The organism is Pseudomonas sp. GW821-FHT09C10, assembly GCF_059418085.1.
The window spans coordinates 230,281-286,871 of the sequence record NZ_JBWKPE010000010.1; the positions used below are offsets into that span (position 1 = coordinate 230,281).

At 61.8% G+C, this 56,591-nt stretch carries 55 protein-coding genes (2 of these 55 only partly in view); 21 read left to right on the forward strand and 34 right to left on the reverse strand.

What is annotated here, in order from left to right:
* The 8 genes from AC07OT_RS20000 to AC07OT_RS20035 form a co-directional block, all read left to right on the forward strand.
* On the forward strand, positions 1–248 hold the 3' portion of the coding sequence (locus AC07OT_RS20000) for a transglycosylase SLT domain-containing protein (RefSeq protein ID WP_495108866.1). Its footprint begins 1,168 nt before the window's first position; only the last 248 of its 1,416 coding nucleotides appear in the window; its start codon lies off the left edge, out of view; its stop codon occupies positions 246–248.
* A 211-nt stretch (positions 249–459) separates the two neighbouring features.
* The gene (locus tag AC07OT_RS20005) at positions 460–2,289 is read left to right on the forward strand and encodes an extracellular solute-binding protein (protein WP_495108867.1); all 1,830 of its coding nucleotides are present in this window, start codon (positions 460–462) and stop codon (positions 2,287–2,289) included.
* On the forward strand, positions 2,286–4,130 hold the full coding sequence (locus tag AC07OT_RS20010) for an extracellular solute-binding protein (RefSeq protein WP_495108868.1): 1,845 nt from the start codon (positions 2,286–2,288) through the stop codon (positions 4,128–4,130). Before AC07OT_RS20005 ends, AC07OT_RS20010 begins: the two co-directional genes overlap by 4 nt.
* Positions 4,131–5,207 carry a microcin C ABC transporter permease YejB gene (locus AC07OT_RS20015; RefSeq protein WP_027606500.1) on the forward strand — a complete coding sequence of 359 codons (1,077 nt, stop codon included), beginning with the start codon at positions 4,131–4,133 and terminating at the stop codon, positions 5,205–5,207.
* Between the two features lies 1 nt (position 5,208).
* On the forward strand, positions 5,209–6,228 hold the full coding sequence (locus AC07OT_RS20020; protein ID WP_027606501.1) for an ABC transporter permease: 1,020 nt from the start codon (positions 5,209–5,211) through the stop codon (positions 6,226–6,228).
* 1 nt (position 6,229) lies between these two features.
* Complete coding sequence (locus AC07OT_RS20025; protein ID WP_495108869.1) at positions 6,230–7,843, forward strand: ABC transporter ATP-binding protein; 1,614 nt, start codon at positions 6,230–6,232, stop codon at positions 7,841–7,843.
* A gap of 177 nt (positions 7,844–8,020) precedes the next feature.
* Complete coding sequence (locus tag AC07OT_RS20030; protein ID WP_495108870.1) at positions 8,021–11,467, forward strand: hypothetical protein; 3,447 nt, start codon at positions 8,021–8,023, stop codon at positions 11,465–11,467.
* A gap of 73 nt (positions 11,468–11,540) precedes the next feature.
* A complete protein-coding gene (locus AC07OT_RS20035) occupies positions 11,541–12,428 on the forward strand; it encodes a helix-turn-helix domain-containing protein (protein WP_495108871.1) in 888 nt (295 codons plus the stop codon).
* Here AC07OT_RS20035 and AC07OT_RS20040 read toward each other — a convergent pair.
* The gene (locus tag AC07OT_RS20040; protein ID WP_495101631.1) at positions 12,370–12,957 is read right to left on the reverse strand and encodes a LysE family translocator; all 588 of its coding nucleotides are present in this window, start codon (positions 12,955–12,957) and stop codon (positions 12,370–12,372) included. The two genes, AC07OT_RS20035 and AC07OT_RS20040, sit on opposite strands and share 59 nt — an antisense overlap.
* 98 nt (positions 12,958–13,055) lie before the next feature.
* The gene (locus AC07OT_RS20045; protein WP_495108872.1) at positions 13,056–13,940 is read right to left on the reverse strand and encodes an NAD(P)/FAD-dependent oxidoreductase; all 885 of its coding nucleotides are present in this window, start codon (positions 13,938–13,940) and stop codon (positions 13,056–13,058) included.
* Between the two features lie 144 nt (positions 13,941–14,084).
* Between AC07OT_RS20045 and AC07OT_RS20050 the strand changes: the two genes are divergently transcribed.
* On the forward strand, positions 14,085–14,522 hold the full coding sequence (locus tag AC07OT_RS20050) for an Rrf2 family transcriptional regulator (protein ID WP_092488675.1): 438 nt from the start codon (positions 14,085–14,087) through the stop codon (positions 14,520–14,522).
* Here the strand turns inward: AC07OT_RS20050 and AC07OT_RS20055 are convergent.
* Both AC07OT_RS20055 and AC07OT_RS20060 read right to left on the reverse strand, forming a co-directional pair.
* Positions 14,519–15,148, reverse strand: a complete 630-nt coding sequence (locus AC07OT_RS20055; RefSeq protein WP_495101632.1) for a ribonuclease T2 family protein — start codon at positions 15,146–15,148, stop codon at positions 14,519–14,521. The genes AC07OT_RS20050 and AC07OT_RS20055 overlap by 4 nt on opposite strands.
* A 19-nt stretch (positions 15,149–15,167) precedes the next feature.
* A complete protein-coding gene (locus AC07OT_RS20060) occupies positions 15,168–16,148 on the reverse strand; it encodes a Gfo/Idh/MocA family protein (RefSeq protein WP_495108873.1) in 981 nt (326 codons plus the stop codon).
* Between the two features lie 127 nt (positions 16,149–16,275).
* Here AC07OT_RS20060 and AC07OT_RS20065 point away from each other — a divergent pair, with 127 nt between their 5' ends.
* Positions 16,276–16,638 (forward strand): NUDIX hydrolase, encoded by a 363-nt coding sequence (locus AC07OT_RS20065; RefSeq protein ID WP_495101634.1) that lies wholly within the window; start codon positions 16,276–16,278, stop codon positions 16,636–16,638.
* 100 nt (positions 16,639–16,738) lie between these two features.
* On the opposite strand, the gene AC07OT_RS20070 is transcribed toward AC07OT_RS20065, so the two are convergent.
* The 5 genes from AC07OT_RS20070 to AC07OT_RS20090 form a co-directional block, all read right to left on the reverse strand.
* Complete coding sequence (locus tag AC07OT_RS20070) at positions 16,739–16,915, reverse strand: hypothetical protein (RefSeq protein ID WP_168166840.1); 177 nt, start codon at positions 16,913–16,915, stop codon at positions 16,739–16,741.
* A gap of 116 nt (positions 16,916–17,031) precedes the next feature.
* Positions 17,032–17,523, reverse strand: a complete 492-nt coding sequence (locus AC07OT_RS20075) for a periplasmic heavy metal sensor (RefSeq protein ID WP_495108874.1) — start codon at positions 17,521–17,523, stop codon at positions 17,032–17,034.
* A complete protein-coding gene (locus AC07OT_RS20080; protein WP_495108875.1) occupies positions 17,520–17,945 on the reverse strand; it encodes a hypothetical protein in 426 nt (141 codons plus the stop codon). The genes AC07OT_RS20075 and AC07OT_RS20080 overlap by 4 nt, the downstream gene beginning before the upstream one ends.
* Positions 17,942–18,628 carry an RNA polymerase sigma factor gene (locus AC07OT_RS20085; RefSeq protein ID WP_495108876.1) on the reverse strand — a complete coding sequence of 229 codons (687 nt, stop codon included), beginning with the start codon at positions 18,626–18,628 and terminating at the stop codon, positions 17,942–17,944. The genes AC07OT_RS20080 and AC07OT_RS20085 overlap by 4 nt, the downstream gene beginning before the upstream one ends.
* Positions 18,552–18,863 (reverse strand): YXWGXW repeat-containing protein, encoded by a 312-nt coding sequence (locus AC07OT_RS20090; protein WP_495108877.1) that lies wholly within the window; start codon positions 18,861–18,863, stop codon positions 18,552–18,554. The genes AC07OT_RS20085 and AC07OT_RS20090 overlap by 77 nt, the downstream gene beginning before the upstream one ends.
* Positions 18,864–19,085: 222 nt before the next feature.
* Here AC07OT_RS20090 and AC07OT_RS20095 point away from each other — a divergent pair, with 222 nt between their 5' ends.
* Complete coding sequence (locus AC07OT_RS20095; RefSeq protein WP_166655323.1) at positions 19,086–19,226, forward strand: hypothetical protein; 141 nt, start codon at positions 19,086–19,088, stop codon at positions 19,224–19,226.
* A gap of 116 nt (positions 19,227–19,342) precedes the next feature.
* Entirely contained in the window at positions 19,343–20,299 is a 957-nt protein-coding gene (locus AC07OT_RS20100) for a GGDEF domain-containing protein (protein WP_495108878.1), read from the forward strand.
* A gap of 254 nt (positions 20,300–20,553) precedes the next feature.
* Here the strand turns inward: AC07OT_RS20100 and AC07OT_RS20105 are convergent, their stop codons facing one another.
* From AC07OT_RS20105 to AC07OT_RS20120, 4 genes are all read right to left on the reverse strand, one after another.
* Positions 20,554–20,814 (reverse strand): hypothetical protein, encoded by a 261-nt coding sequence (locus tag AC07OT_RS20105; protein WP_495108879.1) that lies wholly within the window; start codon positions 20,812–20,814, stop codon positions 20,554–20,556.
* 178 nt (positions 20,815–20,992) lie between these two features.
* Complete coding sequence (locus AC07OT_RS20110; RefSeq protein ID WP_065941186.1) at positions 20,993–21,322, reverse strand: hypothetical protein; 330 nt, start codon at positions 21,320–21,322, stop codon at positions 20,993–20,995.
* Between the two features lie 91 nt (positions 21,323–21,413).
* Positions 21,414–23,915: a TonB-dependent siderophore receptor gene (locus tag AC07OT_RS20115; protein ID WP_495108880.1), complete on the reverse strand. Its 2,502-nt coding sequence runs from the start codon at positions 23,913–23,915 to the stop codon at positions 21,414–21,416.
* A 116-nt stretch (positions 23,916–24,031) separates the two neighbouring features.
* Positions 24,032–24,469, reverse strand: coding sequence for a DUF3995 domain-containing protein (locus AC07OT_RS20120; RefSeq protein ID WP_115486268.1), 438 nt, complete (start codon positions 24,467–24,469; stop codon positions 24,032–24,034).
* 93 nt (positions 24,470–24,562) lie between these two features.
* Here AC07OT_RS20120 and AC07OT_RS20125 point away from each other — a divergent pair, with 93 nt between their 5' ends.
* Both AC07OT_RS20125 and AC07OT_RS20130 read left to right on the forward strand, forming a co-directional pair.
* On the forward strand, positions 24,563–24,952 hold the full coding sequence (locus tag AC07OT_RS20125) for a DUF2946 domain-containing protein (RefSeq protein ID WP_495108881.1): 390 nt from the start codon (positions 24,563–24,565) through the stop codon (positions 24,950–24,952).
* Positions 24,953–25,047: 95 nt separating this feature from the next.
* A complete protein-coding gene (locus AC07OT_RS20130) occupies positions 25,048–27,174 on the forward strand; it encodes a TonB-dependent receptor (protein WP_495108882.1) in 2,127 nt (708 codons plus the stop codon).
* Positions 27,175–27,257: 83 nt separating this feature from the next.
* Here AC07OT_RS20130 and AC07OT_RS20135 read toward each other — a convergent pair whose 3' ends face one another.
* Both AC07OT_RS20135 and AC07OT_RS20140 read right to left on the reverse strand, forming a co-directional pair.
* Complete coding sequence (locus tag AC07OT_RS20135) at positions 27,258–28,274, reverse strand: ABC transporter substrate-binding protein (RefSeq protein WP_495101641.1); 1,017 nt, start codon at positions 28,272–28,274, stop codon at positions 27,258–27,260.
* A gap of 133 nt (positions 28,275–28,407) precedes the next feature.
* Complete coding sequence (locus AC07OT_RS20140) at positions 28,408–28,857, reverse strand: hypothetical protein (protein ID WP_065941180.1); 450 nt, start codon at positions 28,855–28,857, stop codon at positions 28,408–28,410.
* Between the two features lie 416 nt (positions 28,858–29,273).
* Between AC07OT_RS20140 and AC07OT_RS20145 the strand changes: the two genes are divergently transcribed.
* From AC07OT_RS20145 to AC07OT_RS20155, 3 genes are all read left to right on the forward strand, one after another.
* On the forward strand, positions 29,274–29,540 hold the full coding sequence (locus AC07OT_RS20145; protein WP_115486272.1) for a hypothetical protein: 267 nt from the start codon (positions 29,274–29,276) through the stop codon (positions 29,538–29,540).
* 115 nt (positions 29,541–29,655) lie between these two features.
* Entirely contained in the window at positions 29,656–29,886 is a 231-nt protein-coding gene (locus AC07OT_RS20150) for a hypothetical protein (protein WP_065927941.1), read from the forward strand.
* Between the two features lie 72 nt (positions 29,887–29,958).
* Positions 29,959–30,195: a DUF2789 domain-containing protein gene (locus AC07OT_RS20155; protein ID WP_027606523.1), complete on the forward strand. Its 237-nt coding sequence runs from the start codon at positions 29,959–29,961 to the stop codon at positions 30,193–30,195.
* Between the two features lie 81 nt (positions 30,196–30,276).
* Here the strand turns inward: AC07OT_RS20155 and AC07OT_RS20160 are convergent, their stop codons facing one another.
* From AC07OT_RS20160 to AC07OT_RS20220, 13 genes are all read right to left on the reverse strand, one after another.
* A complete protein-coding gene (locus AC07OT_RS20160) occupies positions 30,277–31,959 on the reverse strand; it encodes a methyl-accepting chemotaxis protein (RefSeq protein WP_495108883.1) in 1,683 nt (560 codons plus the stop codon).
* Positions 31,960–32,055: 96 nt separating this feature from the next.
* Positions 32,056–32,460 (reverse strand): TraR/DksA family transcriptional regulator, encoded by a 405-nt coding sequence (locus AC07OT_RS20165; protein WP_003191666.1) that lies wholly within the window; start codon positions 32,458–32,460, stop codon positions 32,056–32,058.
* A gap of 325 nt (positions 32,461–32,785) precedes the next feature.
* A complete protein-coding gene (locus tag AC07OT_RS20170; protein ID WP_024076018.1) occupies positions 32,786–33,808 on the reverse strand; it encodes an ABC transporter permease in 1,023 nt (340 codons plus the stop codon).
* 58 nt (positions 33,809–33,866) lie between these two features.
* Positions 33,867–35,420: a sugar ABC transporter ATP-binding protein gene (locus AC07OT_RS20175; protein ID WP_495108884.1), complete on the reverse strand. Its 1,554-nt coding sequence runs from the start codon at positions 35,418–35,420 to the stop codon at positions 33,867–33,869.
* A gap of 65 nt (positions 35,421–35,485) precedes the next feature.
* Positions 35,486–36,421: a sugar ABC transporter substrate-binding protein gene (locus tag AC07OT_RS20180; RefSeq protein WP_027606526.1), complete on the reverse strand. Its 936-nt coding sequence runs from the start codon at positions 36,419–36,421 to the stop codon at positions 35,486–35,488.
* Positions 36,422–36,469: 48 nt separating this feature from the next.
* Positions 36,470–36,646, reverse strand: coding sequence for a hypothetical protein (locus AC07OT_RS20185; RefSeq protein WP_162844258.1), 177 nt, complete (start codon positions 36,644–36,646; stop codon positions 36,470–36,472).
* A gap of 127 nt (positions 36,647–36,773) precedes the next feature.
* The gene (locus AC07OT_RS20190; RefSeq protein ID WP_027606527.1) at positions 36,774–37,802 is read right to left on the reverse strand and encodes a Gfo/Idh/MocA family protein; all 1,029 of its coding nucleotides are present in this window, start codon (positions 37,800–37,802) and stop codon (positions 36,774–36,776) included.
* Positions 37,803–37,890: 88 nt separating this feature from the next.
* Complete coding sequence (gene iolG, locus AC07OT_RS20195; RefSeq protein ID WP_027606528.1) at positions 37,891–38,901, reverse strand: bifunctional inositol 2-dehydrogenase/D-chiro-inositol 1-dehydrogenase; 1,011 nt, start codon at positions 38,899–38,901, stop codon at positions 37,891–37,893.
* Between the two features lie 19 nt (positions 38,902–38,920).
* Positions 38,921–40,852: a 3D-(3,5/4)-trihydroxycyclohexane-1,2-dione acylhydrolase (decyclizing) gene (gene iolD, locus AC07OT_RS20200; RefSeq protein WP_495108885.1), complete on the reverse strand. Its 1,932-nt coding sequence runs from the start codon at positions 40,850–40,852 to the stop codon at positions 38,921–38,923.
* 10 nt (positions 40,853–40,862) lie between these two features.
* Positions 40,863–41,678: a TIM barrel protein gene (locus tag AC07OT_RS20205; protein WP_495108886.1), complete on the reverse strand. Its 816-nt coding sequence runs from the start codon at positions 41,676–41,678 to the stop codon at positions 40,863–40,865.
* A gap of 23 nt (positions 41,679–41,701) precedes the next feature.
* Positions 41,702–42,490, reverse strand: coding sequence for a 5-deoxy-glucuronate isomerase (iolB, locus tag AC07OT_RS20210; RefSeq protein WP_495108887.1), 789 nt, complete (start codon positions 42,488–42,490; stop codon positions 41,702–41,704).
* Positions 42,487–43,380, reverse strand: a complete 894-nt coding sequence (gene iolE, locus AC07OT_RS20215; protein ID WP_141157497.1) for a myo-inosose-2 dehydratase — start codon at positions 43,378–43,380, stop codon at positions 42,487–42,489. Before iolE ends, iolB begins: the two co-directional genes overlap by 4 nt.
* A gap of 101 nt (positions 43,381–43,481) precedes the next feature.
* A complete protein-coding gene (locus AC07OT_RS20220; RefSeq protein WP_477747619.1) occupies positions 43,482–45,419 on the reverse strand; it encodes a bifunctional 5-dehydro-2-deoxygluconokinase/5-dehydro-2-deoxyphosphogluconate aldolase in 1,938 nt (645 codons plus the stop codon).
* Positions 45,420–45,703: 284 nt separating this feature from the next.
* On the opposite strand from AC07OT_RS20220, the gene AC07OT_RS20225 reads away from it, so the two are divergent.
* Complete coding sequence (locus AC07OT_RS20225) at positions 45,704–46,612, forward strand: MurR/RpiR family transcriptional regulator (RefSeq protein WP_010211026.1); 909 nt, start codon at positions 45,704–45,706, stop codon at positions 46,610–46,612.
* Here AC07OT_RS20225 and pdxR read toward each other — a convergent pair.
* Complete coding sequence (pdxR, locus tag AC07OT_RS20230; protein ID WP_495108888.1) at positions 46,542–48,026, reverse strand: MocR-like pyridoxine biosynthesis transcription factor PdxR; 1,485 nt, start codon at positions 48,024–48,026, stop codon at positions 46,542–46,544. The two genes, AC07OT_RS20225 and pdxR, sit on opposite strands and share 71 nt — an antisense overlap.
* 92 nt (positions 48,027–48,118) lie before the next feature.
* Between pdxR and AC07OT_RS20235 the strand changes: the two genes are divergently transcribed.
* A complete protein-coding gene (locus AC07OT_RS20235; RefSeq protein ID WP_495108889.1) occupies positions 48,119–49,342 on the forward strand; it encodes a multidrug effflux MFS transporter in 1,224 nt (407 codons plus the stop codon).
* A gap of 98 nt (positions 49,343–49,440) precedes the next feature.
* Here the strand turns inward: AC07OT_RS20235 and AC07OT_RS20240 are convergent, their stop codons facing one another.
* Positions 49,441–50,346 (reverse strand): hypothetical protein, encoded by a 906-nt coding sequence (locus AC07OT_RS20240; protein ID WP_065927953.1) that lies wholly within the window; start codon positions 50,344–50,346, stop codon positions 49,441–49,443.
* Positions 50,347–50,670: 324 nt separating this feature from the next.
* Between AC07OT_RS20240 and AC07OT_RS20245 the strand changes: the two genes are divergently transcribed.
* Positions 50,671–51,354, forward strand: coding sequence for a response regulator transcription factor (locus AC07OT_RS20245; RefSeq protein ID WP_010564812.1), 684 nt, complete (start codon positions 50,671–50,673; stop codon positions 51,352–51,354).
* Positions 51,332–52,726: a sensor histidine kinase gene (locus AC07OT_RS20250; protein ID WP_027606537.1), complete on the forward strand. Its 1,395-nt coding sequence runs from the start codon at positions 51,332–51,334 to the stop codon at positions 52,724–52,726. Before AC07OT_RS20245 ends, AC07OT_RS20250 begins: the two co-directional genes overlap by 23 nt.
* 70 nt (positions 52,727–52,796) lie before the next feature.
* Here the strand turns inward: AC07OT_RS20250 and AC07OT_RS20255 are convergent, their stop codons facing one another.
* The 4 genes in view from AC07OT_RS20255 to AC07OT_RS20270 are tightly spaced (at most 57 nt apart) and all read right to left on the reverse strand, a layout consistent with a single transcriptional unit that may run on beyond the window.
* Entirely contained in the window at positions 52,797–53,207 is a 411-nt protein-coding gene (locus tag AC07OT_RS20255) for an SRPBCC family protein (protein WP_495108890.1), read from the reverse strand.
* A 57-nt stretch (positions 53,208–53,264) separates the two neighbouring features.
* On the reverse strand, positions 53,265–54,560 hold the full coding sequence (locus tag AC07OT_RS20260; RefSeq protein ID WP_495108891.1) for an NAD(P)/FAD-dependent oxidoreductase: 1,296 nt from the start codon (positions 54,558–54,560) through the stop codon (positions 53,265–53,267).
* Positions 54,557–55,645 carry a polyamine ABC transporter substrate-binding protein gene (locus AC07OT_RS20265; RefSeq protein ID WP_065941165.1) on the reverse strand — a complete coding sequence of 363 codons (1,089 nt, stop codon included), beginning with the start codon at positions 55,643–55,645 and terminating at the stop codon, positions 54,557–54,559. The genes AC07OT_RS20260 and AC07OT_RS20265 overlap by 4 nt, the downstream gene beginning before the upstream one ends.
* 22 nt (positions 55,646–55,667) lie before the next feature.
* Positions 55,668–56,591: the 3' portion of a glutamine synthetase family protein gene (locus AC07OT_RS20270; RefSeq protein WP_495108892.1), read on the reverse strand. Its footprint extends 435 nt past the window's final position; the window shows 924 of its 1,359 coding nt (coding positions 436–1,359); its start codon lies off the right edge, out of view; its stop codon occupies positions 55,668–55,670.

Genomic DNA, 56,591 nt, shown 5'->3' on the forward strand with positions numbered 1-56,591 from the left:
AGCGCTGGAACAAACTCAACGGCCAGGCCCTCAAGGTCGGCCAGACCCTGGTGATGCAGGACACCCGCAAGCTGGTGGCCAAGGCCGACAGCAAGAAGCCGGTGCAGTACAAGGTCAAGAAAGGCGACTCGCTGTACATCGTCGCCAAGCGCTTCAACGTCGAGATGCAACATCTCAAGCGTTGGAACCCCCGTACTGGCCAGGCGCTGAAGCCGGGGCAGATGCTTGTAGTGTCTGGGCCGCGCTAAGGTTTTAAGAACACTGTAGAACCAATGTGGGAGGGGGCTTGCCCCCGATAGCAGTTTGTCAGCCACCAGATTCATTGGCTGATCCACCGATATCGGGGGCAAGCCCCCTCCCACACTGAATCTCCAGTGTTCCCAACCGGCTTTTTCCATCCGGAACAAGCTGTTACTGTACCGATCATAAAGCCCAAGCCGCCTGGATCGGATCCCTGACTTGAAGCGTCCCCTCCTTCTACTAATAAGTCTGGCCTTGAGCTTTGGTGCGAACGCGACAATAACCGAGAGCCACGGTTACACGCAGTTCGGCACGCTCAAGTACCCGGCCAAATTCACCCACTTCGATTGGGTAAACCCTGCAGCGCCGAAAGGCGGGACCTTGCGGGTCATGGCATTTGGCACCTTCGATACCCTCAACCCCTACACGTTCAAGGGTTCAAGCCCGGTTTCCACCCCCAACTTCCTGCAATACGGCGTCAATGAGCTGAATGAGCCGTTGATGGTCGGCACCGGTCAGTACGCGCCGTCCGGCGACGAGCCCACCTCCAGCTACGGGCTGATTGCCCAGTCGGTGGAATACAGCGAGGACCGCAGCTGGGTCGTATTCAACCTGCGTCCGCAGGCGCGCTTCCACGATGGCAAGCCGATCACGGCCTATGACGTGGCATTTTCCTATCGCACCCTGCTGACCGAAGGCCACCCCCAGTACCGCACCAACCTGCAGGAAGTGGCGCGGGTGGACATCCTCAACCCTCACCGCATCCGCTTTGTGTTCAAGCGTGCCGGCAACCCGTTGCTGATCCTGCGCCTGGGCGAATTGCCGGTATTGCCTCAGCACTATTGGAAAAACCGCGACTTCAAGGCGACCACCTTCGAACCGCCCCTGGGCAGCGGGCCGTACCGTATCAGCAAGGTCACCCCTGGACGCCAGCTGGTGTTCGAACGGGTCCAGGATTACTGGGGCAAGGACTTGCCGGTCAACCAGGGCTTCTATAACTACGACAAGGTCGAGGTGGAGTTCTACCGCGACAGCGATGTGGCCTTCGAAGCGTTCAAGGCCGGCGAGTTCGACATTTATATCGAGCACCAGGCCAAGAACTGGGCCAATGGCTACAACTTCCCGGCGGTGAACCGTGGCGAAGTGATCAAGGCGCAGATCGCCCACCAGATCCCGACCCAAAGCCAGGGCCTGTTCATGAACACCCGGCGCCCGACCTTCAGCCAGACCAAGGTGCGCGAAGCCCTGGGGTTGATGTTCGACTTCGAGTGGACCAACCGCACCCTGTTCAGCAGCGCCTACAAACGCACGCTCAGCTATTACCCCAACAGCGAATTCGCTGCTACCGGGGTGCCAACCGGCCATGAATGGCTGATGCTCTCCCCCTACCGCGACCAGCTGCCGCCCAACCTGTTTACCCAAACCTTCAGCCTGCCCCAGACCGACGGGCGCGGCATCCCCCGCGAAACCCTGCGCCACGCCCTGGCGCTGCTGGGCGAAGCCGGCTGGAAGCTATCGGGCCAACGCCTGCTCAACAAGGACGGGCAACCGCTGCGCTTCGAGATTCTGCTGGTCAACCCGAACCTGGAGCGCATCCTGCAGCCCTATGTCGAGAACCTGATCAGCATCGGCATCGACGCACGCCTGCGCACCGTCGACCGCGCTCAGTACAAGCAACGCCTGGATCAATTCGATTTCGACATGATCCTGATCACCCTCAACCAGACCTTGAGCCCCGGCCTCGAACAGTGGCAGTACTTCCACTCCAGCCAGGCTGCGATCAAGGGCAGCAAGAACTATGCGGGCATCGCCAACCCCGTTGTCGACCACCTGCTGGAACAACTGCTGGCGGCGCAGACCCGCGAAGAACAACTGGCCGCCGGTCGCGCCCTGGACCGGGTGCTGCTGTGGCAGCACTACAGCATTCCCAACTGGTACCTCAACTATCATCGCCTGGCGTACCGCAACCGGTTCGCCTTTGTCACCACGCCGCCCTACAGCCTGGGCCTGAGCGCGTGGTGGCTGAAAGCTTCGGAGAAAGCCCAATGATGTATTTGCGCAACGTACTGCTCGGCAGCCTGTTGCTGTGCACCACGGCCCACGCCGCCCCGCAACACGCACTGACGCTGTACAACGAGCCGCCGAAATACCCCGCCGACTTCAAGCACTTCGACTACGTCAACCCGGACGCGCCCAAGGGCGGCACCTTCCGCGAGTCGAGCATGGGCGGCTTCGACAGCCTCAACCCGTTTATCAGCAAGGGCGTGCCGGCCGACAACATCAGCCTGATCTACGACACCCTGGCCATGCAGAGCCTGGACGAACCGATCACCGAATACGGCCTGGTCGCCGGCAAGATCGAAAAAGCCCCGGACAACAGCTGGGTGCGTTTCTACCTGCGCCCCGAAGCGCGGTTCCACGACGGCCACCCGATCCGCGCCGAGGACGTGGTGTTCACCTTCCAGGAACTGATCAAGGAAGGCTCGCCGATCTACCGCACCTACTACGCCGATGTGGATGAAGTGGTCGCCGAAGACCCACTGCGGGTGCTGTTCAAGTTCAAGCGCACCAACAACCGCGAATTGCCGCTGATCCTCGGGCAACTGCCGGTACTGCCCAAGCATTGGTGGGCCACGCGGGACTTCGCCAAGGGCAACCTCGAGGTGCCCCTGGGCAGCGGGCCGTACAAGGTGGCCGAGGTCAAGGCCGGGCGCATGATCCGCTACGAGCGGGTCAAGGACTACTGGGCCAAGGACCTGCCGATCACCAAGGGTTTCTACAATTTCGACAACCGCATCACCGACTACTACCGCGACAGCACCGTGTCCCTGGAGGCATTGAAGGCCGGGCAGTTCGACTACTGGCTGGAATTCAGCGCCAAGAACTGGGCCAATGCCTACAACATTCCGGCCGTGACCGAGGGCCGGTTGATCAAGGAAGAAATCCCCAACGGCAATCCCACCGGCATGCAGGGTTTTGTGTTCAATACGCGCAAGCCGATGTTCCAGGATGTGCGTGTGCGCAAGGCCATCAGCCTGTTGCTGGACTTCGAGTGGAGCAACAAACAGCTGTTCAACGGTGCCTACACCCGCACCCGCAGCTACTTCGAAAACTCCGAAATGGCCGCCACCGGCCTGCCCGGCCCGGATGAGCTGAAAATCCTCGAACCCCTGCGCGACAAGATCCCCGCCGAAGTCTTCACCCAGGCCTTCGAGCCGGCCAAAACCGACGGCAGCGGCATGATCCGCACCCAGCAACGCGAGGCCTATCAATTGCTGCAGGAGGCCGGCTGGCGCATCGTCGACGACAAGATGGTCGACACCACGGGCAAACCGGTGACCATCGAGTTCCTGCTGGCCCAGACCGAGTTCGAGCGCATCCTGCTGCCGTTCAAACGCAACCTGGCAGACCTGGGCATCGACCTGGTGATCCGCCGGGTGGACGTTTCGCAGTTCGTCAACCGTGTACGTTCCCGGGACTTCGACATGATGGTGGGCAGCTTCCCACAATCCACTTCGCCGGGTAACGAACAGCGGGAATTCTGGAAGTCTTCCAGTGCCGACAAGCCCGGCAGCCGCAACTACATGGGCCTCAAGGACCCGGCGGTCGACCAGTTGGTGGAAGAACTGATCGACGCCGACTCGCGCAACAGCCTGATCGCCCATGCCAGGGCCCTGGACCGTGTGCTGCAGTTCGGTTACTACGTGATCCCCAATTGGCACATCAAGACCTTCCGCGTGGCGTACTGGGACCACCTCGGCCATCCGAAAACCCCGCCACGCTATGATGTGGGCACCGCCACCTGGTGGGCAAAGCCCAACGTAAAACCTGCCGTCACCCTGGAAACGGCTACCGACACGAGCGCCGATGCGGCGAGCGGAGGCGATTAAATGCTGGCCTATATTGTTCGCCGCCTGTTGCTGATCATCCCGACGCTGTTCGGGATCCTGCTGATCAACTTCATCATTATCCAGGCCGCCCCCGGGGGGCCGGTGGAGCAGATGATCGCCAAGCTCGAGGGCTTTGAAGGCGCCACCAGCCGCATTGCCGGCGGCGGCGCCGAAGTCTCGGTGGCCGGTTCCAGCAGCTACCGTGGCGCCCAGGGCCTGGACCCGGCGTTGATCAAGGAAATCGAAAAGATGTACGGCTTCGACAAGTCGGCGCCGGAACGCTTGTGGATCATGGTCAAGAACTACGCCCGGCTGGATTTCGGCGACAGCTTCTTCCGTGACGCCAAGGTGATCGACCTGATCAAGGAAAAGATGCCGGTGTCCATCTCCCTGGGGTTATGGAGCACGCTGATCATGTACCTGGTGTCGATCCCCCTGGGGATCGCCAAGGCCACACGCCACGGCAGCCACTTCGATGTATGGACCAGTTCGGCAATCATCGTCGGCTATGCGATCCCGGCGTTCCTGTTTGCGATCCTGCTGATCGTGGTGTTTGCCGGCGGCAGTTACTTCGACTGGTTCCCCTTGCGTGGGCTCACGTCCAACAACTTCGATGAGTTGAGCTGGGGCGGCAAGGTGCTCGACTACTTCTGGCACCTGGCGCTGCCCATCACCGCGCTGGTGATCGGCAACTTCGCGACCATGACCCTGCTGACCAAGAACAGCTTTCTCGACGAGATCAACAAGCAATACGTGATCACCGCCAAGGCCAAGGGCCTGACCAACCACCGGGTGCTCTACGGCCATGTGTTCCGTAACGCGATGCTGCTGGTGATCGCCGGCTTCCCGTCGGCGTTCATCGGGATTTTCTTCACCGGCTCGTTGCTGGTAGAAGTGATCTTCTCCCTCGACGGCCTGGGCCTGATGAGCTTTGAAGCGGCGATCAACCGCGACTACCCGGTGGTGTTCGGCACGCTGTTTATCTTCACCCTGCTGGGGCTGGTGGTGAAACTGATCGGCGACCTCACCTACACCCTGGTCGATCCGCGTATCGACTTCGCCAGCCGGGAGCATTGAGATGAACCTGTCCCCCCTCAATCGCCGCCGGTTCGAGCGGTTCAAGGCCAACAAGCGTGGCTGGTGGTCGCTGTGGCTGTTCCTGATCCTGTTCGGGCTGAGCCTGGGCGCGGAGCTGATCGCCAACGACAAGCCACTGGCGGTGCACTACGACGGCGACTGGTATTTCCCGGCGCTCAAGCGCTACCCGGAAACCACCTTCGGCGGCGAATTCCCCCTGGAAGCCAACTACAAGAGCCCATATATCCAGGAACTGCTCAAGGCCAAGGACGCCTGGACCTTGTGGGCGCCGATCCCGTTCAGCTACCAGAGCATCAACTACGACTTGAAGGTACCGGCCCCCGCGCCGCCTTCGCGCGTCAACCTGCTGGGTACCGATGACCAGGGCCGCGATGTGCTCGCGCGGGTGATCTATGGCTTCCGTGTGTCGGTGCTGTTTGCCCTCACCCTGACCGTGCTGAGTTCGATCATCGGCGTGATCGCCGGCGCCTTGCAGGGTTTCTATGGCGGCTGGGTCGACCTGGCCGGGCAGCGTTTCCTGGAAATCTGGTCGGGCTTGCCGGTGCTGTACCTGCTGATCATCCTCGCCAGCTTCGTGCAGCCGAACTTCTGGTGGCTGCTGGGGATCATGCTGCTGTTTTCCTGGATGAGCCTGGTGGACGTGGTGCGCGCCGAGTTCCTGCGCGGGCGTAACCTCGAATACGTGCGTGCGGCGCGGGCACTGGGGATGCAGAACGGCGCGATCATGTTCCGCCATATCCTGCCCAATGCCATGGTCTCGACCATGACCTTCATGCCATTTATCCTCACTGGCGCCATCGGCACCCTGACCGCCCTGGACTTCCTCGGCTTTGGCCTGCCGGCCGGTTCGCCGTCCCTGGGCGAACTGGTGGCCCAGGGCAAATCCAACCTGCAGGCACCGTGGCTGGGCATGAGCGCGTTTGCCGTGCTGGCGATCATGTTGAGTTTGCTGGTGTTTATCGGCGAGTCCGCTCGCGATGCCTTCGACCCGAGGAAATGAGATGAATCAGGACAATCTGATCGAAATCCGCGACCTCTCCGTCGAGTTCGTCACGGGCGAGCATCACCACCGTGTGGTCAACAACGTCAGCTTCGATATCAAGCGCGGCGAAACCCTGGCCCTGGTTGGCGAAAGCGGCTCAGGCAAATCGGTGACCGCCCACTCGATCCTGCGCCTGCTGCCCTACCCGCTGGCCCGGCATCCGTCCGGCACCATCACCTATTCCGGCCAGGACCTGCTGACCCTCAAGGAAAAGACCCTGCGGCATATTCGCGGGAACCGCATCGCGATGATCTTCCAGGAGCCGATGACGTCGTTGAATCCGCTGCACTGCATCGAGAAGCAGATCAACGAAGTGCTCGGCCTGCACAAGGGGCTGACCGGCAAGGTCGCGACCCGGCGCACCCTGGAACTGCTGGAACTGGTGGGCATCCCCGAGCCGCACAAACGGCTCAAGGCCCTGCCCCACGAATTGTCCGGCGGCCAGCGCCAGCGGGTGATGATCGCCATGGCCCTGGCCAATGAGCCGGAGTTGTTGATCGCGGATGAGCCGACCACGGCCCTCGACGTCACCGTGCAGCTGAAGATCCTGGAACTGCTCAAGGAGTTGCAGGCGCGTTTGGGCATGGCCTTGCTGTTGATCAGCCACGACTTGAACCTGGTGCGGCGCATTGCTCACCGCGTGTGCGTGATGCAGCAAGGCGGCATCGTCGAGCAGGCCGAGTGTGAGACGTTGTTCCAGTCGCCCCAACACCCTTACACCCAGGAATTGCTGGCGGCGGAACCCAGCGGTGGCCCGGCCAGCAACGAAGTCGGCCCGCCGTTGCTGGAAGTCGATGACCTGAAAGTCTGGTTCCCGATCAAGAAGGGCTTCTTGCGCAACACCGTCGATTACGTCAAGGCGGTGGACGGGATCAACTTCAGCCTGCCCCAGGGCCAGACCCTGGGCATCGTCGGCGAAAGCGGCTCGGGCAAATCCACCCTGGGCCTGGCGATTTTGCGCTTGATTGCCAGCAAGGGCGGGATTCGTTTCGAAGGCCAGCAACTGGACACGCTGACCCAGCAACAGGTGCGCCCGTTGCGCCGGGAAATGCAGGTGGTGTTCCAGGACCCGTTCGGCAGCCTGAGCCCACGCATGTGCGTCAGCGAGATCGTCGGCGAAGGCCTGCGCATCCACAGGATGGGCACAGCGGCCGAGCAGGAAGCGGCGATTATCGCGGCGCTCAAGGAGGTGGGCCTGGACCCTGAATCCCGTCATCGCTACCCCCATGAGTTCTCCGGCGGCCAACGCCAACGCATCGCCATCGCCCGCGCACTGGTGCTCAAGCCGCGCCTGATCCTGCTGGACGAACCGACCTCGGCGCTGGATCGCACCGTGCAACGGCAAGTGGTGGAATTGCTGCGCAGCCTGCAGGCCAAGTACAACCTGACCTACCTGTTTATCAGCCATGACCTGGCGGTGGTGAAGGCGCTCAGTCACCAGTTGATGGTGGTCAAGCACGGGCAGGTGGTGGAACAGGGCGATGCGCGAGCGATTTTCGCTGATCCGCAGCATGGGTATACGCGTCAACTGCTGGAAGCGGCCTTTCTGGTGCCCTGCCCGGAGCGCCTCTGAGCGATGAGCACGCCCACCTCCTGCGTGGGCATGCCTCGCCATTGGATCACCGTGGCCGCCTACTCGACCTACAGCAACTCGGGATGACGCAGGCTATCAAGCGCAGGTAAAAACCCTCGACCATGAAGCTCCGCTCAAGAGCGTTTTCTTGGGCAACCTTGAAACGGAACTTCATTCATGTACGAATTTGCCCCGCTGATTGCCGCTGCGGCGACCGAGCCACTGCCTGCCAGCCCCGTCTTGTTTGCCACCCAGGATGATCTGAAGCTGATCAACAGCCTGGTTGCACTGCTGTCACCTGCCGTACCGCACAATTGGACGCTGCTGGGGCCTCCCGCGTTGATCGCGGTCGACCGCAATTCCAGGCTTGGCCAATGGATGGTGCTGTTCGGCAAGGCTATCAACCAGAGCGTGTTCCTGGCATGGGCCGACGCGCAGCACCTGGAGTATCGAAGCATCAAGGTCATGGGAAGCTCCCTGCACGCCAATGTCATTCACGAGGACCAACTGACTTCCAGGGCCTTTCATCTTCATGACGACCCAGGTTGGCTGGAAGTGTCCGCGCCGATCCTGGGCATCTGCGAGATCATTGATCCCAACCAACTGGGCGTGCCCTATATCGACTTGCCAAACGGCCACAGTACGTTTGAGTTGCCACTCGAATTGACGCTGGCGTTCTACGGCTACACGTTGCCCAAAAACCAGATCCAGGCACGGATGATTGTCGATGAGCTGCAGGCCTACCATGCCTTTCCAACGATGGGTGACAATGGCCGCGCGCAGTCGGCGACACGTCATGAAATGCACGCCCAGCACCTGGATTTGCTGCAACTGGCCGATAACCTCGAGCAATGCATGGCCAGCGCGGCAGCCGCGGATGAACCCCATGACAGCTACCTCGCTTACCGCCAGCGCCTCACGCTGAGGTCTGACTCTTTCGTAGCCCACACCTTGAAAGAAGCCGCGCAATTACTGCAGAGCGTGATCAATTCGATCGAGTTCACGCAGACGTTCCCGACTGCGCTGGGTCCCGATGAATACTTTATTTATTCCGGCGAGGATCATTCCCTGCGGGCCTCATCCGCAGAGCTCCAGGGGATCAGCATCAGCCTGCGTACACACCTGGGTGGTGCGCCAGTGGCGGGTCGGCTGATTCGACTGGCGCAATATGCATCGTTGCTGGGAGAACAGGTAGCCTCCAATAACAGCCTGAGCCTGGCAGAGCTCATGCACTTCTACGCCATCGAGGTCCCCCTCCAGGCCAGCGATGTGCACGCCCTGATCACGCGCCTGCGCCAGTCATCCGTGCCTGGGCAGCCGTACTGCAGTGAAGCGGCCCAGGATGCGCAATGGCTCAAGCGCAAACAAAACAGCCTGAGCGCCCTGAATAACTTCAATCGGCTGCAGACAGAGCTGGAGCGCGTCAGCGCTGGCAAACAACCCGATGAAAAGGTTGAGCTCGACGATACGGTCGAGCTGGACACTGACTCGATGTTCTACCAGTTGCTGGAGGAGAGCGCCGAAAAACTGCTGATGATGATCAAGCACAGGTCATTTGTCGCCATTTGCGTGAAACGCGGTATCGACGACGAAAAGGCGCTGGTCCTGCTGACTGAAGAGGGGTATGTAGGCGCGGACGACAGGGACGGCAGGCGCAGAAACCTCACGGACGATATCGTCTCCAGTCCAGCGCTCAAGCACTATCTCACGCTCTTGCAGGAGCTGGCCAAACGCTTGGGCGGCGAGCTGCGCAGCGATATGAAGGCCACCCTCAAGCAGTTGATGAAATTCCTGCGCATGCCCGAAGTGAAGACAGCGGACCAGGCCCAACAGGCAGCGCACTACCTGAGGGCCGTCAGGGCTGCGACACCCCGGCTGGGCAACTACTGGCAGGGCCTGGGCCAGCCGCAGCCGTCATTGCTGACCTTATCCAGCACACAACGCCGACAGGTATACGAAGCGCAACAGGCGTTTGCACAGGCGCAGGGAGCGCCCCTGTTCAAGTGGCTCGGCGAACCTTGTTGGGCGGGCAAAAGCGCCCCCAGGATCCGCGCCGAAGCGGACATGCTGCTGAACCAGATGGTGCAGAGCCCGCGCAGCCAGCTATTGGTCGAGCGCCTGAACACCCTCGTCATCTGGTCCGATGCCGCACTGCACGGTACAACACCGCAACAGCGCCGGCAGACACTGCTGCTCAGCGCACTGATTCTGAGCCTGGACGAACAGGCCGGCACACAACGCAACCTGGTCGGCGGGCTGGCCATCGACACCGATTACTACTGGGGTGACAACTGCGCACTGGTGCGCAGCAATCTGGAAGCCCTCCTGCACCAGACCCTTCTGGAGGGCGCCCCATTGGCCGCGCATTTGCTGCTCAGTGGCAGCGCGCCACAATTGCTGGTGCGCAACATCCCCGAAACTTTGCCTTACCTGTGTAACCAGAACTGGGTCGTGTTCAAGCAGTTCGTTGATTTCATCGAGCTGAAAACCCCTGGCGCCAGCCGGTACATGACACTTGAGAACATCATGACTCTGGTCCATAACCCTGCCACGACGCTCAACCGGGAATTCTGGGCGCTGCCTCCTACGGTCGATCCCGTCCTCGACTGGGCGCGTGCCAATGGCGTATTGGATACGACGGACACGGACCTGCCCTTTAAAGGCGAGCTCGCCGTGCGCACCTATGAGAAACAGAAGCGCACCCTCAACGATGCCTTCGGCTCGCTGCACACTCCCTATCCGGATCAGAAGGAGGCGGCATTGAGGTACCTGCGTGAGGTCTATCCGGATAACGCTCACCTGGACAAAACCGTGTTCATGCCGGCGCCCTTCCTTCCGCCCGGTATTCGCTATCCGCAAGTCAGCACCCAGGATATTTCCTTTTCCCTGGCCGAACTGTATCTGGCCGGTGAGTTAAAGCACATGGAACGCTGGAGGGCGATTCAGCCACAGGTACTGGTCAACAGGTTTTCGCCCCCCTTGAGAACGCTCAAGGACCACAACGCTGATGAAAACTTCCACGCCGCGCTCGAATCCCTACGTGAGAGCTATATCGTGTACATTGCCTACCTGCTGTCCTGCCTGCCGCTGCCCAAGCGCGTCAGCCTGGAGCAGGGAAACATCGAACTGTACCTGCTGCGCAAACCATCTCCCTCTGTCCGGGACACGATGATCACCGCACATTTTGGATGCCTGTTGCGTGTTCGCTACCAGCGGGATCGCTACCTGCTGCAAGTGCTTCCCAGGCAGATGCTGATCACGCAGCTGGCCAACCCGCCATCCGGCCTGCTGAATGACACGGTCGCTCCAGGCCCTGTTCAGTTGCAGATCGATTGGAGTGCTTATCTCACCGGTTCCGAACCCGTGGCGGGCGCCAGTTCGCAGGTCCTGCTCCATCCCCTGGACGCCACCCTCATAACGGATACCCAGGGTGACCCCGCCCCCATACCGAAGTCCTGGCAATCGGCACGACTCGAAGCGATTGCCAGGATGGTCGTTGACCAATGCCTGCTCAGTAACCACCGGGATCTGAGCGAGTCCACGCAGCACCTCAACAATGTGGAAATGGTCCTGATGATCAACAAACGCCGAAACGAGCGTTTGCACAATCTGAAACCCTATTAAGTCATCGGCTACCCAAACGCCAGGGTCTGTGCAACGATCCGTTTCTGATCTTGACTGCCCTGGAGTCGCGCCCATGACACCGCCCACCCCTTTCCCCGCCGCACCGCGCTTCTGGCGCGACGAGCGCCTGCCGTTCATCGAAGCGCGCACCATCGCCGACGGGCGCAAGGTCACTTACACCCGTCACGCCCATGAGCATTTCTCCATCGGCGCGATCACCACCGGGCGCAGCTATTACCATTACGGCGCCGATACATTCCAGATCAGCGCCGGCACCGTGGTGTTGATGAACCCCGGCGATGTGCATGCCTGCAACCCTATCCACGACCAGCCCTGGTCCTATCATATGCTGTACCTCGACACGCCCTGGCTGACCGAGCTGCAGTACCAATTGGGCTTCAGCACCGACCAGGGTTATCGCCCGTTCAATACGCCGCATACCCGTGACCCGCTGCTGTACAGCGGTTTGCTGGCGTTGTACCGGATGCTGGTGAACGAGCAGGCCGAATTGCTGCAAAAGCAGAGTGCGCTGGTGAGTTACTTCAGCGAAGTCCAGCAGCGCCTGAACCCTTCACCCACACCGATGCGCGAGGTCAACCACAAGCTGGAGCGGGCCGCCGAATACATCCGTGCGCACTGCACCGAGGCGTTGAAACTCGAAGACATCTGCCAGGCGGCCGAACTGTCGCCGTCGTACCTGATCCGCGCCTTCAAGCAGTACTACGGGCTGACGCCCCACGCGTTCCTGGTCAACCAGCGCATCCAGTTTGCCCGCACTCAGCTGCGCAAGGGCGAGTTGATCGCCGACGTGGCGCTCGCCGCGGGCTTTGCCGACCAGGCGCACTTCCAGCGCACCTTCAAGCAGCATTTCGCCGCCACCCCGGGGCAATACCGCGAGGTGCTCAAGCCATCAGCAAATAACCCACACTGGCCACCAGCAACGCGGCCATCGAGCGGTTGAACAGGCGCACGCCTTGGGGATTGTCCAGGTAACGGCGTAGAAAGGTCCCGGCATAGGCCCAGCACGCCACCGACAGGTAGCAGATCACCAGGTAGAGACTGGCAAACAGCCAGACTTGCCGCCCATCGCCGTCGGCCACAAACAGGCCCATGCCCGCCACACAGGCCAGCCAGGCCTTGGGGTTGAGCCACTGCATGATGGCGCCGTAGAGCATGGATGGCGCCGTCGCGCTGCCATCCGCGTCGAGCTGGCCGTTATCCACCGCCAGTTTCCAGGCCATGTACAGCAGGAACGCCACCCCGCCCCACTGGATCAACTGGGTCAGGATGGGCCAGCGCACCAGCACCTCGTGCAGTCCCAGGCCGATCAGCACCAACAGCAAGGTAAAGCCAACGGCAGCGCCGAACACATGCTTCTGGCTGGCGACAAAACCGAAGCGCGCGCCTGAACTCAGGGCGACCACGTTGACCGGTCCCGGCGTGATGGACGTGGCCAGGGCGAAGGCGGCCATGGAAATGATCAAGCTCATTGCGGTTCCCTTTTTATGATGAGGCGTAAACAGGGTTCCACGGTATAAGGCCCGCGCGCAGCGGTATTGAACAAAATGCCCCTGCGGCGGTAATGGTTTCACGGGTTGATCAACGAGAAATGTGCGCCCACCCCGGCGCGCACGCCTTCGCCCACGGCCAGCGCCACGGAGCCGGCGGCGAGAGAGGTGTCACCACAGGCAAACACGCCGGGCACCGAGGTCTGGCGAATGTCGTTGGTGTGCAGATAAGGCCCGGTCGGGCCGTCGGTCAATTCACAGCCCAGTTGTTCGGCCAACGGGCTGATGCGTGTGCGGGACAGGGTGAAGATCCCGTCGAGGGTGATCACCCTGCCGTCGTCCAGCTCCAGGTCGGCACGCTCGCCGCTGATGCGCCGCACGCCAGCGGTTTCCACGCTGACACCCCGTCGGTCCAATTGTGCCTGCTGCTCGACATCCGGGGTGAACACGCCGTTGGTGAACAAGGTGGTGCTGCCCCAGTCCGGGAGCATCAGCGCGTGGTGCATTGCCAGGGGTGAGGTTGCCAGGACGCCGATGCGACCTTGGTCCAGTTCATAGCCATGGCAATACGGGCAATGGAACACCCGCGTCCCCCAACGCTCCTTGAGGCCTTCGATGGCGGGCAGTTCATCGACTACGCCGGTGGCGAGGATCAGGCGTTTGGCTTGGAATTCGCCGTTGCAGTGTGTGCGCACACTGAAACCACCGGGCTGTGCGATAGCCTGGAGCACGCTGTCCTGCACCCAGCTGACCGTTGGATACTCCATCAACTGGCTGCGCCCTTCGGCCGCAATGACCTCCGGCGCCTGGCCGTCCTGGCCGAGAAACCCGTGGGACGTGGCGGCAAAGCGGTTGCGCCGTAGCCCCGCATCAATCACCAGCACCTGGCGCCGCGCCCTTGCCAATTGCAGGCCCGCAGACAGGCCGGCATAGCTGCCGCCCACGATAATCACGTCATACATCATGAAAGTGACTCCATGTTGTGTGCACGCGGTTGTCCGCGCGCTTTCACGACACACCATAAGTTACATAAAAATACGCCGTCAAGAGTCTCGCAACTTTTTGGGTTACGAACGATACTTTCGCCCGACCCCACCCGAGGCTGATTGATGAGAAACGACACCCGCCTGTCGCGCATGCTCCATGTGCTGATCCATATGGGCCGCCATGAAGAGCGCGCCACCTCGGAGACCATCGCGCAGATGCTCGGCACCAACCCTGTCGTGGTTCGACGCACCCTGGGGCTGCTCAAGGAGAAAGGGTATGTGCGCTCGGAAAAGGGCCATCAGGGCGGCTGGAGCCTGGGCAAGCCACTGAGTGAAATCACCCTGTTGGACATTCACAACGCCCTGGGCACGCCCTCGATATTTGCCATCGGCCTGTCCACCGATCATCCCGAGTGCCTGGTGGAACAGGCCGTGAACGCAGCGCTCACGGATGCCTTCGAACAGGCCCAGGCGCTGCTGCTCAAACGCCTGGGCAAGGTCACCCTGGCGCAGTTGGCCGAAGACTTTGACGAGCGCTACCGCGTGGCAATGCTGCCTTAGCGCTGCGTGGGGATGCGGATTTCGCCATCACGGCATTGGGTTTTCACACTGCGCGGGCAACCGGCGAAGGCCAGGTCCTTGGTCAGGCACACACGCACCTCCGACAGCACCTTGCCTTTGCAGATCACCGCCAGCCCATGGTTGCCCATGCGCGGGTTGCTTTCGCGAAACAGCGCTTCGATCTCGCGGGCCGGCAACGACGGTGGCGTGTTGAACGGTTGCAGTTGCGCAGGGATGGCAACCACGCCCAGCGCCGCATCGGTTTTCTCCAGGTACGCCAAGGGTTCCAGCCCGCTGCAGGTGCCGTGCTTGGCCCATTCGTGGGTGAGCAGCGAGCGCGTCGGGAACAGCGCCGCGCCTTTGTCCATCTCTTCGCGGCTCAAGCGCGATTGCGGTGCGCAGGTCGCCGGCCACCCTCCCCGCGCGTATTGCGGCCACAAGCCGTGCAGCACAAAGCCGTAGCCCTTGCCCGAACACTGCTCGTTGTCCGGGTGCGTCAGGCAGAAGGTCGGCGACCATGACAGCGACAACACATAAAAATCAAATTCCCCAGGCGTCCCTTGGCTACGCGGGGCCGCCATCGCCGTGGTGGCAAGTGCCAGCCACAGGACCATCCAGTATTTCATTCCGCTATTCCTTGGAAAATCATCCCGGCAGATTGGGGTTACGTTGCAGGACCTTGTCCAGGATCCGATCGGTCTTCAACGCCTCGATGGCCAGCGAAGGATGCTCGGCTTCGCCGCGAATATGCGCGTTCATGGCCACTACGTGGTGCCATTGGATATGCGGGTGGCATGGCACTTCCAGCACCTCGTTGGTCTCGCCCTCCAGGTGGAGCGGCTGGTCTTCGAAGACCGAGAACTGGATGCGCCCAAGGCTGCCGATCAACTCGACCCGGTCCTCACGGCGGTCGGCGACGAAGTTCCAGCAGCCCATGCCCAGCGCGCCCGAACTGAAGGTCCAGCAGGCCGTCACGGCATCCTCGGCGGCATAGTGCCCGGCCTGTCGTGCCGTAAAGCCCGCGACCTCGACAATATCCCCGGCCAGGTACTGGAACAGGTCGAAACCGTGGCTGGCCAGGTCGGCAAAGTAGCCACCACCGGCAATGGCCGGATCGGTGCGCCAGTTGGCGGCGCTGGCATCCTCGGCGGCCGGGGGTTTGCACAGGGTCCAGGTCAGCTGGCGTAACGTGCCGATGCGCCCGTCCTGCAGCCACGCGCGCACTTGCTGGAAGCGTGGCAGCGAGCGCCGGTAGTAGGAAACAAACAGGTGCAGCCCGGCACGCTCGAAAGTGCGCTGCATCAGCGCGCTCTGTTCGGCATTCAGTGCCATCGGCTTCTCGACACAGCAATGCTTGCCGGCCGCCGCCACCATCAGGCTGTATTCCAGGTGGCTGTCGGGCGGCGTGGCGATGTACACCGCGTCCACTTCGGGGTCGTTGATCAGTGCCTGGGCGTCGGTGTAGTAACGGGCAATCCCATGGCGCGATGCATAATCGCGCACGGCCTCCTCGCGCCGCCCCATCACGGCCACCAGCGCCGAACCTGGCGCTTTGTAGAAAGCGGGTCCACTCTTCAATTCAGTGACACTGCCACACCCGATCATGCCCCAACGTACGCTGCTCATCTGTTTTCCTCGTCCGTTTTCATCAATCGGGCAGTATCCACATCCCCACCGCGGCGCGCCATAACCACTTAGCATGACAATTGCATTACACTTTTATGACACTCATCCCGCTGCGGGGGCACAGACGATGAAAATACGCGCAACGGTCATTTGCGAACACGAGGGGCATATCCTCTTCGTGCGCAAGGCCAGGTCAAAATGGGCCTTGCCGGGCGGCAAGGTGGAACGGGACGAGCGCCCGGTCGGTGCGGCCGAACGGGAGCTGGAAGAAGAAACCGGATTGAACGTGGACGGGCTGCTGTACTTGCAGGAGCTTAAAGCCCGCGACACCGTGCACCATGTGTTTGAAGCCTCGGTGGTGAATATCGCGGATGCACGGCCGCTGAACGAAATCGTCGACTGCCAGTGGCACGCCTATGGCGCCGTGGACGAACTGGACACCACCGACGCCACGCGGCACATCGTCAAATCCTTTCTGCGTCGCCTGTAATTCAGCACGCTGCCCGCGATGGCGCAATTCTAGCTTGACCCCGCCATTCGCTTAGGATTTGACGAACGTGGCAGCTTCGTCACGCCGCTGAAAGCAAAACTCAGTAAGAGATCTGAGACGGAGCGTTTGCCGCTGCGGATTCTGCTTCCGGGCGTTTCACTCGTATGTGCTCAGCCATGCCGTCCGTTTGCGCGCCTCCGAAATCTGCAATCGCGTCTAAAGAATTGGACTGTGCAACAGGTGACTGCGAGCCAGCTAATTTAGAGATATCGGTCATCGTTCCTACCTTCTTACTCTACCCAACGGAATGTGGGGTTTCTTTGAGCGCTATCTCTGTGGCTTGTCAGAATATCCAGTTCCATGAAAGGGCTCTTGCTTACGCTCTCGATTGATTTAATCCCTCGCGATGGCGGCTTGCTTCCTTCCGGTTCGCGGTGTGTTTGCCTGCCCCCGCAAGTACAACGCTTCCACCAGCCTTTGCCGCTCGTCCCACGTCAAGGTTTCGGCAAACTGCGCCAATGTGCCGTCCACCAAGGCCCTGAGCGCCGCGTCGGCCTCACGCGCCTTGGCTAATTGCGCCTCCAACACATCACGCTTCAGCGTCGGCGCTTCCAATTGCCTGATCACCCCCAGCCGCGCCTCACGCCCGGCCATGATCAGTGGCTGGCTGTCGTCGCGATTGCGGCGCAGCAGTTGGCGCAGTTCCCTGCGCCGCTCCGGCGGCAACTTGACCATCGCCTGGCGCAGGCCGTGCTGGTTAACCACCACTTCGGCAGGCCGGGCGTTGGCCATCCAGTGGTAGAGACCGCCACCCACCCCGCCGATCAAAAATACGTTGAGCAGGATCGAGACAAACAACCACGGTTTCAGGGATCTGGCGGTCATTGTTCGGTTTCCTCGGCGTTGACGCTGAAGACGACTTCCGCGTCGCCCTGATCAAAGACACTGGGCAGCACGTCGGAGGACAACATCGGCAGCGGCACGCTCATGGACGCCACCAGCATCCCGGTGACGATGCCGGCAATGCCCGCGCCGACAAGACCCGCGGGCGATAACCAGTTGGCATAGCGTGACCAGAATGAGCGTGGGGCGGATTGGCGTATCTGCCGGACCAACGCCGGGTCGGGGAAGGCCAGTTGATGGTTGTCCAACTGGCTGTCGAGCCAACGTGCCTGCTGCAAGGCTTCGCGCGCATGCACATTGCCACTGCGGAGCAACGCCTGGGCCGTTGCCCGTTCAGCATCGGGCCAGCGACGCAGGTCCGCCCCATAGGCGTCGGCCAGATAAACAAAGCGTTCGGGTGTCATGATTTTCCCCTTCCTGGGCGGGCAAGCCCGGGTGTATCGGCAAGTTGGCTGCGCAACTGGCGTCGGGCCCGCGACAGCAGGCTCTCCAGTGCCTCGACGCTGATATTCATCAGGGCCGCGGCGTCGATGTTCGACAGCTCCTGGTAGTACTGCAACACGATGGCTTCGCGCTGGCGCTCGGGCAAGGCCGCCAACGCGGCGGCCATGCGTGTACTGCGGTCCTGGGTCTCCAGCTGCTCTTCAGGCGATGGCGAGCTGTCTGCCACCTCCACCGCCGCCTCATCGCTCAGTGGACGCTCCTTGCGCCGCCGCAAGCGGTCGTGGCACAGGTTCAGCGCGACCCGATGCAACCAGGTGTCGAAACGCGCCTCGCCACTGCGCCAGTGGGCGGCCTGGCGCCAGATGCGCAGGAAGCTTTCCTGGGCCACGTCCTTGGCCTCGTCGGCGTCCCCCAGGATCCGACTGGCGAGCGCCAGCAAACGCGGGAGTTTGCGCGTCACCATTTCGTTGACGGCGGCAGGTTCGTTATTGCCGATACGCGCCAGCAGCTCAACGTCCGGATCAGTCTCGTTCAATCGGGCAGTTCTCGGGGCCAAGGGTCGGGGTTCAGCGGATCCAATGCCCTTCGCGCCAGTACCAGTTCGGGCCATGGGCTTCCCAATGGCCAGGCTCCCAGCGCGCATGGCGCATTACCGGCTGCCAGTGGCCCGGTACCCAGCCGTAACCGCGCCCTTCCCAACGCCAGTGGCCCCGGTCCCAGGCATAGCCGGGGCGCTCGGCCGGGATCATTTCCACACGCGGAGGCGGCGGCGCCTGCTGAATGATGATGTCGGTCTGGGCAAACGTCGGGGTGCTGACAAACGCGGCGAGGGCCAGCGGAGCAAGCAAGGCAAAACGCAATGTGGCCTGGGGTCTCATGGCAACTCCTCCATGCAACCCGCGAAAGTGCAGGTTGCTGATGGGTTGAACGGCGCGTGCGCAAAAATCCGTCGCGGGCTGCGCAGATTTTTTCAGCAGGGGGCGAGACCAGTATTGCTCAGGGGCTGGCGGGGCTTGATGAAATGTTTGAAAGGCGTGCGACGGATTTTCGCCGGTCGCCGCGTTGAAGGATTAACCCCGGCCAACCCAAGAGGAAACACCATGTACCGTCGACTTACCCTGCTGGTTGCCGCTGTGCTGATCGTCAGCCTCAGCGGCTGCGTGATCGTGCCGGAGCACCGTCATTGCTGCTGGCGTTATTACGGCGCAGTGGATGCGCCCAGCCATGCTGTCATCGGCTAGCTGGCCGCCGCCATGCCCGTCACACGACCTCTCGTCTGCTGCCTCGGCAAGCGCTTGACTCCCAGCGTCGATCACACGACGCTCTGGGCACTTAGCCATCATTCGAGCCGTCCACCATGAGCATTGCCCCTCCGAGCCAGCCCGACAGCGACGTATACCGCACGCTGCTGGAATCGACCAAGGCCATCCCGTGGCGTATCGACTGGCAGAGCATGACCTTCAGCTATATCGGCCCGCAGATCGAAACGCTGTTGGGCTGGACCCCGCAAAGCTGGGTCAGCGTCGACGACTGGGTCTCGCGCATGCACCCCGATGACCGCGAATACGTGGTGAATTTCTGCGTGTCGCAATCCCGTGCCGGGGTGGACCATGAAGCGGATTACCGCGCCCTGACGGTGAACGGCGACTACGTATGGATCCGCGACGTGGTGCATGTGGTGCGCAAGGACGGTGAAGTCGAGGCGCTGATCGGCTTTATGTTCGATATCAGCGAACGCAAGAAGACCGAAGAACACCTGGTGCGCCTGCAAAAGCAACTCGAGGAATATTCCTACCAGGATGGCCTGACCGGCATCGCCAACCGACGCATGTTCGACACCGTGCTCGAGCGCGAATGGACCAGCGCCCAGCGCAGCCAGTTGCCGCTGTCGTTGATCATCCTGGATATCGATTTTTTCAAGCAGTACAACGACCACTATGGCCACATCAAGGGCGACGAATGCCTGCGCCAGGTCGCGCATACCCTGTCACTGGCCGCCAACCGGCCGCGGGACTTCATCGCTCGCATCGGCGGTGAGGAGTTTGTGTGGTTGTTGCCGGAAACCGACGCGGCGTCGGCCAAACAGGTCGCCGGACGTTGCCTGCACCTGATCCGTCAACAACAGATCGATCATGGCTTTTCAGCGGTATCGAACCTACTGACCCTGAGCCTGGGCGTAGGTACGCGCATCGTCAAACCCGACAGCCCGATGCTGGGCTTTGTCGAAGATGTCGACAAGTTGCTCTACCGGGCCAAACGCAATGGCCGAATGCGTGCGGAGTTTGCAGAAGGCGAGTTTGACGCCGGGGATTAAATCCCAGGCAAAAAAAATCCCAAGTAGCTGATGGAAACTTGGGATTTAAAAATGCATAAACCGTGGGAGGTGAACGCACGGCTATAGTAACCAGTGTAAAAAGCTGTAACAAGAAAATTTTATATCCTTTCGTCGGATTAAAAGCATTGTAAGTCCTTCAATAACCACATGTTTTTAAAGGTGTAGAGACATATAAGTGCCACTTTTTGGTGCAACTACTGTCGATATTTCCACTTATAAAAAAGGGTTATTAGTTAAGGCGGCGTGACACTCTTCGACCCGCTCTCCCCCAATTGCTTGCAGGTATCGCGAAGTTCCAGACCCGCGGAGGTGGCCACACTGGCGACCCGCTCAACCTGCCGGCAAAGTGCCAAACGCTCGGCCGCTTCTTCGCGCTGGCGATCCGCCTTGGCGTTGAGTTGCATGAAATAGCCCCCGAGCAACATCGCGACGCACAGCACGCCAAGCGCAAAATAGCGCAAGCTGTTGGATGAAGGGGGGATTGCCGGGGTCACGGGCTTACCCTGCCCGGCTCTGTTTTGACAGCAAACCTGGAGCGCCTCGGGCAGCCCCCTCCCGGGACCGGCGTCGCGGCGCGAATAAGCGTGTGCATACCTGCCTCCTCTACCAAGGAAGCAATTGTATGCAAATAGAAACATCGGTTTGTCGTGGTTTTGTAAAGCCTGCACTCGATTACTTGCGTGCCACTTTGTAACGCACGCAGTCCTGGTAGAAACTCTGGCGAATCGCTTCGGGCTTGAGCCGTGAACGACTGTCATAGGTCTGTTCGGTGATGCCCATGGCCATCATGCGCATCCAGGATTTACTGAACTTGATGGTCTGGATCTTCTGCCGCGCCGCGTACAGCGACACCCCCGACAGCTTGAGTTCCTGGGCCCTGGCGGCCGTGCCGGCGCCCCAACTGCACATGTACTTGTCACCCTCGCGCAGCTCCCGTGCCTGCACGGCAGCCGCGCCGCCGGCCAGGGAGCAGGCGATCAGCATGATTCCAACAGTGCGCATTTGCTTCCTCACCTAACCACCTGAAAATAAAAGCGATTCTGGCGAGAATTTTGTTACAAAGGGGCCATTAAATTGCCTTATCGTCGTGCCATCACCATTGGTAGGTCGCACTCGCCTGCACGGTGCGCTGCGAGCCGTACCAGCACCACGAGTAGGAATAGCACGACGCGACGTACTCTTTGTTCGCCAGGTTGGTGGCGTTCAGGGCCAGGCGCAGGTTGTCCTTGAGGTTGGCGATGTTCGGAATGTCGTAGTGCACCGCCGCATCGAATAGGGTGTAGCCCGGCACCTTCAGGGTGTTGGCGGTATCGCCCCAGGACGAACCGACATACCGCGCACCCGCGCCGGCACCGAAGCCCTTGAGGTTGCCATCATGGAAGGTGTAGTCAGCCCACGCCGACGCCGTGTGGCGCGGTACCGCATAGGTGGTGGTGCCCTCGGCGTTGATGGCCGGGCCTACGCCGATATCGCTGATGGGGGCGTAACGCACGGTGTTATTGGATTTGCTGATGCGGTTATCCAGGTAGGCATAGGCCGCCGTGATGTCCAGGTTGTCGTTGAGGCTGGCCTTGCCTTCCAGTTCAAAACCACGGGATTGCACTTCGCCGTCCTGGCTCTGGCAGCGACCGCTGCCGCACAGGTGGGTGGGGTCCGGGTCGGTGGTGAGGACGTTGGTCTGGCGCAGGTCGAAGATCGCCGCCGTGATAAAGCTGTTGCTGCCCGGCGGCTGGTACTTGATGCCGATTTCATACTGCTTGCCTTCGGTCGGCTTGAACACCGAACCGCCATAACCGGTGCCCGACTGCGGGTTGAACGACTCCGCATAGCTGGCGTACGGCGCCAGGCCGTTATCGAAGAGATAGACCAGGCCAATACGCCCGGTAAAGGCCTTGCTGTCCAGGGAGGACTGGCTCTTGGCCCCGGTGCGCAAGGTCTTGGTGGTGCTGTCGGTGCTGGCCCAGTCATAACGACCGCCGAGCAACAGCACCCATTTGTCCCACTTCATCTGCTCTTGCAGATAGACCCCGGTCTGTTCGCTGCGCGACGTACCGTCGGTGGTGTACGCCGGTACCGGCACGGCCGCGCCATAGACCGGGTTGAAAATATCCAGGGTCGGCCCGGCGGTATACGTCCCTGAGCCCAGCAGGGTGTCGGTGCTGGTGTTCTGGTAGTCGAGCCCCATCAGCAGGGTGTGTTGCAGTGGGCCCGTGTCGAATCTGGCCTGCACCTGGTTATCAAGGGTGTAGGCATCCATGTCGACGTCACTGGCAATGGTGGAACGTCGAATGGTGCGGTAATCCGCCATCAGGTAGTTGCTGTAGAGGCTGCGATAACGCCCTTCGCTGCGCAGGTAACGCGCGTTCTGGCGCACTGTCCAGACATCGTTGACGTGATGCTCGAAGGCCCAGCCGATGGAGTAGTACTCGCGATCGCTTTTCTCGAAGTTCTTTTCGCCGTCGTAGAAGTCCACGTCGATGCTGCGCCCGGTCGGGCTGTGCAATACCGAGCCCCAGGCCGGCACCGAACCGTAGGACGCGCCCTTGGGGTCCTTCTGGAAATGCCCGAGCAAGGTCAGCGAGGTGTCTTCGTCCGGCCGCCAGGTGAACGCGCTGGACAACGATTGGCGACGGGTTTCGGTGTGTTCGACCTGGCCATCGGCATCGTCGAACAGCCCCGCCACCCGGTAGGAGTACACGCCCTGATCGTCAAGCGGCCCGCTCAAATCGAAGGTGGTGCGCTTTTTGTTAAAGGTGCCGTATTCGACGCCCACTTCATGGAAGGGCGTATCCAGCGGGCGCTTGCTGACCATATTGATCACTCCGCTCGGCGTGCCCTGCCCGTACAGCACCGACGCCGGGCCGCGCAGCACTTCGACGCGCTCCAGGTCAAAGGCATCCTTTTGCGGCAAGGCATCACGGCTCGACGGCATGCGCAGGCCGTCGAGGTAAGTGGCCGGGGCAAACCCACGAATGGTCAATTGGTCGAGACGCGACGCCGTGGCACCGCGGGTTTCCGGGATGACCGCGGCGCTGTAGCGCAGGATCTGGTTGAGGCTCTCGGCGTTCTGCGCACGCATCTGGTCTTTGGTGACGATGGAAATCGACTGCGGAGTCTCGATCAGCGCGGTATCGGTCTTGGTGCCCGACAAACTGCGCGTAGCCACATAACCGGACACCGGCCCGGTAGGGCTTTCGGCCTGGTACGCGCCGCTGATGGTGGTGGCCTGCAGCTCCATGGCACCGCCGCTATCCGGGATGGCTTCCAGGCGGTAGCGGTCGGCAGAGAGCTTCAGCGCCTGCAGGCCGCTGCCGGCGAGCAACTGGGTCAGCGCCACGTCGGTGGCGTACTGCCCGCTCAAGCCGTTGCTGCGTTTGCCGCGTGCCAGGCTCGCATCAAACGCCAATACCAGGCCCGCCTGCTCGGCCAGGCTGTTGAGCGCCTGGCTCAAGTCACCGGCCGGAATCTGGAAACTGCGTACAGCGCTGCGGCTTTCTTCGGCGAAGGCGGATTGGACGTTCAGCAACGGCACGGCGGCGAAAGCCAACGCCACTGACAGGGCCAGTGGGTGCAAGGGGCGAGCAAGGCGCGACATGGGAAATCCTGGGTAATAGAGGTTCTATTAACCATGACGGCCAGGTCGGCAAATCGGGCAAGGATGAGAGCAGTTTTTATTTGAGCGGCGTAGATCGGTGTGTTGTGTTTCCCTCATTAACCCCACGCCACCACCAACAACCCCACCCCCAACGTCAGGCACAACGGCGAATAGAACCACGTATCCCACCGCGCAAACCGTGACCCGCCGACCTTCTTGAAAAACCCCACCAACTCCGAATCCCCAATCGCGCGGGCAAACATCAGCAGGGCAATCGCGCTGATTCCCCATTGCAACGCCGCATGGGAGACCGCCGAAAAGTACAGCCCGGCCCGCAGGCACACCAGCAGCGCAATGCCGACCAAGCCCATCGCCACCAGAAAGGTACCCAGCGCCGAGGGCCTGAATGCAAGGCGAGGCCCGCTGGCGAATTCGCCGGGCAGTTGGGGAATGGCGGCGAGGCTGCCGAGTTTGCCGCCGGCAGCCCAGTACAGGTGCACCATGCTGATGCAGGTAAAAATGCCGACGATCCAGCGGGCGATGACAAAGCTCATGGCGGGCGCTCCCAGAAAAGGTGCGAGACAGGATAGTCGCCCTGGGATTTTTTGCAGGCATTTCGTCGGCGGCTGATGGTAAAGTGCCGCCCCATGAAATTCGCCCGCGCCGACCGCTCGCTCATTGCCTGGATGCTCTATTGCTGCGTCCTGTTCAATGTGTTCGCCTGCAGTATCGGTCACGGGCAGATGGTGGGGATGCAGCTCAATGGCATCGGCGGGCAGTTCTGTACCGTCGACCCGCGTACCCAGGCGCCCAAGCCGTCCAACTCCAGCGATGAGAACCTGCCGACGCTGGCCAAGGCGTTCGGTTGCCCGCTGTGCTCCACCGGCGGCATGGGCCCGGCGCTCAGTTCCAGCCTGAATGTGGCGGTGTTGCCACAACCCCATGCACCACCGCCGGCCGTGGTGCTGGCCGCTGATATCCCTGCCCGCTTCACCTGGCCCCCGGCTAACCCGCGCGCGCCGCCCGCCTTCGCCTGATCCCTTTGCTTTCCAATCTGCACTGACCACCGGTTCCACACGGAATAAAGGACGGTCGTGCGTTGTTTTCAAGCCAAGTTTTTCAGGATTCAACCATGAAACATCTACCCCTGTTGGCGGGCCTGTTCGGCTGCCTGCCTGTCTGCGCCTGGGCCCTCGAATTGGCCCCGACCACCATTGATGGCGAATCAACTGCCGAACCCGGCCTCACCCTGGATCAATCCAGCGGCGTGGCGTCGCGGCTGGGACTGAGCGTGCGGGAAACCCCGGCATCAGTGGCCATCGCCAATCGCAACGACATCGAACGCCATGGCGCCAAGACGTTTCGCGATGCCGCCAACACCCTGCCGGGCGTCAACGCCAGCGCGCCACCGGGTTTTGGCGGGTTTGTCTCTTACCGTGGGTTTACCAGCAGCCAGATCACCCAGATGTTCAACGGTATCAATGTCGCCACCGGCCTGGCCCGGCCAGTGGACGCCTGGATCTATGACCGGGTGGAGCTGGTCGGTGGCCCCTCCTCCTTGATCAACGGTGCCGGCTCCGTCGGCGGCTCACTCAACTATGTGACGAAGCTGGCCACCCGTGAGGAGCAGGCCGCCGAAGGTCAGCTCACCTATGGCAGCTACGACACCACCGGTATGGCATTCGGCGTCAATCACGCGCTGACCGAGCCCGGCGCCGACGTGCAGCATTACGCGCGCCTGGACGTGAGCCGCAACACCAACCACAGCTACATCGACCGCGACCAGCGTGAGGCCTGGAGCCTGGCGTTTTCCCTGCTCAGCGACCTCACCCCCGACCTGTCCCATACCCTGGCCCTGGAATACCAGGATGAACAGGAAGACAGCCCTTACTGGGGCACGCCGGTACTCAACCCCAAGTCCGGTGAGCTGAAGATCGACAAACACAACCGTTTCAATAACTACAACGTCACCGACGGCCGTTACGAGCAGCGCACGATCTGGGCGCGCTCGATCATCGACTACCGGATCAACGACAGCACGACGCTGAAAAATACGCTCTACCACCTCGACAGCCAGCGCGATTACCGCAACCTCGAAACCTACCAATACAACGCCGGCAACAGTGCGGTAAACCGCTCGACCGCCTACCAGGTGCGCCACCAGGGCGAACAGCACGGCAACCAGTTTGAACTGCGCCATGACGACCGTCTGTTTGGCCTGTCGACCACCTGGTCCGGCGGTTTTGAGTACAAGGTCAACAGCACCACCAACACGCCGCTGAATGTGCCGGGTAACAGCACCGTGGACCCGAACGGCTTCAACCCCGGGCACTTCTACGACATCCCGCGTACTCGGGAGAACTTTGGCAAGGACAAGACCAGTGAGGTCACCACCAAGGCGCTGTTCGTGGAAAACCGCCTGGGCCTCACCGATAAACTCTCGCTGCTGAGCGGCCTGCGTTACGACGCCATCGACCTGGATGTGACCAACCACCGCGCGATCACGGCCACCAACCCACGGCACTTCAAGCGCCATTGGGAACCGGTGACCGGTCGCGTCGGCCTGACTTACCAGTTCATCCCATCGGCTAATGTCTACGTGCAATACAGCACCGCCGCTGAACAACCGAGTACAACCACCCAGGTGTTCGATGTGTCGACCGGCAAACAATGGGAGGTGGGCAGCAAGTTCGACTATCTGGACGGCCGTGGCTCGGCTACCGTTGCTGTCTATAAGATCGAACGCAAGGACTTTGCCGTAACCGACCCGCAGGACCCGACCACGAGCATCCCGGTCGGCGCGCAGTCATCGAAGGGCATCGAGCTGGCCAGTTCATTGCGCATCACGCCCAGGCTGCTGGCGGAAGGCAACGTCGCCTGGGTGGATGCCGAATACGATGAGTTCAACGAGAAAATCGCCAGTGGCGCGGTGGTGTCGCGCAAGGGCAATACACCGACCAACGTGCCCAAGCGCGTCGGCAACCTGTGGTTGACCTATGACTTTGCCGAGGACTGGCAAGGCGGCGTGGATGCACGCTACGTCGCCGAGGTGTATGCGGACAATGCCAACACCCAGACGGTGCCGGCCTACACGCTGTTCGGGACGTTCCTGCGCTACCAGGTGGATTCACACACCTCGGTGACCGGCCGGGTGCGCAACCTGACCAATGAGGTGTATGCCGAGTTTGCCCATGTGTCCCCGGCGTATTACCTGGGAGCGCCACGGACATTCGAGCTGGCGGTGCAAACCAGATTCTGAAGCGACACTGCAAACAACATGTGGGAGGGGGCAAGCCCTCTCCCACATTATTTTTGATCTCCGCTCAGCAATAAGCGCCGTGCTTACTTCAAGCTGGCTTCGACCTTCTGCGCCACATCCTCGGTCAACCAGGCCTTCCACACCTCAGGATGCTCCTTGAGAAACGCCTGGGCCACCTCCCGGGGCGCGGTGTGGTTCTCGCTCATGGTCGCCAGGGCTTTATTCAGCGGCTCGATCGGAAACTCGACCTTCTCGAAAAACCCGGCAATCTGCGGATGTTCCTTCTGGAACGGCGTGGACACGCCAATACTCAGCTTGGATGCCAACGACCGAGTGGGCTTCGGATCGGGGTTATCCGCATCCGTCAGGGTCTTCCAGGCCTCGGCATCGAACGGTGGCTCTTCCAGCTGGATCAGCTTGTAGCGCCCCATCAACGGCGTCGGCGACCAGTAGTAGAACAACACCGGTTTGCCACGACGGATGGACGAGGCAATTTCGGCATCCAGGGCAGCTCCCGAACCGCTGCGGAAGTTCACGTAGCTGTCGTCCAGGCCATAGGCCTTGAGCTTCTGCTTGTTGACCACTTCCGAGGTCCAGCCGATGGGGCTGTTGAGGAAGCGCCCCTTGCCTGGGGATTCGGGGTCCTTGAACACGTCCTTGTAGCGCGCAAGGTCCTTCACGCTCTTGAGGTCCGGTGCCAGGGGCTTGATACCTTTGGACGGATCACCCTTGACCACGTATTCGGGCACCCACCACCCTTCGGTGGCCCCCTTGACCGTATCCCCCAGGCCCACGACCTTGCCTTCGGCCTCGGCCTTGACCCACACCGGGCTGCGGCCGGCCCACTCTTCACCGATGACCTGGATGTCGTTCTTGGCCAGGGCGGTTTCCAGGGTGATGGTGGTACCGGGCAAGGTGTCGGTGGGCAAGTCGTAGCCCTTCTCGACGATGACCCGCAGTATTTCGGTGATCAGGCTGCCGCTTTCCCAGTTCAGGTCGGCAAAGTGCACCGGCGCTGGCGCGGCCGAAACGGGCAGCGAAGCCACTGCTAGACCCAGGGTCGTCAGCGATGCAGCCAACAGCGTTCTCAATCCTTTCATGCCCTTGCACCTCGCGATGTCGCAGCAAACAACGAACGGCTTTGCTGCCTATGCGCGAAGCCTCTGAATAGTTAAGTCAACTCAACTGTAGTAGAGGTTCCGGGAGATAGGAGATGTTCGCAGTATTTACCGATTATTCACTGGCCTTGAACGTCACCAGCTCACCCTTGCGCCATTTGGCGGCCTTGCCGGTCACGGCCTTGAGGGTCTTGGTCAGGCCTTCCTGCAGTTGTTCATTGGCGGCAAACACCAGCATCACACTGTGGCCTTCCTTGAAAACGATGCCCTGGCCCTCGGGCGAGGACACAAAGGCATAGTCGCCCAAGCCATACACCGTCAACTTGATGTCGCGGAACTTGAGTTCGAACTTGCCACCTTCGCGACTGGGCAATACCGCAGCACGGAAGTGGTCGCCCACCTTGAGCTCCAGACGGGGTTTGTCATCCACAACCATGGCCGCTTCGGTATCGATTTCGGCGATATAGATACCTTCCGGCGTCTGCTCGGTGATGTAAACAAAACGGGATTGAAACTGCTTGACCAACTTTGCGCGCAAATCACCCAGCACGAACAACGCGTGCATATCCAGATTACTGACTGCCAAGGAAACGCCCCCACATCGAAATAAAGCACTGACCGCCAGAGCGGGCAGCACAAAGAAACGGCCATCTCGGCACGATCACACAACACATTCATTGAAAAACTGAAGAAGACCCCATTGCTGCGCCCAACGCCCCGGACAGGCATGCACGATGGGCCTTGTGCAGGGACATCAGGCATCGCAGGAAATCACAGGTTCAATAACCGGAGAATACCGGTCGACCCGCTTCAGAGAATAACACTATTAAAAACGCAGTTTCCGACAGCTCATATAAACAAAAACATCTCGGCGTGGAACCAGACGCCGACTGCCGACAACAATACTAAAACAGCGACACGGGTCAAAACCACCTGTAACGCTGCTGGTGGGTCAACAAGATCGATCGACAGGAGCTGACCATGCAACGACGCCAATACGACGCTACGTCTTCCCGCACTCGCTCATCATGTCAGGACGAACAGCAATACTACTGCTTACGCAGTCCCAACGGGTACCCCAATTCGGTTCTTTACCAAGTTGTACCCGCCGGAAGAAACTTCTTCCATATCCGCGAAGTCACCAGTGGCAGGATCAAAGGCTTTCGCAGCGACCACATCGAGGCCTGCGAACTGGCCAAGCGGCTGGAGGCCTCCCTGCACGGCGGAATCGTTTCGTCACCGGGATGACTTTACTGCGCCGCCGCCCTTCAACAACTGCCATACTGGCCTGTCCATTGGAATTTGCCCCCGCACGGGCCAGGTTTCATCAGTGCTGTTGGTTACCTCGAAGGGAAGGCGATACGTGACGGAATTTGATATTGGCGAATTTTTCATCCATGGCGACGCAAGGGAAGTAGACGGTGAGTTTCAAGCAGTGATCGTGATGCGCGCCAAGCCGCCGTTGACCACCGTCACCACGCACCAGGTCGAAAAAGACCGTTGGTTCAAGACCCTCGATACTGCCGCCAGCGCCGGAAAAGAATCCGCCCAGGCACTCAAGGCTGCAGTGGATTCAGGGGCACTGACCTCCTGACAATCCGATCGAACTCTACCGCGCCACAAGCCTCCCATGCATAACGATCCCGAAACCAGCACGGAGACTGACATGGACGCGCCAATACCAACACTCGAAACCTTATTCGAACAACTGGGCCTGGACTCAACCCCCGAAGCCATCGACGCCTTCATTGTCGCGCACCCGCTGAGTGACGACGTCAAGTTGATCGACGCGCCGTTCTGGACGCCGCAACAGGCACAGTTCCTCAAGGAAGAACTGCGTGAAGACGCCGATTGGGCCATGGCGGTGGATGAGCTGAACCAGCGCCTGCATCAACCGCAGTAATCCACACAATGCCGGCTGCCTGGGCGCAATAGCGCTTGCCAGGCAGTTGGTATTTCCCCGCCTCACAGACAACAACACGCCCTAACCCGCAGCCTTCGCCCCCTCCGGCTTATACCCCAGGCGCAGGCCACCCCAATGCCGCCCCCGGACCATGATCGGCACCGACAAGTCGTGCATCAACTCGCCGGTATCGCGGGTGTAGGTCTGCAATAGCACCGCTTGCTGGTGGCTGCCGCAGCGGATCCCGGTGCGGTCTTCGAACTTGCGCTTGGTGCGGTTCTGCACCGCGTCGACCTGAGCATCCCCGGTCAGCGCCTGGGAAAACGCCTTGTTGTGCGTCGGCACATAACCCTGGGGCGTGCAGGCAATGGCAAACACCAAACCTTCATGGCGTGGCAACAGCGCTTCCTGGATGGCCGGCAGCACTTGGTCGGTGTAGCCATCGAACCGGCTGTGGTACTTGCTCGGGCTGGTGTTGGGGATCAAGGTGTAGCTGCGGTCGAACAAGTCATCCAGGCTGATGCGGTTCTGCTGTACATCGGCTTCGAATTGCGCGGCAATCCGGCTCGCGCCTTCGCGCGCCAGATCGTAGATGCGCTGGTGATAGTCATCCAGCCCGACTTCCGCCAGGCGCTCACTGATCGTTTCGGCCTGCCCTTCCATCTGCACAGCGGCATCGGCCAACTGGCGGGTCTGCTGGTCGCTCACGATAAGATCGCTGCGCATTTGCTCCACGGCGTGGAACAGGCTGTCGAGTTGGGCGCGGTTGGTGTCGGTGCCCTGGGCGATTTCATTGACCTGGCCTTCCACGCCCGCCGCCAGGCCGGCAATGTTCTCCAGGTGCTCGCCGGCGTGCTCCACCTGCTCGACACCGGTGTGCAAGTCTGCCGAGAGCTGGCGAATCTGCTCAACCACCTGGGCAGTGCGTTGCTGGATATCCGCCACCATCACCCCGACTTCATCGGTGGCCGTGGCCGTGCGGCCCGCCAGCCCACGCACTTCATCCGCCACCACGGCGAACCCGCGACCGTGCTCACCGGCCCGCGCCGCTTCAATCGCGGCGTTGAGCGCCAACAGGTTGGTCTGGCTGGCGATGGACTGAATCACCAGGGTCACCCGCTGGATTTCTTCACTGCGTTGGCTCAGGGCTTCAATCAACTCCCGACTGGCATTGGCGCGCTGGCTGAGCTGGTGCATACGAATGATCGACTGGGCCAGCACTTCACGGCCTTCAGTGCTGCGCTGATGGGCCTGGCTGGCCGCCTGCAGGGCCTCGCGACTGAGTTGGGAGGTGACCTTTTCGGTGCTGATCATCACCTCGGCACTGCTGACGATCTGCTTGGCCGCGCCCAATTGCGATTGCACTCGAGCCGCCAGTTGCTTGACCGAGTAGGCGACGCCGGCAGCGGACAGTGCGTTGTGGCTGGTGGTATAGGACAGATCGCGGGTCAGCTCGCCAATGGCATCGGCAGTGGCGGGCGGTGCCGTGCGGGAGGTGCGGTTCATAAGGCCTGGCAGCCAGATCACCAGCAAGGCAATGGGCAGGCAGAGGTAGATCGGCAGGCTGGCAAACGCCAGGCCCAGCAGTACCAGCACCAGGGCGGCGCTCTGCAGGAGCGGCATCAACCAGCCGGGCAACCCGCGCACCACCGGTTGCGGTGGCACTGCTGCGCCCATCAGAGATCCGTCTCCAGCCATCGTCGTTACCCCACTGTTTGTCATTTTTGTCCCTGCATTAAACGCCACTATCCAGCCATTATCCATGGGCCTTTAGTGGGGTAGCTTGCAGCAGATCAATAGACGGGGCGTAACGGGTCTTTCTCCGGGGAACCGCCCAGGCGATCCCCCAGCTTCAGCGCATCAGGCTTGGCGCTGGTGCTTGTCGATCTGCTCGTGGCGCTCTTGCGCTTCGATGCAGTACTTGGTGGTCGGGCTGATCAGCAGGCGCTTGAGGCCGATAGGCTCGCCGCTGTCATCGCACCAGCCGAAGGAGTCTTCCTTGATGCGTTCCAGTGCACGCTCGAGCTGCGGCAGCATGCGCTGGTCGCGGTCGATGGCGTTGACCAGCCAGGTGCGCTCTTCTTCAACGGACGCGGCGTCGGCCGGGTCGGCCGGGGTGTCCAGGCTTTCAATGGCGATGCGGTTCTGCTCAATGCGCTCGTGGTGTTCCACCTTCATGTCCTGCAGCAACTTCTCGAAAAAAGCGTGCTGTTCGGCATTCATGTAGTCATCCGCCGGCATGGCCAGCAACTTTTCCTTTGTCATTGATTTCTCTATAAAAAATACGTGCATTAAGGCGAATAAGGGAGCGTTCCGGTCGACCTCTGCAGGTCTCGGAAAGGCGCCATCCATTCCAAGCGCCACCCGGCACTCAATTTACGAGGGGCGGCAGTCTAAGGCCGACTTGAGGGCACAGCAACTGAAATGACAGGCATTTTTTCCGATATAACCCCCAAAGGCACCAGGACGGGCTTGGCGAATGGTTATCGGAGTGCGTTTATAGCAGGAAAGTTCGTACAGCAGCTATAAGCCGCAGGCTGCAAGCGACAAGCTGTAGAGCTCATCGAACTTGCAGCTTGCAGCTTGCAACTCAGCGCTTGAGCTTGCGCTTGTTGCGGTACTGGTCGATCACCACCGCCACCACAATGATCAGGCCCTTGATGATGTCCTGGATATACGCATCCACCCCGACAAAGGTAAACCCGCTGGCCATCACCCCAAGGATCAGTGCGCCGATCACGGTACCGGTGATACGCCCTACCCCGCCCGCCAGGCTGGTGCCGCCGATCACCGCGGCGGCAATCGCATCCAGCTCATAGGACATACCCATGCCCGCCTGGCCGGTGGCGGCGCGTGCCGAGGCCACCACGCCGGCCAGACCGGCGAGCAACCCGGCGATGCTGTAGACGATGATCAGGTGGCGCTTGACGTTGATCCCCGAGGTCCGAGCCGCCTGCATATTGCCGCCGATGGCGTAGGTGTACTTGCCGTACTTGGTGTAGCGCAGGGCGATATGGAAGATCACCGCCACCACCAGGAAAATGATCACCGGCATCGCGCCATGACCGATGGCCGTGTACGAATCCGAGAGCATGCTCACCGGCTGGCCTTCGGTGTAGTAGCGCGCCAGGCCACGAGCCGAGACCATCATGCCCAGGGTCGCGATAAACGGCGGAATACCGGTGACGGCGATGATGCTGCCGTTGATCGCCCCCGCCAGCAGCCCCACGCCCAACCCCATCGCCACCGGAATCCACACCGGCAAGTCCGTCAGCGAAGGGAACACCGCCCGGGAAAAGTCGGAGGTTTGCGCCAAACTGGCGGCGATCATCGCCGACAGCGCCAGCACCGAGCCCGACGACAAGTCGATCCCGGTGGTGATGATCACCTGGGTCACCCCGATGGCCAGCAAGCCGATGATGGACACCTGCAGGATCATCAGCACCAGGCGCTGGGAGTTCATCAGGAAGCTCTGGTCCCGCACGATCCAGCCAAACAGCTCAAACACCAGTCCGATGCCGATCAGCACCAGGAAGATGCTCAGCTCGGTGGGCAAGCGCCGACGGTGCTTGACCGGGGCCGTGGCAGGCTTGTTGTCCGTTATTGCGTTCATAGCCAATCACCTTCTTATTCTATGGCGCGGACCAACCGCAGGCCCGCGCGGCTGTTCGTCAGTGGACCGCGGTCATACCGGAGGCCAGCTGCATGACTTTTTCCTGGGTCGCATCGGCGCGGTCCAGGGTGCCCATCAGTTCGCCTTCGTGCATCACCATCACCCGGTCGCTCATGCCCAGCACTTCAGGCAGCTCGGAGGAAATCATGATCACCGCCATGCCTTCGCTGGCGAGGAAGGCGATCAAGCGATAGATCTCGGCCTTGGCCCCCACGTCGATGCCCCGGGTCGGTTCATCGAGGATCAGCAAGCGTGGGTTGGTCATCAACCAGCGCGCCAGCAAGGCTTTCTGCTGGTTGCCGCCGGACAGGGTGTCGATGCACTGCTCCAGGGACGGCGTCTTCACCCGCAGTTTCTTGCACATGTCCTCGCACAGGGCGCGCAAGGCTTTCTGCTGGATAAACCCGTTGCCCGAATAGTGCGGCAGCACGGCCATTTCCATGTTTTCCAGCACCGACAGGCAGGGGAACAGGCCACTGAGCTTGCGGTCCTCGGTCAACAGCGCAAAGCCTTTTTCGATGGCCATGTGCGGGTCACTGATGCGCACCGCCTCGCCATCCAGGGTGATCTGCCCACCGCTGCTGGGGGTGATGCCGAAAATGGTTTCCGCCACGTTGGTGCGCCCCGAGCCCATCAGCCCGGCGATGCCGAGGATCTCACCGGCATGCAGGTCGAACGACACGCCCTGGAACACCCCGTCCAGGCGCAGGTCGCGCACCGACAGCAGCCGTTCGCCGATGGGCGTCTCGCGCACCGGGAACAACTGGCTCAGCTCGCGGCCCACCATCATCGAGATCAGGCTGTCGCTGTTCATGCTGTCGGCGCGTTGCAGGCCGATGTACTGCCCATCGCGGAACACCGCCACTTCATCGGCAATGGCGAACACTTCGTTCATTTTGTGCGTGATGTAGACGATGCCTTTGCCCTGGGCCTTCAGGTCGGCAATGATCGAAAACAGGTGGGCCACTTCCTTCTCGGTAATGGCCGATGTCGGTTCATCCATGATCAGGATGTCGGAGTCATAGGACACAGCCTTGGCAATCTCGACCATCTGCCGCTCGGCGATGCTCAGGTTGCCCACGTGTTCCTCGGGGTCCAGGTTGATGCGCAGGCGCGCCAGCAACTCGGCGGTGCAGCGGTGCATTTCGCGGTGGTTGACCATGTGCAGGCTGTTGAGCTGCTCGCGGCCGATCCAGATATTCTCGGCGATGCTCATGTGCGGCATCAGGTTGAGCTCCTGGTGGATCATCGCGATCCCGGCTTTCTGCGCCGCCAGCGGCGTGTCAAACACGATGGGCTTGCCGCGCAGGCGGATTTCACCGGCGTCGGGCTGGTAGATGCCGGCGATGATTTTCATCAAGGTCGACTTGCCCGCACCGTTCTCGCCCATCAGCGCCAGCACCGTACCGGGGCGAACACGCAGTTGTACGTCGGCCAGGGCCACGACGCCGGGAAAGCCTTTGCTGATGTTGACGATTTCCAACAGGTAGGGTTCGTCCAGCGGCAACGGCTGGATCCCGGGAGGCTGCGAGACAGTGGCTTGAGCGAGCATAAGACGGTACTCCATCAGCAGGGCGGGCACGACCGCCCTGCCGGTTCATTGTTGTTATGTCAGGGCTACTTGAACGTGGCGACGTTTTCCGGGGTGATCAGCTGGAACGGGATGATCACGTTCTGCTCGACCGGTTCCTTCCTGGCCATTTTGCGCGCCGCTTCCACCGAACCCACTGCCTGGCCCTTGGCGTCCTGGAACGCGGAGGCGGCCATGTCACCCTTGGTGATCGCATTCAAGCCATCCGGCGTACCGTCGACCCCCGCGATCAGCACACTGCCCTTTTCCTTGCCGGCCGATTTCAGCGCCATGGACGCGCCGATGGCCATCTCATCGTTGTTGGCCAGTACCGCATTGAACTCGCGGCCCTGGGTCAGCCAATCGTTGACCAGGGTCATGCCCTTGTCCCGCAGCCAGATACCGGTCTGTTCCTGTTCGATCTTGATGTCCGGGTACTTGGCCAGCACTTCCTTCACACCCTTGGTGCGGTTGGTGGTGGAGTTGTTCGCCAGGTCGCCCAGCAGGATCACGATCTTGCCCTTGCCGCCAAGTTTCTCAGCGATGTATTGCATTTGCAGCTTGCCGGCCTCGACGTCATCGGAGGTCACAGCCACCACGTCCTTGGGCAAGTCCTTCTGGTCGGGACGGCGGTTGACGAACACCAGCGGGATGCCGGCCTTGGTCGCGGCATTGATGATGTTCTTGGTAGAAGCCGTGTCGACCGGGTTGACGATAATGGCGTCGACTTTCTGGCTGATGAAGTTCTCCACCTGGCTCAGTTGCTTGACCACATCGGCGCGGGCGTCTTCGAACTGCAGCTGCACGCCGTCACCCTTGGGATAGGACTTGGCCTGCTTGTCCATGTCTTCGCGCAGGTAAGTGAGGAAGGTGTCATCGAAGGCGGACATGCTCACGCCGACCTTGATGTCGGCGGCACTGGCAACACCGCTGGCCAGCAGCATGGATAAAGCCAGCGCGGTAAAACGGATCGGGGTCTTCATGAACGGTCTGTCTCCACTTTCTTGTTGGTTTTTTGGACGTTGCGTTTATCAGAGCTCGGCAGGCACGCGTACGACCGGTGCGCCTGGAATGCAGCAGACCAGCGCGCCCTGGTTTTCGACGCACAGCACATTAAGGAAGGAGAAGTAGAACGGCCGGGCGCGGGGCAGGCCGCGGGGCGTGTGGGCAGGGCGTAAAACTCGCAGTACAGCGTTGAAGATTTTCATCTGACGGTACCTGGTTGTTTTTGATCTTGTTTTTGTTGAGTCGTGCGAATCGAGTCCGAACGTACTTTATGCAACCTGGAAAAGACTTTATTGGAAAATAATTTCCATATCAACCTGTTTTAGAATTTTATTCTATTTTTGTTGAAACCACCTGCTGGCGCTCGGCGCTGAGGCGTGCGGCGTCCAATATACGCGTGGTTTCCAGCGCGTCATAAGCGTCCACGGGCAATGGGCCCTGCCCGTTTACCGCCGCTTGCAACTGGCGATAGAACTGGGTCCAGCAGCCCTTCTCCGACGGCACTCGCTCACGTTCCGGCCCCTGTTCGAACCAGCCCCAGCGGCGATGTTCTTCTGCGCCCCAGTGCTCGCCCTCGGTTTTCGGCGACTTGCCGGCCATCAGCGCCTCTTCCTGGCCATCCAGCCCGTCCACGGTGTAGCAACCCGATGTGCCACTGACGCGAAAACGCGGGGCCTGGCTGTTCTGCAGGGCATTGCCCCACAAATGGGAAACCACCCCGTTGGCGTGGGTCAGGGAGACGAAGAAGCCGTGGTCGACAGTGGGATATTCAGGGGTGAACTGTAACTGCGCAAAGACCCGGTCCACCGGACCGAACAGTTGCAGCGCCTGGTCCACCAGGTGGCTGCCCAGGTCGCGCAGCCAGCCGCCGCCGCTGGCATTGCCCACGGCCTGCGGGCTGTAGCGCTCGACGCGGGATTCAAAGCGGGTGATCTCGCCCAGGGCACCGGCGTCGATCAATTTGCGCAGGGTCAGGTAGTCCGAGTCCCAGCGCCGGTTCTGGTAGACGCTGAGCAACACCTCATGGCGCTCGGCGGCCGTGATCAGCGCCTGGGCCTGTTCGGCGTTGGCGGCAAAGGGTTTGTCACTGACCACCGCCACGCCGTGCTCGATGGCTTCCAGCACCAACGCCGGACGGCCCTTGAGGGTGGTGGAAATCACCAGGGCATCGACACCGGCTTCGACAATCTGGCCGATGCTGTCAAAGGCCTGGACGCCGGGGTGGTCGGTTGCCAGTTGCTGGCGACGTTCGGGTGAGCGGGTGACGACACCGACAAACGTCGCCCCCGGCAAAGTCGCAATCAGCGGCGCATGAAAGAAGCGCCCTCCGTGGCCATAGCCGACAAGTCCGATTCTCATGATCAACTCCTGAATTGAATTGGAAACCAATCAACTGTGGGAGGGGGCTTGCCCCCTCCCACATTTTTGACAGAGTTCCTTCAGTGATTTAGCCGTAGAAGTGTGGGCGATCCGGCAGGCTGACCTTGACGATCTGCTCACTGCCCTGGGCCTCAATACACGCATCCGCCGCCACCGCCGCCGCAAAGCCATCCCACGCCGACGGCCCGCCGACCTGACCGGCGCGTACGCTGTCAATAAAGGCCTGCAACTCCACGTCATAGGCCCCGATAAAACGGTCCTTCCAATCCATCAGGATCGCATTCGACAGCTTGGCACCGCTGCGCAGTTGCACCTGGGACGGCTCCGGCAATTTGGCGATGCCGGTCTCCCCCACCACTTCGCACTGGATGTCGTAGCCGTACTGGCAGTTCACAAACACTTCCACGTCGATACGGGTGCCCTTGGCGGTTTCCAGCAGCACGATCTGCGGGTCGCGCAGATGGGCCAGGGCCTTGCTGGTCTTGCGCGGGAACACCACCTGCACCGACACGTAGTCGTCGTTGAGCAGCCAGCGCAGGACATCCAGCTCGTGGATCAGGGTGTCGGTAATCGCCATGTCGGTCTTGTAGTTCTCGCCCACCGTCGGGTTGCGGTGCGCGCAGTGCAGCATCAACGGCTCGCCGATCTGGCCGCTGTCGATCACCGCCTTGAGGGCGCGATACCCTTCGTCATAGGGACGCATAAAGCCTACTTGCACCAGGCGCTTGCCGTAGGCCACTTCGGCGTCGACGATCCTGCGGCAGCCTTCGGCCGTCACCGCCAGGGGCTTTTCACAGAACACCGGTTTGCCGGCGGCGATGGCGGCGAGCACGAATTCCTCGTGGCTCGGGCCCCAGGACGTGACCAGGATCGCCTCGACCTGCGGCGAGTTGATCAGCCCATGGCCATCCGCGTACACCTCGGCGTCCAGCTTCAACTCCGCGACCACCTTGGCGGCCTGCTCAAGGTTGATGTCGGTCACCGCCACCACCTGGCTGTTGAGCAGGGTCTGGCTGCAACGACGAATATGATCGCGGCCGATGGCGCCGGTACCGATTACACCAAGCTTCAAAGACATACAAACGCTCCTCTTGTTATTAGTACTGCCGGGCCTTGGCCAGGTGTTCATTGAGTTTTTTTGCCGCCGCGTTAGTGCGTTCGCTGGTGGACACCTGCGCCACCCCCACCCGCCACCACGACAGGTAGCCGTGGACCATGGTCTTGGGCAGCACCTTGATGTCGATCAGGGTCGAGACGCTTTGCGTGCGCGCATCGGCCAGGGCCGCTTCCAGCTGCTCCACCGTGCTGACCTTGTAGGTCTTGCAGCCATAGGCCGCCGCACTCATGGCGAAATCCACCGGCACCAGGCCGCCGTCGAGCTTGCCGCTCTCGGGGTTGCGGAAACGGAACTCGGTGCCGAAGCTGTCCATGCCGTTGCCGATCTGCAGGTTGTTGATGCAACCGAAGGCCATGTTGTCGAGCAGCACCACGTTGATCTTGCGGCGTTCCTGGATCGAGGTGGCCAGCTCCGAGTGCAGCATCATGTAGGAGCCATCGCCGACCAGGGCATAGACCTCCTTGGTCGGCTCGGCGAGCTTCACGCCGAGGGCGGCGTTGATCTCATAGCCCATGCACGAATAACCGTACTCGACGTGGTAGGTGTTGACGCCCTTGCTGCGCCAGGCACGCTGCAGGTCGCCGGGCAGGCTACCGGCCGCGGCGACGATGATCGCGTCGTCGGCCAGGGTCTGGTTGAGCACGCCGAGCACCCGGCTCTGGGTCAGGCACGAGCCGGTCAGTTCGATAAATTCACGCAGCACGGCGCGGTCCAGGTGGTCGTCGACTTCCGGTACGAAATCATCGCCGTGGTACTCGACCTGATGCACACGGTCCACTTCGGCGTCCAGCTGCGCCTTGGCGTCGGCGATCTGCTCGCCCCAGCCGGACCGGTAATCACCAAGGGCATCGGCTAGCGCTTCGAGGGCGACCTTGGCGTCGGCCAGCACCTGCACGCCGTCGAGTTTCAAGGCGTCGCAGGGGCTGATATTGAGGTTGAGGAACTTCACCTCGGCATGCTTGAACAGCGATTTCGACGAGGTGGTGAAGTCGGTGTAACGGGTGCCGATGCCGATGATCAGGTCGGCCTCGGGCGCCAGCAGGTTGGCGGCCAGGCAGCCGGTCTCGCCGATACCGCCCACGTTCAGTGGATGGCTGGAGACCACCGCGCTCTTGCCCGCCTGGGTTTCGGCGAAAGGAATATCAAAGCGCTCGGCAAAGGCTTGCAAGGCAGCATTCGCACCAGAGTACTTCACGCCGCCACCGCAGATGATCAGCGGTTTGCGCTTGCCCCGGAAGGCGGCCAACCCATCGCCGATCATTGCGGCGGTGGCCGGGCGGCGGTCGATACGGTGCACCCGTTTTTGCAGGAAGTAATCGGGGTAGTCCCAGGCCTCGGCCTGCACGTCCTGGGGCAGCGCCAGGGTCACCGCGCCGGTTTCGGCGGGGTCGGTGAGCACGCGCATGGCATGAATCGCCGCCGTCATCAGTTGCTCGGGGCGGTTGATGCGGTCCCAGTACTTGCTCACGGAACGGAAGGCATCGTTGGTGCTGATACTCAGGTCGTGGAACTGCTCGATCTGTTGCAGCACCGGGTCGGGCTGGCGGCTGGCGTAGACATCGCCGGGCAGCAACAGCAACGGGATACGGTTGGCGGTGGCGGTCGCGGCGGCGGTGAGCATATTCGCCGCACCTGGGCCGACGGAGGCGGTGCACGCGTAGATCTTGCGGCGCAGGTGCTGCTTGGCAAAACCGATGGCGGCATGGGCCATACCCTGCTCGTTACGGCCCTGATGCACCACCAGGTCGCCGCTGTCCTGTTCCAGGGCCTGGCCCAGGCCCAGCACATTGCCGTGGCCGAAAATGGTGAACACACCGGCGACGAACTTGCTCTGCACGCCATCGACTTCGATGTACTGGTTATCCAAAAACTTCACCAGGGCCTGGGCCATGGTCAGTCGGGTGGTGGTCATGTCGCGCCCCTTATCGTTTCTGCAGGTGGGCGATGCTTGCCCCCAAGGCCTGCTGGATATCCGCCAGCTCGTGCACGCTTGTCGCAAACGGTTCGAACGACAGGTAGCCGCCGTAACCGCTGCTGAGCAAGGTGTCGATCTGCGCGGTATTGCCGAGGATATCGCCCTCGCCCACCAGCACGCGGTGACCGTCGCGGATCGAATTGAGCGGGGCCTCGGCATCTTCCACGCCGGAGATATGCACCAGCCCGGTCAGCTCCGGGAAGAACTCATGCTCGCTGGCCAGGTGGTGGTGGAAGGTGTCGTGCACCAGGCGGAATACATCCAGGCCGCCGATGGACTGGATCGCGTCCACCGCCACGCGCTTGCGGCGCATGGCACATTCTTCAAAGCCCAGGGGCTCGATAAACCCGAGAATCCCGTACTCGCGCAGGATCGGCGCCAGTTGGCTCAACGCGGTGCGCAAACCGGCGGCGCGCTGGGCTTCGTTGCGGGTGTCGCCGGGTTCATTGAACGGGCACATCACCAAGCCTTGCGCACCACATTCGCGGGCATAGGTGGCGAGCGCTATCGCCTGGGCGCGGCGCTCGTCATTCCACACGTCAAAGGGGTACAGCGCGTTGATCGACAGCACCGTGATGCCCTGGGCCGCGCACAATTCGCGCACGCGGCCGGCCGGGGCGCCGTATTCGATCTGGCGATCCTTGAGGTCGTTGCGAATCTCAATGGCATCGCATTTCAAGGCCACGGCCAGCTGGATGAAATCCGGCAGGGACAGGTTGGGCGCGACCATACGGTTGAGGGCAAAGCGTAGAGGCGACTTCATTGTTGTTCTCCGTCCAACACCGTTTAAAGGTCCAGCAGCCAGCTGTGCTGCGGGTCGTTGTGGAAATGCCAGGCGCGCTTGGGGCCGGCCATCACGTTCAGGTAGTAAGACTCGTAGCCATACGGCACGCTGACCGGGTGATAGCCCTTGGGCACCACCACCAGGTCGCTGTTTTCCACGGCCATGGCCTGGTCGATGCTGCGGTCGTCGGTGTACACCCGCTGGAACACGAAGCCCTGGGGCGGGTTGATCTGGTGGTAGTAGGTCTCTTCGAGAAAGCTCTGGTGCGGCAGGTCGTCGGTGTCGTGCTTGTGCGGCGGGTAGCTCGACGAATGCCCGGACGGCGTGCGCACTTCCACCACCAGCAGCGAATGGGCCGGGTCGGTATCCGGCAGGATGTCGCACACGTAACGGGTATTGGCGCCTTTGCCGCGGACGCTGCGCTTGCACTGTTCGGGGCGGATCAGGCGTGGCTCGAAACCCGGCGCACCCGGCGCGGCGCACACGGCAATCTGCACGTCGCTCAACGCGGTGACCTGGGCGTCGGTACCCGGCGGCAGGTACGCGGCGAACGGCGATTTGTCCTCGAACACTGACTGGCGATCACCGAGGTTCTGCCAGTTGAAGCCCTCGCCTTCGATAGTCACCCGGCCGCTGAGCAGCACCAGGCACAACTCCTGATCACCGGCGGTGACCGGCAGGGTTTCACCCAGGCTCAGGCGGTAGGCGGCAAAGCCTACGTACGCCAGGCGGCCCTCTTCCAGGGCAACCATGGTTTGTCCGCGTTTGCTGCTCTTTACCAGCAAGCTCATGGTTTGGTCCTCTCGTTGAGAAGCGTACGCAACGTGTCATAACCCTTTTTTGCATAGACATAGCTGGGCGCCACGGCCGGGTCCTGCTCGGCTTCCACCACCAGCCAGCCCGCGTATTTCGCGGCCAGCAGCACATCGAGCAACTCGGCAAAATCGATATCGCCGTCACCGGGCACGGTGAAGGTGCCGTTGACGATGCAATCGGGGAAGCTCCACATCTGGTTGCGCGCCAGTTGCACCACGGCTTTGCGCACGTCCTTGAAATGCACGTGGCAGACGCGGTCGATATGCTTGCGCAACACCTCGATGGGTTCGCCGCCGCCCATGTAGCAGTGGCCCGAATCGAACAGCAGGCCGACTTCCGGCCCGGTACGGCCCATCAACTGATCGATGTCTTCAGGCGATTCGACGTACGCGCCCATATGGTGGTGGTAGGCCAGGCGCACGCCCTGGGACAAGGTGAAACGCGCCAGCTCGGTGAGCTTGTCGGCGTAGTCCTGCCAAGCCTGTTCGCTGTGGAAACGTGGGCGCTCGATCAGGCGAATGCGCGAGCCCTGGATCGAATCGGCCACCTCGCCGTACACCAGCACCTTGGCGCCGTTTTGTTTCAGCAGTTCGACGTGGCCGGCGATGGCCTCGATTTCTTCGGCCACCGAGCGACGGGCCAGGCGACTGGAGTACCAGCCGGAGACCAGCGCCAGGTCATAGGGGCGCAGGACGTCGCCGACACCCTTGGCGTCCTTGGGGAATTTGCCGTTGAGCTCGAAACCTTCGTAGCCGATTTCCTTGCCTTCGCTCAGGGCGGTGCTCAGCGGGGTTTCACCGCCGAGGGCCGGAAGGTCGTCGTTGCTCCAGGAGATCGGGTTGATGCCAATTCGGATTGCGGGCATGGCTGCACCTTTATTATTTTCTGGTATCACTGAGATCTGCTTTCTGTGGGAGGGGGCAAGCCCCTCCCACATTGGATTGCATTTCAAATTAAGAACTGGGTTCAGCCTCGGGCACTGCGCCAGGCGTTGATCAACTGCTCAAAGGTCGCCTGGACCTGCTGGATCAACGTCTCGTCATCGATCTCCCCCGCCATCCACAAACGGCTCGGTTCCTGGAAGATCGTGCGGCCCACGGCAAACCCACGGCAGGTGCTGCTCTGGCTGGCTTGCTGGAAGCCGGCGGCCAGGCATTCGGCCGAAGCATTCAGGCCCAGCAACACCACGCCACGGCAGTATGGGTCGCGTTCCTGGATCAGTTCGTCGAGCTTTTTCCAGTCCTCGGCCGACTGTGCCTCGATCTTCCACCACGCCGGGTAGATACCCAGGTTGTACAGGCGCTTGAGGCTGCGGTAGAGCACGTCCGGGTAAGTGGACGGATGATCCTTGGGCGGGATGACCTCCAGCAGCAGTTCATGGCCGCTGGTCACCGACGCCTCGTACACCGCCTTGAGTTGCGCTTCCTGTTCCAGGCGCAGCATGGGCTCGTCGTCGGGGTGGTATTGCACCAGGCACTTGATGATCTGTTCCTGGGGCCAGGCAATCAGGTTGCTGCCGATCGAGCGGCCATGTTCGAACGCCAGGGGCCGCGAGTTCTGCACTTCCACCGGACGCGCGATCCACCAGCCGCGCCCGCTGGCGGCATTGAGCGCGTCCTGGCCGAAGCGCTGGTCGGCCAACAGGCCCACATCGGCCTCGACGCCCTGCTCGGCGAGCTTTTTCTCCACGCGTTCGATGGCCTGGATAAACAGCTGCTTGATCTCGCTGATGCGGGTCAGGTCCTGGCCGCCGCGTTGCGCCAGGTCCACCAGTTGCCAGCGGTGGTCGAAGGCAAAGATGAACAGTTGCTTCCAGGCCTTGCGCGGCACAGTGACGCGGTGCAGGCGTTGCAGGGTCGCGTCCTGGTCAGGCCGGGTGATCGGCACCGGGCTGTTGAACAGGTAATCCAGTTCGGCAGGCGTCGGCATGGCCGGCGCACAGGCGTGGCGCGAGACCACGAGACCACCGCAGGCGTTGGCCAACTGGCTGCAACGCTCATCGCTGGCGTCATTGATCCAGCCGCTGAGGAAGCCCGACATAAAGGCATCGCCGGCACCCAGCACGTTAAGCACTTCAACCCGCACGCCAGGGTAGATGGCGCCCTCTTCCAGGCGCGCCGGGATCGCGCCGTGGATCACCGTGCAACCTTGCGGGCCGAGCTTGACCACCAGGGTCGCCGGGGTCAGGTCACGCACCGTGCGCAAGGCGGTGAGCAGATCTTCGCTGCCGCCGGCGATCAGGAATTCTTCTTCGGTGCCGACGATCAGGTCGAAACGCGGCAGGATTTTCTGCACATGCTGGCTGACGTTCTGGTCGGCGACAAACCGGGTTTCACCGTCAGCCTTACCCGCCAGGCCCCACAACACAGGGCGGTAGTCGATATCCAGCACGCGCTTGACGTTGTGCTTGGCCGCATAGTCCAGGGCCTGGAGGCTGGCCTTGTACACGCCGTCGGTGGAGAAATGCGTGCCGGTGATCAGCAAGGCCTTGCTCGAGGCAATAAAGGCTTCGTTGACGTCTTCGGCGCGCAGGGCCATGTCGGCGCAGTTTTCGCGGTAGAACACCAGCGGGAAGGTTTCGCGGTCCTTGAGGCCCAGCAGCACCATGGCGGTGAGGCGTTCCGGGTCGACCTTGATGCCGCTGACATCGCAGCCTTCGCGGGCCAGGGATTCCACCAGGAAGCGGCCCATATGGTCGTCCCCCACCCGGCTCAACATCGCCGACTTGAGCCCCAGCCGGGCAGTGCCGAACGCGATATTGGCGGAGGAACCGCCGAGGTATTTGGCGAAGCTGGACACGTCCTCAAGCCGCGCACCTACTTGCTGTGCGTAGAGGTCGACGCCCAGGCGCCCGAGGCAAATCAGATCCAATTGACGCCCACTGGCAAAACGAGTCTGGCCCATGCTGGCTCCTGTTATTTTTATCAGCCTGCGTTGTGCCGCCGTGGCGACGGCAAACGCTCTTGGTGGGAGCAGACTAGAACGTCCGGCGGCAGCAATCAATATTTATTCCAGAATTATTTTTAGTGGAATATTTTTTCCAATACGTCAGCATAGGGGCACGCCAGCCACCGTGCATCGTTTCAGCAGGCCACGCGGGCCGTGATGCCGGGGTATTTTTTTGCGCCTACCCTGTAGACTTGCGCCACCCATCAGCGCATCAGAAGAACACGCCAGAAGGATTGCCCATGTCCCGCACCGATCCCGAGACCACCCTGGAAGACACCATCGCCAGCCCTCCGATCAACGCCGAACGCCTGTTGCAGCTGATCACCGACGAATACGAAAGCCTGCCGCGCCAGCTCAAGCGCATCGCCAGCTACATGAGCCAGCAGAGCGACCGGATCATGGTCGACCGCATCAGCGACATCGCCCGCGAATGCGAAGTGCACCCCTCGGCGATCGTGCGGTTTTCCCAGCGTTTCGGCTTCAGTGGGTTCAGTGAGATGCAGGCGCTGTTTCGCGAGGCCTACACCCACAAGACCACACCGGTGCAGAACTACCAGCAGCGCATCCGCAGCATGATCGCCAACAAGTCGCAGAAAGCCAGCGGCGGCGACCTGGCCCGCGAGTGCGTCAACGCGACCCTGTCGGGTATCGAGCGCCTGGGGCTGGAGCTCGATGACGTGGCCTTCGACAAGGCCGTCGACCTGGTGGTCAACGCCGACAATATCTACGTGGTCGGTGTGCGCCGTTCGTTCGCGGTGGCCGATTACCTGGTCTACAACCTGCAGCACACCAACAAGCGCATTCACCTGATTTCCGGTTTGGGCGGCAGCTATCGCGAGCAGATGCGCAGCGTGCGAGCCAATGACCTGGTAATCGCCATCAGCTTCACGCCCTACGGCAAAGAGACCCAGCACTGCCTGCGGATCGCCCAGCACCATCAGGCCAAGACCCTGATCATCACCGACAGCAACCTGTCGCCCCTGGCCAAGCGGGCCAACGCGGTGCTGCTGGTGAATGAAGGCTCGTCGTTTGCCTTCCGTTCATTGAGCGCCACCTTGTGCCTGTGCCAGGCGTTGTTTATTGCCGTGGCGTACCGGCTGGAGTTGAAGGTGGATGAGATTCACGAGCAGGTCGGGTTTGATGACTGACCGGCAGTAATTGGGCTAACGCACGCCCGTGAAAGCGGATCTGCGCCAGGGTCAACGCGGTGTAGCCGATGATGACCGCCGGCGGCAGGATCGCCTCGACGCAGAACGTGCCCAGAGGCTGTAACGTCAGCCCGGCTTGCGCGGCACGCGCACAGAATTCGCCTTCCTCGACACCGCTCGGCAACCACAAGACAAAGTGCAGACCGGCCTGTTGCCCACTGATCGTACAGTGCGCTCCAAGGCAGTCGAGCAACACATCGCGCCGCGCCTGATAGGCCTGGCGCGAAGCCCGCAAGTGGCGCACGAAAGCGCCGCTGCCGAGAAACTCCAGCAACCCCGACTGATCACTGGCGCCCACCGACTGCCCGGTGAGTTGCAGGGTGCGCAGCAAGGCCGGGCGCAGTGCCTTGGGCACCACCATGAAGCCGACGCGCAAACCGGGGAACAGGTTTTTGTTGAAGCTGCCGCAGTAGATCACGCGGTCGTGGGCGTCCAGGGATTTGAGCGCCGCCAGCGGTGCGCTGTGGTAGTTGTATTCGCTGTCGTAGTCGTCTTCCACCACCCAGGCCTCGGCACGGGCAGCCCAGTCCAGCAGCGCCAGGCGGCGCGACACCGACAGGGTCATGCCCAGCGGTGCCTGGTGGGCCGGGGTGACGTAGGCCAGGCGCGCCGTGTCAGGGAGTTGCGCGGTATCCAGCCCTTCGGCCGTGACCGCAATCGCCTGGACCTGCGCCCCCGCCAGCCCGAACAGGCGGCGCGCGGGTGGATAGCCTGGATCTTCGACGCAGGCGGTGTCACCGGGCTTGAGCAGCGTGCGCGCGATCAGGTCAAGGGCGTGACGAATGCCGCTGGTGACGATCACTTCATCCGCCTCGCAGTGCATGCCGCGATAGCTGCGCAGGTAGTCGGCGATGTGCGCGCGCAGTTCCGGCAGCCCGGCGGGATGGCCCGCTTCCAGCGCCCCCGGCCCTGCCGATAGCAGTCCCCGGGAAATACAGCGTGCCCAAGCCTTCAGATCAAACAGGCTGGCGTCCGGGCGCCGCGCGACAAAAGGCACATGGCTCTGCACGCCGGACTCGGGGCGATCAACCGCCACTTCGCGACGAGGCATCGCGCGCGGTGCAGGTGCGGCAATGAATTGCTCGGGGATCACCGCACACACCCGCGTACCGGAGCCGGCCACGCGTTGCACATAGCCCTCGCCGTGCAGGCGGTCGAATGCCGCCTCCAGGGTGCCACGGGATAATTGCCAGCGTTCGGCGAGGCTGCGGGTGGACGGCAAGCGACTGCCCGCCGGCAGCTGTCGGTTCAGGATCGCTGCGCGCAGGGCCTCGTAGGCCCCTTGCTGCTTTCCCATGTCCAAGCTGTCGGGGCGCGGCAGGTCCAGGGCGGAAGGGGTTTTTCCTCGGCTCATAGTGGTCCAATCATTTTTGCCATAAGCGGCCCTGAGGATTAAACCACAAAGCCGCTAGAGTCCGGGCTCTACTCCTTGCACAGAAGCCTCCCATGACGCAACGCGCCCTCTCCCCGTGGTTCTGGCTGATACTGCTGACCGTGCTGATCGGCCTGCCACGTATCACCCTGGACATGCACCTGCCTGCCCTGCCCGCCATGGCCGACTACTTCCAGACCAGCGACAGCCAGTTGCAACTGACCCTCACGCTGTACACCTTCGGTTCGGCGATCTCCCTGCTGATCAGCGGCCCGTTGACCGACCGTTTCGGCCGCCGTCCCGTATTGCTGGCGGGACTGTTTCTGTACGTGCTGGCTACCGTGGCCTGCGCCCTCGCCGACAGCATCGCCGTGCTGATCATCGCCCGCCTGTTCCAGGCCCTGGGCGGATGCTGCACCACGGTGATCGGCCGGGTGATCGTGCGCGACTATTTCGACCGCGATGAACAGGCACGCTTGCTCGGCCTGATTTCCATGGCCATGGCCGTGTCACCGATGGCCGCGCCGGTGCTGGGCAGCCTGATGTTGCCCTTCATCGACTGGCGCGGCCTGTTTGTACTGCTCGGCGTGATCGGTGCAGTGCTCTACCTGGTGGTGTACCGCCGCCTGCCCGAAACCCGCCCGGCCGATGTCGCCGCCGCGCCGCCGGGCAACCTGCTGCGCCTCTATGGCCAGTTACTGCGCGACCGCTATTTCCTGCGCTATTCCCTGGCGATCGGCTGCGTGTACAGCACCTATTTTCCGTTTATCAGTGAGTCGTCGGCGCTGCTGCAGCGGGGCTTTCACCTATCGGCCACGGCCTATGCACTGGTGTTCGCGGCCACCATCAGCGGCTACATGCTCGGCGCAAACCTGTTCCGCAGGCTGGTGCGGCGCTTCGAGCCGGACCGTTTGATCCATGCCGCTATCGGCTTGAACGTGCTGGGCAGTGTGATACTTGCGGCGGCCACCACCGCCATGCCGGGGCAATGGCTGGCGATCGTGCTGCCGATGGTGGTGATCATGGTGTCGGTGGGGATGGTGATTCCGGCGTGCCAACTGTCGGTGTTGCAGCCGTACGGTGCGATTGCGGGAACCGCATCGGGGTTGTTCTTCTTTACCCAGATGTTCCTCACTGCCGTGAGCAGTTGGGCCACCGGGCTGCTGTCCGACGGTACGTCGCAGCCGCTGGTGATCATGACCGCCGTTGCCAGCGCACTGTTGGCAGCAACCTGGCTGACACTCCACAAACCCAAATGTGGGAAGGAACTTGTCCCCTCCCACATCAGGCCGAGCTGAGCTCGGGATCAGTGCATGAAAATTGCGATCAGGATGATCACCGGGATCGGCACGCCGAGGAACCACAGAAGTAATGAGCGCATGGTGTTCTCCTTGAATTAACGAACGTAGGTTTCGGTTTCGACGTACACCACGGCATCGCGGCGACGGCCACCAAAGGTTGCAGCGAAACTGGCAAAGAAGGCGCCGATCAACAGGGCGACAAAGGTCCACAGCGAGGTATAGGCGGCGACTTTGGCGGCCGTTTCAGCGGCTTGCTTGGCCTTGAGCTTGGCGTCTTCCACCGCTTTACGCGCATCGCCGTAGACTTTGTCGATACGCGCTTCGGCATCGGCCTGGCTGAGGTTGGTGCGCTGGCTGATCAACTGGGCCAGGTAGGCACGGTCTTCAGCGGCGAGTTGGCCGTCGTTGCTCAGGGTGCGGGTAAAAATGCGCGCAACCACGCCATGGGCAGCGTCATCGCTGACGGCAACCGGGCGATCGTCACGAAACAGGCTGTCGACGTAGTAGTCAAAATCGCCACCGTTGACGCCTTTGGCTGCGCTGCCCGCGGCCTGGGTGATACCGCTGGCCGCACCGGCTGCCACGCTGGCACCGGCTTTCACGCCGCCGGTGACGACACTGCTGACCGAACCGACCACCAGCACGGCAGTGATCAGCGTGGCGACGGCCCAGGCCAGGAAACCATGGGCGGTGTCGCGGAAGTACACCTCATCGCCATGCATATTGGCCCACTTCACCCGCAACCGGCCGGCGATATAACCGCCCAGGCCCGAGGCAACGATCTGGGTAAAGGCCAGCCAGACAATCGTGGAAATGCCAAGCCCCTTGGCGCTGATGCCGCTGTCGGCCCACGGCGACACCGCCGAGAAACCCAGGCCGAAGCCCAGCAATACCAGAATCAGGGATAACGCAGCCGCCGCAGCGGCCCCGGCAAAGATAGCCCCCCAGGAAACCCCGGAGCGCGCGCTCGACTCTTGCAGCGTGGATGACGATGTGATCATTGTTATGGTGCTCCCGGCAGGAAAAATAGTGTTACAAGTCTCAAAAGGGACAGTGCAGGCAGCATGCCAGTCGCGCTGAAAATTAAATCCTTTGTATTTCAACAGGTTAAGTAAATTGAACTTGCCTGAACCATGCAACTTGCAAGAAATGGCTGGTGCAGGCGGGCGTAATGCATTCCCTGTGGGATGAGATTGCTCCCCGGCCGGTACCCGCCATGAAAGTTGTGTCAGTTTTGCCAACATGAAGTTTTATTTAGGAAGCGTTCAGCCATTTCTTGGCAAAATGCCCCCACTTCTAGTGTGAATCGCTCACCAGGTAATCCTATGACCCGCATTTTGACCATCGAGGATGACGCCGTAACGGCCCGCGAGATCGTCGCCGAGCTGAGTAGCCATGGACTGGACGTAGATTGGGTGGACAACGGCCGCGAAGGCCTGGTCCGCGCCGTGAGTGGTGATTACGATCTGATCACCCTCGACCGCATGCTGCCGGAACTCGATGGCCTGGCCATCGTCACCACCCTGCGCACCATCGGCGTATCGACGCCGATCCTGATGATCAGCGCCCTCTCCGACGTCGACGAGCGCGTGCGTGGCCTGCGTGCCGGCGGTGATGACTACCTGACCAAGCCTTTCGCCTCCGACGAAATGGCCGCCCGCGTCGAAGTGCTGCTGCGCCGCAAAAGCACGGTCAAGGAATTCGAAACCGCCCTGCGCGTGGCCGACTTGGAACTGAACCTGATCAGCCGCGAAGCCAGCCGCGCCGACCAGCCCCTGAGCCTGCTGCCCACCGAATACAAACTGCTGGAATTCCTGATGCGCAACACCGGCCAGATCCTGTCGCGGATGATGATCTTCGAGGAAGTCTGGGGTTATCACTTCGACCCGGGCACCAACCTGATCGACGTGCACATCGGCCGCCTGCGCAAGAAAATCGATCCACCGGGCCTCACACCGCTGATCCGCACGGTACGAGGTTCCGGTTATGTCATTGCTGAACCCCTCTAAGGGCTGGCGTTCATCCAGCAGCCGCTTGCTGGCGCTGTACAGTTCGTTGTTCGTGGCCTGGAGCTGCATCCTCATGGGGGTGCTGTATTACGAGGTCTCGGGTTACCTGAGTGACCTGTCGCGCCATTCGCTGATGCAACGCCAGCACCTGTTCCAGCGCTTCGACGGCGAAGAACTGGTGGAAGCGTTGACCACCAGCATGACCTTCGACATGAAGGGCGTGGACGCCTACGGCCTGTTCGATGAGCAGTTCCGCCCCTTGAGTGGGCCGATCCGCGCGATTCCCTCCGACCTGCCGCTGGACGGCAAGATCCACACCCTGGCCAATTGCGTCGACTCCGACGACCCCAAACTGCCCAAGGACAGCTGCGACGCCGTCGCCAGCCATACCGACGACGGCCGCTGGCTGGTACTGGTGCGCGCCAATGGCTCGCTGTTCGGTGTGACACGGATCATCTGGCATGCGCTGCTGTGGGCGCTGTCCCTGACCATTATCCCCGGCGCCGCCGGCTGGCATCTGTTGCGCCGCCGCCCGCTGCGCCGGATCCGCGGGATCCAGGCCAGCGCCGAAGCCATCGTCGCCGGCGACCTCACCCACCGCTTGCCGCTGTCCAACCGGCGTGACGAACTGGACATGCTCGCGGCCATCGTCAACGCCATGCTCGACCGCATCGAGAAACTGATGAACGAGGTCAAAGGCGTGTGCGACAACATCGCCCACGACCTGCGCACCCCATTGACCCGCCTGCGTGCGCAGCTCTACCGCATCCGCCAGGAGGCCGAGCAGGACTCCGGCTACGCGGTGAAACTGGACGACGCCATCGCCGAGACCGACACCCTGATGGCACGCTTTCGCGGGCTGCTGCGTATCTCCGAGCTGGAAGACCACCAACGCCGTTCCGGTTTCCTGGTCATGGACCCGCTGCCGCTGCTGCGCGAGTTGCATGACTTCTACCTGCCCCTGGCCGAGGAAGGCGAATTGCAGTTGCGACTCGAAGTCCCCGAGTCCCTGCCATGGATCACCGGCGACCGCGCCCTGTTGTTCGAAGCCCTGGCCAACCTGCTGAGCAACTCCATCAAGTTCTCTCCAGCGGGCGGCGCAGTGATCCTGCGGGGGCTCAACGATGCCGGCAGCACGCGCATCGAAGTGCACGACTCCGGGCCCGGCATACCGGCGGCGGAACGCGATGCGGTGTTCCAACGCTTTTATCGGGTGGATGAAGGCGACCAGCAAGGCGGGTTTGGGTTGGGCCTGTCGATTGTGGCCGCGATCATCAACCTGCATGGGTTCAAGCTGGAAGTGGGCACCAGCGAGCAAGGCGGCGCGCGCCTGGTGCTGGAGTGCCGCCAGCAACTGATGCCCGAAGCCTGAGTTCACTTCGGTCAATCTGGGAGGGGCTTGCCCCCTCCCACATGAGTCTTGCATTGCCGGGTAGATCGTCTCAGAAGTTGGCGCGCAACGCCTCGACCCCGCCTTTGTACACCCCGGCAAACAGCTCTTCCACCGCCGCCTCCGTGGTACCCGCCGCCGGGGTAAACACACCGGACCAGGTCACTTTCGCCGACGAATCACTCAACGCCTCAACCTGCACGGTCGCAAGATAGGCACTCACCGGAAACGGCGACTCTTCAATGGTGTAGCTGTAAGTACGCCCGACGTTATCGAAGGTCTGTAAACGCTCGACGATCACACCCCCGTCGGCGGTCGTCAGATGGCGCACGCGGCCACCTTCACCGGGCTCGCTCTTGGCGATAAACGGAAGCCAGTCCGGCAGGCTGTTGAAGCCACCCACCAAGTGCCAGACCGTCTCGGCCGATACCGGGATTTCAATCACTGCAGATGCTGTTGGCACGCTAAATCTCCAAAAGTCGTAGTAAAACGTCGTGCACAGCCTGCCACGCCCCGGGCTTCAATGCATCAATTCCCGCAAGCGATGCCACGCCATTCCCAACGCCAGCAGCGGCGAGCGCAACGCCTTGCCGCCGGGAAAGGTCATGTGCGGCACCTGGCTGAACACATCCAGGCCATGGCTGTGGCCCGCGTGTATGCCTTCGGCCAGCAGCCGCGCGCACCAGTGGGTCACGTTGAGCCCATGCCCGGAATAGCCCTGGGCGTAGAACACATTCGGGTATTGCTTGAGCCGCCCGACCTGGGGGAAGCGATTGGCGGTGATGCCGATCCTGCCGCCCCACTGGAACGCGATGGCGGTGTCGGCCAATTGCGGGAACACCTTGAGCATCTTGGGCTGCATATAGGCCGCGATGTCTTTGGGATCGCGCCCCGAGTAATGGCAGGCACCGCCGAACAACAGGCGACGGTCGGCGGATAACCGGTAGTAATCCAGGCCGACTTTCTGGTCGCACAACGCCAGGTTCTGCGGGATCAACTGATTGGCCTGTGCAACCGACAGCGGTTCGGTGGCGATGATGTAGCTGCCCGCCGGCAGCACCTTGCCGCTCAGGCGCGGCTCCAGTTCTTCCAGGTGCGCATTGCAGGCCAGTACCAGGCTGGCGGCGCGTACCGTGCCGCCAGCGCAACGCACCTGCACCGTGTCGCCGTGGATCAGTTCCAGCACTTCGGTGTGCTCAAAGATCCGCACCCCAAGGGACTCGGCCACCTGCGCCTCGCCGAGCACCAGGTTCAGCGGGTGCAGGTGCCCGGAGCCCATGTCCACCAAGGCGCCGGCATACTGCGTCGAATCCACCACGTCGCGGATGTCCTGCGGGCCCACCAGGCGGGTTTCATGCACATAACCCAGGCGCGCCAGGCTGTCCTGCTCGCCCTTGAACGCAGCGAACTGCGCCGGGGTGTTGGCCAGCTCGGCAAACCCCCAGCGCAAGTCGCAGTCGATCCCATGCTCGCGAATGCGCTCGCCCACCAGGGCCACCGACTCGATCCCGGCCCGTTCCAGGTAACGCACGCCCTCCTCGCCCACGTACTTGGCGAACCCCGACACATCGTGGCCGATCCCGCGAATCAACTGCCCGCCATTGCGCCCGCTGGCGCCCCAGCCAATACGCCGGGCCTCCAGCAGGATCACCGAGAGCCCGCGTTGGGCCAGTTCGATAGCGGTGTTGACCCCGGTAAAACCAGCGCCGATCACACACACATCGGCGCTCAGGTCGGCGCCCAGTGCCGGGCGCTCCAGCATGGCATTCGCCGACGCAAGATAGTAGGAACGGGCATGGTCGCTGGATGGGGTCATTTGTTGGTCTTCACTTTGCTCCAGGCGCGCGTCATCAGGCGCATGGTCGCCGGGGTCGGCGTGGTGGAAATATAGAGTTTGTCGAGCACCGCCTGGGACGGGTACACCTCGGGGTTGTTCACCAGTTCAGGGGCCATGAACGCCTTCGCCGCCGGGTTGGCATTGGCGTAACCGACCGAGGCGCTGACCTTGGCGATCACTTCAGGGTCGAGCAGGTAGTTAATGAAGGCATGGGCTTCTTTTGGGTGACTCGCATCGGCCGGGATCGCCAGCAGGTCGAACCACAGGTTGGAGCCTTCCTTGGGAATCGAGTAGGCGATATTCACGCCGTTCTTGGCTTCCTTGGCGCGGTTGGCCGCCTGGAATACATCGCCGGAATAGCCGAACGCCACGCAGATATCGCCGTTGGCCAGGTCTGAAATGTACTTGGAGGAATGGAAGTAGGTGATGTACGGCCGCAGCGTCAACAGCTTGGCCTCGGCCTGCTGGTAGTCCTCGGGGTTCTCACTGCGCGGGTCCTTGCCCATGTAGTTGAGGATCGCCGGGAACAGCTCATCCGCTGAATCAAGGAAGGCCACGCCACACTGGTTGAGCTTCTTGATGTTCTCCGGTTCGAACAGCACCGCCCAGGAATCGATATGGTCGATACCCAACACCTGCTTGACCTTGTCGACGTTGTAGCCGATGCCGTTAGTGCCCCATAGGTACGGCACCGAGTGCGCATTGCCCGGGTCGTTTTTCTCCAGCAGCTTGAGCAGCTTGGGGTCGAGGTTCTTGAAGTTGGGTAACTGCGAACGGTCGAGCTTGAGGAACGCGCCGGCCTTTACCTGGCGCGCCAGGAAGTGGTTGGAGGGCACCACCACGTCATAGCCGGTGCGACCGGCGAGCAACTTGCCCTCCAGGGTTTCGTTGGAATCGAACACGTCGTAGATCACCTTGATCCCGGTCTTGGCCTGGAAATCCGCCAGGGTGGTCTCGCCGATGTAGTCGGTCCAGTTGTAGACGCTCACCGTCGGCGCAGCTTGGCCGGCACCGCTGAACGCGGCCACCAGGGCCAGCGGGAGAAGCTTGTTCACAAGACGCATATCGACACCCCTTTTGTGTTTTTTAGACGCTCAACAGCAGGAACTCACGCTCCCAGGAACTGATCACCCGCTTGAAATTCTCGTGCTCGGCGCGCTTGACCGCGACGTAGCCGCGCACGAACTTGTCGCCCAGGTACTGCTTGACCGTGTCGCAGTCCTCCATCCGCGCCAGGGCGTCTTCGAGGGTGAACGGCAGGCGCAGGTTGCGGCGCTCATAGGCGCGGCCTTCTACCGGAGCGCTGGGTTCGATCTGCTCGATCATCCCCAGGTAGCCACACAGCAGGCTGGCGGCAATGGCCAGGTAGGGATTGGCATCGGCGCCCGGCAGGCGGTTTTCCACGCGCATCGCATCCGGGCTCGAGGTGGGCACGCGCAGGCCGACGGTACGGTTTTCTTCGCCCCACTCCACATTGACCGGCGCCGAGGTGTCCGGCAGGAAGCGGCGGAACGAATTCACGTTGGGCGCGAACATCGGCAACAGCTTGGGGATGTACTTCTGCAGGCCGCCGATATGGTGCAGGAACAGCGGGCTCATGTTGCCGTCGGCGTCGACGAACACCGGCTTGCCCGTGGCGATCTCCACCACGCTCTGGTGCAGGTGCATGGCGCTGCCGGGCTCGTCGGCCACCGGCTTGGCCATGAAGGTGGCGGCCACATTGTGCTTGAGCGCGGCTTCGCGCAGGGTGCGCTTGAACACGGTGATCTGGTCGGCCAGGTCGAGGGCATCGCCGTGGCGGAAGTTGATTTCCATCTGCGCCGGGCCGTCTTCATGGATCAGCGTATCGAGGTCCAGGCCTTGGGCTTCGCACCAGTCGTAGACGTCTTCGAACAGCGGGTCGAACTCGTTGGCCGCATCGATGGAGAACGACTGGCGCCCGGTTTCGGCACGGCCGGAACGGCCAATCGGGGTTTTCAGCGGCAGGTCCGGGTCTTCGCAGCGCTGGGT

Coding starts and splice junctions, on each gene's coding strand:
- AC07OT_RS20010 (WP_495108868.1), top strand. CDS start 2,286: ATGATGTATTTGCGCAACGTACTGCTCGGCAGCCTGTTGCTGTGCACC.
- AC07OT_RS20015 (WP_027606500.1), top strand. CDS start 4,131: ATGCTGGCCTATATTGTTCGCCGCCTGTTGCTGATCATCCCGACGCTG.
- AC07OT_RS20020 (WP_027606501.1), top strand. CDS start 5,209: ATGAACCTGTCCCCCCTCAATCGCCGCCGGTTCGAGCGGTTCAAGGCC.
- AC07OT_RS20025 (WP_495108869.1), top strand. CDS start 6,230: ATGAATCAGGACAATCTGATCGAAATCCGCGACCTCTCCGTCGAGTTC.
- AC07OT_RS20030 (WP_495108870.1), top strand. CDS start 8,021: ATGTACGAATTTGCCCCGCTGATTGCCGCTGCGGCGACCGAGCCACTG.
- AC07OT_RS20035 (WP_495108871.1), top strand. CDS start 11,541: ATGACACCGCCCACCCCTTTCCCCGCCGCACCGCGCTTCTGGCGCGAC.
- AC07OT_RS20040 (WP_495101631.1), bottom strand. CDS start 12,957: ATGAGCTTGATCATTTCCATGGCCGCCTTCGCCCTGGCCACGTCCATC.
- AC07OT_RS20045 (WP_495108872.1), bottom strand. CDS start 13,940: ATGATGTATGACGTGATTATCGTGGGCGGCAGCTATGCCGGCCTGTCT.
- AC07OT_RS20050 (WP_092488675.1), top strand. CDS start 14,085: ATGAGAAACGACACCCGCCTGTCGCGCATGCTCCATGTGCTGATCCAT.
- AC07OT_RS20055 (WP_495101632.1), bottom strand. CDS start 15,148: ATGAAATACTGGATGGTCCTGTGGCTGGCACTTGCCACCACGGCGATG.
- AC07OT_RS20060 (WP_495108873.1), bottom strand. CDS start 16,148: ATGAGCAGCGTACGTTGGGGCATGATCGGGTGTGGCAGTGTCACTGAA.
- AC07OT_RS20065 (WP_495101634.1), top strand. CDS start 16,276: ATGAAAATACGCGCAACGGTCATTTGCGAACACGAGGGGCATATCCTC.
- AC07OT_RS20070 (WP_168166840.1), bottom strand. CDS start 16,915: ATGACCGATATCTCTAAATTAGCTGGCTCGCAGTCACCTGTTGCACAG.
- AC07OT_RS20075 (WP_495108874.1), bottom strand. CDS start 17,523: ATGACCGCCAGATCCCTGAAACCGTGGTTGTTTGTCTCGATCCTGCTC.
- AC07OT_RS20080 (WP_495108875.1), bottom strand. CDS start 17,945: ATGACACCCGAACGCTTTGTTTATCTGGCCGACGCCTATGGGGCGGAC.
- AC07OT_RS20085 (WP_495108876.1), bottom strand. CDS start 18,628: ATGCGCGCTGGGAGCCTGGCCATTGGGAAGCCCATGGCCCGAACTGGT.
- AC07OT_RS20090 (WP_495108877.1), bottom strand. CDS start 18,863: ATGAGACCCCAGGCCACATTGCGTTTTGCCTTGCTTGCTCCGCTGGCC.
- AC07OT_RS20095 (WP_166655323.1), top strand. CDS start 19,086: ATGTACCGTCGACTTACCCTGCTGGTTGCCGCTGTGCTGATCGTCAGC.
- AC07OT_RS20100 (WP_495108878.1), top strand. CDS start 19,343: ATGAGCATTGCCCCTCCGAGCCAGCCCGACAGCGACGTATACCGCACG.
- AC07OT_RS20110 (WP_065941186.1), bottom strand. CDS start 21,322: ATGCGCACTGTTGGAATCATGCTGATCGCCTGCTCCCTGGCCGGCGGC.
- AC07OT_RS20115 (WP_495108880.1), bottom strand. CDS start 23,915: ATGTCGCGCCTTGCTCGCCCCTTGCACCCACTGGCCCTGTCAGTGGCG.
- AC07OT_RS20120 (WP_115486268.1), bottom strand. CDS start 24,469: ATGAGCTTTGTCATCGCCCGCTGGATCGTCGGCATTTTTACCTGCATC.
- AC07OT_RS20125 (WP_495108881.1), top strand. CDS start 24,563: ATGAAATTCGCCCGCGCCGACCGCTCGCTCATTGCCTGGATGCTCTAT.
- AC07OT_RS20130 (WP_495108882.1), top strand. CDS start 25,048: ATGAAACATCTACCCCTGTTGGCGGGCCTGTTCGGCTGCCTGCCTGTC.
- AC07OT_RS20135 (WP_495101641.1), bottom strand. CDS start 28,274: ATGAAAGGATTGAGAACGCTGTTGGCTGCATCGCTGACGACCCTGGGT.
- AC07OT_RS20140 (WP_065941180.1), bottom strand. CDS start 28,857: ATGCACGCGTTGTTCGTGCTGGGTGATTTGCGCGCAAAGTTGGTCAAG.
- AC07OT_RS20145 (WP_115486272.1), top strand. CDS start 29,274: ATGCAACGACGCCAATACGACGCTACGTCTTCCCGCACTCGCTCATCA.
- AC07OT_RS20155 (WP_027606523.1), top strand. CDS start 29,959: ATGGACGCGCCAATACCAACACTCGAAACCTTATTCGAACAACTGGGC.
- AC07OT_RS20160 (WP_495108883.1), bottom strand. CDS start 31,959: ATGGATAATGGCTGGATAGTGGCGTTTAATGCAGGGACAAAAATGACA.
- AC07OT_RS20165 (WP_003191666.1), bottom strand. CDS start 32,460: ATGACAAAGGAAAAGTTGCTGGCCATGCCGGCGGATGACTACATGAAT.
- AC07OT_RS20170 (WP_024076018.1), bottom strand. CDS start 33,808: ATGAACGCAATAACGGACAACAAGCCTGCCACGGCCCCGGTCAAGCAC.
- AC07OT_RS20175 (WP_495108884.1), bottom strand. CDS start 35,420: ATGCTCGCTCAAGCCACTGTCTCGCAGCCTCCCGGGATCCAGCCGTTG.
- AC07OT_RS20180 (WP_027606526.1), bottom strand. CDS start 36,421: ATGAAGACCCCGATCCGTTTTACCGCGCTGGCTTTATCCATGCTGCTG.
- AC07OT_RS20185 (WP_162844258.1), bottom strand. CDS start 36,646: ATGAAAATCTTCAACGCTGTACTGCGAGTTTTACGCCCTGCCCACACG.
- AC07OT_RS20190 (WP_027606527.1), bottom strand. CDS start 37,802: ATGAGAATCGGACTTGTCGGCTATGGCCACGGAGGGCGCTTCTTTCAT.
- iolG (WP_027606528.1), bottom strand. CDS start 38,901: ATGTCTTTGAAGCTTGGTGTAATCGGTACCGGCGCCATCGGCCGCGAT.
- iolD (WP_495108885.1), bottom strand. CDS start 40,852: ATGACCACCACCCGACTGACCATGGCCCAGGCCCTGGTGAAGTTTTTG.
- AC07OT_RS20205 (WP_495108886.1), bottom strand. CDS start 41,678: ATGAAGTCGCCTCTACGCTTTGCCCTCAACCGTATGGTCGCGCCCAAC.
- iolB (WP_495108887.1), bottom strand. CDS start 42,490: ATGAGCTTGCTGGTAAAGAGCAGCAAACGCGGACAAACCATGGTTGCC.
- iolE (WP_141157497.1), bottom strand. CDS start 43,380: ATGCCCGCAATCCGAATTGGCATCAACCCGATCTCCTGGAGCAACGAC.
- AC07OT_RS20220 (WP_477747619.1), bottom strand. CDS start 45,419: ATGGGCCAGACTCGTTTTGCCAGTGGGCGTCAATTGGATCTGATTTGC.
- AC07OT_RS20225 (WP_010211026.1), top strand. CDS start 45,704: ATGTCCCGCACCGATCCCGAGACCACCCTGGAAGACACCATCGCCAGC.
- pdxR (WP_495108888.1), bottom strand. CDS start 48,026: ATGAGCCGAGGAAAAACCCCTTCCGCCCTGGACCTGCCGCGCCCCGAC.
- AC07OT_RS20235 (WP_495108889.1), top strand. CDS start 48,119: ATGACGCAACGCGCCCTCTCCCCGTGGTTCTGGCTGATACTGCTGACC.
- AC07OT_RS20240 (WP_065927953.1), bottom strand. CDS start 50,346: ATGATCACATCGTCATCCACGCTGCAAGAGTCGAGCGCGCGCTCCGGG.
- AC07OT_RS20245 (WP_010564812.1), top strand. CDS start 50,671: ATGACCCGCATTTTGACCATCGAGGATGACGCCGTAACGGCCCGCGAG.
- AC07OT_RS20250 (WP_027606537.1), top strand. CDS start 51,332: ATGTCATTGCTGAACCCCTCTAAGGGCTGGCGTTCATCCAGCAGCCGC.
- AC07OT_RS20260 (WP_495108891.1), bottom strand. CDS start 54,560: ATGACCCCATCCAGCGACCATGCCCGTTCCTACTATCTTGCGTCGGCG.
- AC07OT_RS20265 (WP_065941165.1), bottom strand. CDS start 55,645: ATGCGTCTTGTGAACAAGCTTCTCCCGCTGGCCCTGGTGGCCGCGTTC.